41 protein-coding genes, 1 tRNA gene and 1 pseudogene are annotated in these 50,453 nt (G+C 59.0%); 20 read left to right on the top strand and 23 right to left on the bottom strand.

Translation table 11 applies throughout. The annotated features are described in order from the left end of the window. Positions 1–202: 202 nt before the first annotated feature. The 7 genes from QKE19_RS09905 to QKE19_RS09875 form a co-directional block, all read right to left on the bottom strand. Positions 203–1,885, bottom strand: a complete 1,683-nt coding sequence (locus QKE19_RS09905) for an ABC transporter ATP-binding protein (protein WP_347890901.1) — start codon at positions 1,883–1,885, stop codon at positions 203–205. After that, positions 1,882–2,880: an ABC transporter permease gene (locus QKE19_RS09900; protein ID WP_049171781.1), complete on the bottom strand. Its 999-nt coding sequence runs from the start codon at positions 2,878–2,880 to the stop codon at positions 1,882–1,884. The genes QKE19_RS09905 and QKE19_RS09900 overlap by 4 nt, the downstream gene beginning before the upstream one ends. Continuing rightward, entirely contained in the window at positions 2,873–3,799 is a 927-nt protein-coding gene (locus QKE19_RS09895; RefSeq protein ID WP_016421610.1) for an ABC transporter permease, read from the bottom strand. Before QKE19_RS09895 ends, QKE19_RS09900 begins: the two co-directional genes overlap by 8 nt. A 4-nt stretch (positions 3,800–3,803) precedes the next feature. Beyond that, positions 3,804–5,549 carry an ABC transporter substrate-binding protein gene (locus QKE19_RS09890; protein ID WP_347890900.1) on the bottom strand — a complete coding sequence of 582 codons (1,746 nt, stop codon included), beginning with the start codon at positions 5,547–5,549 and terminating at the stop codon, positions 3,804–3,806. Positions 5,550–6,028: 479 nt separating this feature from the next. Next, positions 6,029–7,657: a protein adenylyltransferase SelO family protein gene (locus QKE19_RS09885; protein WP_347890899.1), complete on the bottom strand. Its 1,629-nt coding sequence runs from the start codon at positions 7,655–7,657 to the stop codon at positions 6,029–6,031. 141 nt (positions 7,658–7,798) lie between these two features. Then, positions 7,799–10,030 carry a 3-hydroxyacyl-CoA dehydrogenase NAD-binding domain-containing protein gene (locus tag QKE19_RS09880; protein WP_347890898.1) on the bottom strand — a complete coding sequence of 744 codons (2,232 nt, stop codon included), beginning with the start codon at positions 10,028–10,030 and terminating at the stop codon, positions 7,799–7,801. A 74-nt stretch (positions 10,031–10,104) separates the two neighbouring features. Further along, positions 10,105–11,340, bottom strand: a complete 1,236-nt coding sequence (locus QKE19_RS09875) for an acetyl-CoA C-acetyltransferase (protein WP_048760224.1) — start codon at positions 11,338–11,340, stop codon at positions 10,105–10,107. A gap of 205 nt (positions 11,341–11,545) precedes the next feature. Here QKE19_RS09875 and QKE19_RS09870 point away from each other — a divergent pair, with 205 nt between their 5' ends. After that, positions 11,546–11,899, top strand: coding sequence for a VOC family protein (locus tag QKE19_RS09870; RefSeq protein ID WP_070595687.1), 354 nt, complete (start codon positions 11,546–11,548; stop codon positions 11,897–11,899). Positions 11,900–11,941: 42 nt separating this feature from the next. Here the strand turns inward: QKE19_RS09870 and QKE19_RS09865 are convergent, their stop codons facing one another. The 6 genes and pseudogenes from QKE19_RS09865 to QKE19_RS09840 all read right to left on the bottom strand — a co-directional run bounded on the left by QKE19_RS09865 (position 11,942) and on the right by QKE19_RS09840 (position 18,015). After that, the gene (locus QKE19_RS09865; RefSeq protein ID WP_347890896.1) at positions 11,942–12,940 is read right to left on the bottom strand and encodes a siderophore-interacting protein; all 999 of its coding nucleotides are present in this window, start codon (positions 12,938–12,940) and stop codon (positions 11,942–11,944) included. Positions 12,941–12,980: 40 nt separating this feature from the next. Beyond that, entirely contained in the window at positions 12,981–13,787 is an 807-nt protein-coding gene (locus tag QKE19_RS09860) for an ABC transporter ATP-binding protein (RefSeq protein ID WP_147766164.1), read from the bottom strand. Positions 13,788–13,823: 36 nt separating this feature from the next. Further along, positions 13,824–14,879, bottom strand: a complete 1,056-nt coding sequence (locus QKE19_RS09855) for an iron chelate uptake ABC transporter family permease subunit (protein WP_049171768.1) — start codon at positions 14,877–14,879, stop codon at positions 13,824–13,826. Continuing rightward, positions 14,876–15,796, bottom strand: a complete 921-nt coding sequence (locus QKE19_RS09850) for an iron ABC transporter permease (protein ID WP_070437322.1) — start codon at positions 15,794–15,796, stop codon at positions 14,876–14,878. Before QKE19_RS09850 ends, QKE19_RS09855 begins: the two co-directional genes overlap by 4 nt. A gap of 122 nt (positions 15,797–15,918) precedes the next feature. Beyond that, positions 15,919–16,988 (bottom strand): annotated as a pseudogene (locus tag QKE19_RS09845) (iron-siderophore ABC transporter substrate-binding protein). Positions 16,989–17,160: 172 nt separating this feature from the next. Further along, positions 17,161–18,015 carry a class I SAM-dependent methyltransferase gene (locus QKE19_RS09840; RefSeq protein ID WP_141739555.1) on the bottom strand — a complete coding sequence of 285 codons (855 nt, stop codon included), beginning with the start codon at positions 18,013–18,015 and terminating at the stop codon, positions 17,161–17,163. Between the two features lie 93 nt (positions 18,016–18,108). Between QKE19_RS09840 and QKE19_RS09835 the strand changes: the two genes are divergently transcribed. Beyond that, the gene (locus tag QKE19_RS09835; protein WP_069358925.1) at positions 18,109–19,287 is read left to right on the top strand and encodes a glycosyltransferase family 4 protein; all 1,179 of its coding nucleotides are present in this window, start codon (positions 18,109–18,111) and stop codon (positions 19,285–19,287) included. Here QKE19_RS09835 and QKE19_RS09830 read toward each other — a convergent pair. Both QKE19_RS09830 and QKE19_RS09825 read right to left on the bottom strand, forming a co-directional pair. Further along, positions 19,267–21,099 carry a hypothetical protein gene (locus QKE19_RS09830; RefSeq protein ID WP_070549972.1) on the bottom strand — a complete coding sequence of 611 codons (1,833 nt, stop codon included), beginning with the start codon at positions 21,097–21,099 and terminating at the stop codon, positions 19,267–19,269. The genes QKE19_RS09835 and QKE19_RS09830 overlap by 21 nt on opposite strands. An 81-nt stretch (positions 21,100–21,180) precedes the next feature. Continuing rightward, entirely contained in the window at positions 21,181–22,341 is a 1,161-nt protein-coding gene (locus QKE19_RS09825; protein WP_048734381.1) for a DUF3068 domain-containing protein, read from the bottom strand. 256 nt (positions 22,342–22,597) lie between these two features. Between QKE19_RS09825 and QKE19_RS09820 the strand changes: the two genes are divergently transcribed. Further along, on the top strand, positions 22,598–23,794 hold the full coding sequence (locus QKE19_RS09820; RefSeq protein WP_347890893.1) for an acyltransferase: 1,197 nt from the start codon (positions 22,598–22,600) through the stop codon (positions 23,792–23,794). Positions 23,795–23,800: 6 nt separating this feature from the next. Here QKE19_RS09820 and QKE19_RS09815 read toward each other — a convergent pair whose 3' ends face one another. The 3 genes from QKE19_RS09815 to QKE19_RS09805 form a co-directional block, all read right to left on the bottom strand. Further along, positions 23,801–27,412 carry an alpha-(1->3)-arabinofuranosyltransferase family protein gene (locus tag QKE19_RS09815; RefSeq protein WP_347890892.1) on the bottom strand — a complete coding sequence of 1,204 codons (3,612 nt, stop codon included), beginning with the start codon at positions 27,410–27,412 and terminating at the stop codon, positions 23,801–23,803. A 29-nt stretch (positions 27,413–27,441) separates the two neighbouring features. Next, positions 27,442–27,636: a DUF2613 domain-containing protein gene (locus QKE19_RS09810; protein WP_005510537.1), complete on the bottom strand. Its 195-nt coding sequence runs from the start codon at positions 27,634–27,636 to the stop codon at positions 27,442–27,444. Positions 27,637–27,832: 196 nt separating this feature from the next. Beyond that, on the bottom strand, positions 27,833–28,312 hold the full coding sequence (locus QKE19_RS09805) for a universal stress protein (RefSeq protein WP_005510532.1): 480 nt from the start codon (positions 28,310–28,312) through the stop codon (positions 27,833–27,835). A gap of 184 nt (positions 28,313–28,496) precedes the next feature. Here QKE19_RS09805 and QKE19_RS09800 point away from each other — a divergent pair, with 184 nt between their 5' ends. From QKE19_RS09800 to QKE19_RS09755, 10 genes are all read left to right on the top strand, one after another. Beyond that, a complete protein-coding gene (locus tag QKE19_RS09800) occupies positions 28,497–29,828 on the top strand; it encodes an MFS transporter (protein ID WP_347890890.1) in 1,332 nt (443 codons plus the stop codon). A gap of 56 nt (positions 29,829–29,884) precedes the next feature. Continuing rightward, positions 29,885–31,054 (top strand): histidine kinase, encoded by a 1,170-nt coding sequence (locus tag QKE19_RS09795; protein WP_347890889.1) that lies wholly within the window; start codon positions 29,885–29,887, stop codon positions 31,052–31,054. Further along, positions 31,051–31,698: a response regulator transcription factor gene (locus QKE19_RS09790; RefSeq protein WP_347890888.1), complete on the top strand. Its 648-nt coding sequence runs from the start codon at positions 31,051–31,053 to the stop codon at positions 31,696–31,698. Before QKE19_RS09795 ends, QKE19_RS09790 begins: the two co-directional genes overlap by 4 nt. A gap of 71 nt (positions 31,699–31,769) precedes the next feature. Continuing rightward, positions 31,770–32,159, top strand: coding sequence for a recombinase family protein (locus QKE19_RS09785; RefSeq protein WP_070429408.1), 390 nt, complete (start codon positions 31,770–31,772; stop codon positions 32,157–32,159). A 15-nt stretch (positions 32,160–32,174) separates the two neighbouring features. Next, the gene (locus tag QKE19_RS09780) at positions 32,175–32,642 is read left to right on the top strand and encodes a recombinase zinc beta ribbon domain-containing protein (protein WP_224433374.1); all 468 of its coding nucleotides are present in this window, start codon (positions 32,175–32,177) and stop codon (positions 32,640–32,642) included. A gap of 85 nt (positions 32,643–32,727) precedes the next feature. Further along, positions 32,728–34,515 (top strand): ABC transporter ATP-binding protein, encoded by a 1,788-nt coding sequence (locus QKE19_RS09775; protein WP_149420783.1) that lies wholly within the window; start codon positions 32,728–32,730, stop codon positions 34,513–34,515. Further along, a complete protein-coding gene (locus tag QKE19_RS09770; protein ID WP_070851435.1) occupies positions 34,512–36,260 on the top strand; it encodes an ABC transporter ATP-binding protein in 1,749 nt (582 codons plus the stop codon). Before QKE19_RS09775 ends, QKE19_RS09770 begins: the two co-directional genes overlap by 4 nt. A gap of 34 nt (positions 36,261–36,294) precedes the next feature. Next, positions 36,295–36,891 carry an MptD family putative ECF transporter S component gene (locus tag QKE19_RS09765; RefSeq protein WP_016421585.1) on the top strand — a complete coding sequence of 199 codons (597 nt, stop codon included), beginning with the start codon at positions 36,295–36,297 and terminating at the stop codon, positions 36,889–36,891. After that, the gene (locus tag QKE19_RS09760) at positions 36,884–37,570 is read left to right on the top strand and encodes an energy-coupling factor transporter transmembrane component T (RefSeq protein ID WP_347890886.1); all 687 of its coding nucleotides are present in this window, start codon (positions 36,884–36,886) and stop codon (positions 37,568–37,570) included. The genes QKE19_RS09765 and QKE19_RS09760 overlap by 8 nt, the downstream gene beginning before the upstream one ends. Then, a complete protein-coding gene (locus tag QKE19_RS09755; RefSeq protein WP_347890885.1) occupies positions 37,567–38,958 on the top strand; it encodes an ABC transporter ATP-binding protein in 1,392 nt (463 codons plus the stop codon). The genes QKE19_RS09760 and QKE19_RS09755 overlap by 4 nt, the downstream gene beginning before the upstream one ends. 34 nt (positions 38,959–38,992) lie before the next feature. On the opposite strand, the gene QKE19_RS09750 is transcribed toward QKE19_RS09755, so the two are convergent. Next, a tRNA-Gly gene (locus QKE19_RS09750) sits at positions 38,993–39,066 on the bottom strand. Between the two features lie 207 nt (positions 39,067–39,273). On the opposite strand from QKE19_RS09750, the gene dcd reads away from it, so the two are divergent. Together dcd and QKE19_RS09740 are read left to right on the top strand one after the other, a co-directional pair. Continuing rightward, entirely contained in the window at positions 39,274–39,855 is a 582-nt protein-coding gene (dcd, locus tag QKE19_RS09745; RefSeq protein ID WP_038626826.1) for a dCTP deaminase, read from the top strand. A gap of 201 nt (positions 39,856–40,056) precedes the next feature. Further along, positions 40,057–41,439, top strand: a complete 1,383-nt coding sequence (locus tag QKE19_RS09740) for a UDP-glucose/GDP-mannose dehydrogenase family protein (protein ID WP_347890884.1) — start codon at positions 40,057–40,059, stop codon at positions 41,437–41,439. Here the strand turns inward: QKE19_RS09740 and QKE19_RS09735 are convergent. From QKE19_RS09735 to QKE19_RS09725, 3 genes are all read right to left on the bottom strand, one after another. Continuing rightward, entirely contained in the window at positions 41,436–42,869 is a 1,434-nt protein-coding gene (locus QKE19_RS09735; protein WP_187404903.1) for a YibE/F family protein, read from the bottom strand. The genes QKE19_RS09740 and QKE19_RS09735 overlap by 4 nt on opposite strands. Positions 42,870–43,413: 544 nt before the next feature. Then, on the bottom strand, positions 43,414–44,796 hold the full coding sequence (locus QKE19_RS09730) for a pyridoxal phosphate-dependent aminotransferase (RefSeq protein WP_306295413.1): 1,383 nt from the start codon (positions 44,794–44,796) through the stop codon (positions 43,414–43,416). 136 nt (positions 44,797–44,932) lie between these two features. Further along, positions 44,933–45,469 carry a YceI family protein gene (locus tag QKE19_RS09725; protein ID WP_016421578.1) on the bottom strand — a complete coding sequence of 179 codons (537 nt, stop codon included), beginning with the start codon at positions 45,467–45,469 and terminating at the stop codon, positions 44,933–44,935. Positions 45,470–45,772: 303 nt separating this feature from the next. On the opposite strand from QKE19_RS09725, the gene QKE19_RS09720 reads away from it, so the two are divergent. Beyond that, positions 45,773–46,894, top strand: a complete 1,122-nt coding sequence (locus QKE19_RS09720; protein WP_049171747.1) for a CE1758 family FMN-dependent luciferase-like monooxygenase — start codon at positions 45,773–45,775, stop codon at positions 46,892–46,894. Then, the gene (locus tag QKE19_RS09715; RefSeq protein WP_347890883.1) at positions 46,894–47,661 is read left to right on the top strand and encodes an FMN reductase; all 768 of its coding nucleotides are present in this window, start codon (positions 46,894–46,896) and stop codon (positions 47,659–47,661) included. Before QKE19_RS09720 ends, QKE19_RS09715 begins: the two co-directional genes overlap by 1 nt. A 50-nt stretch (positions 47,662–47,711) precedes the next feature. Here the strand turns inward: QKE19_RS09715 and QKE19_RS09710 are convergent, their stop codons facing one another. Next, on the bottom strand, positions 47,712–47,903 hold the full coding sequence (locus QKE19_RS09710; RefSeq protein ID WP_049191052.1) for a hypothetical protein: 192 nt from the start codon (positions 47,901–47,903) through the stop codon (positions 47,712–47,714). Between the two features lie 518 nt (positions 47,904–48,421). Here QKE19_RS09710 and QKE19_RS09705 point away from each other — a divergent pair. The 3 genes from QKE19_RS09705 to QKE19_RS09695 are packed head-to-tail and all read left to right on the top strand — an operon-like array spanning position 48,422 to position 50,348. Then, the gene (locus QKE19_RS09705; RefSeq protein WP_048734421.1) at positions 48,422–49,018 is read left to right on the top strand and encodes a hypothetical protein; all 597 of its coding nucleotides are present in this window, start codon (positions 48,422–48,424) and stop codon (positions 49,016–49,018) included. 47 nt (positions 49,019–49,065) lie between these two features. Beyond that, complete coding sequence (locus QKE19_RS09700) at positions 49,066–49,740, top strand: hypothetical protein (protein WP_005511744.1); 675 nt, start codon at positions 49,066–49,068, stop codon at positions 49,738–49,740. 8 nt (positions 49,741–49,748) lie between these two features. Further along, positions 49,749–50,348 carry a hypothetical protein gene (locus tag QKE19_RS09695; RefSeq protein ID WP_016421572.1) on the top strand — a complete coding sequence of 200 codons (600 nt, stop codon included), beginning with the start codon at positions 49,749–49,751 and terminating at the stop codon, positions 50,346–50,348. Positions 50,349–50,453: the final 105 nt, after the last annotated feature.

The raw sequence follows: 50,453 nt of genomic DNA, 5'->3' as shown, positions 1-50,453 counted from the left end.
AGGCTGTCTGGACGGTCTTTCCGGATAGCTTTCTCTCTTCTCTCGCTCAATCCGCTCCGACGCAAAATCGCCCAGCCACTTCACGACACCTATGTCACCTCATGCCACCTCCACAGCTGGTACGAGGTGACGCCTGTGTCGTGAAGTGGCCCAGAAGGGGGGGGCGGAGCGAAGTGCCCTGGGGAAACAGGCCACCGCCCAGCTACAGATCCAAATCCAGCGAAGCGCCCGGAATAGCGTCCAGCAGCCGCTGGGTGTACTCCTCCTCCGGGTGGTCGAAGAGATCGTCGGTAGGACGGTGCTCAACCATCTTGCCGTGCTCCATCACGATGACCTCATCAGCCACCTGCCGCACCACAGCGAGGTCATGGGTGATGAACAGGTAGGCCAGATCCAGCTCTTCCTGTAGCTCGGCAAGCAATTCGAGCACCTGAGCCTGCACCACCACGTCGAGTGCTGACACCGCCTCGTCACAGACCACAACCTCAGGGTTCAGGGCCAGTGCACGCGCAATCGCCACACGCTGACGCTGACCACCCGACAGCTCACCGGGGAAGCGGCGCCCCATTTCCGCGGGAAGAGCGACGCGGTCGAGAAGCTCGAATACGCGCTGCTCACGCTCCTTCTTGGTGCCAATCTTGTGAATCCGCAGCGGCTCCTCGATGGAGGAATGCACCGTGCGCATCGGGTCCAGCGTCGCATACGGGTTCTGGAAAATCGGCTGAATGCGACGCCGCAGCTCCAGCTCCTCTTTACGACTCCGGCCCTGGACGCGTTTGCCGTCGAAAAGCACTTCGCCTTCGGTCGGATCGAGCAGCCCCAGCGCCATGTTGGCGACAGTGGACTTGCCCGAACCGGATTCGCCCACGATTCCGATGGTGCGACCGCGACGCAGCGTAAAGCTGATGTCATCGACGGCGCGGAAGGAATCCTTGCGCCACGGACGGTCGCCGCGGATGGCAAAGTCGCGCACCAAGTTCTTCGCGACCAGAATCTCCTTCTGGTCCGCATCCGATGTCGTCGGCGCCGCCACCACGCGATCACCGCGCCGGGCAGCCAGCGATGGAGCCGCCGCGATTAGCTGCTTGGTGTATGGATGCTGCGGGCGGGTGAGAACTTGCAGGGCAGGGCCGGTCTCCACGACACGTCCTGCTTGCATAACGACGAGTCGGTCAGCGCGCTCGGCAGCCAAACCGAGATCATGAGTAATAAGCACCACGGACGTGCCGAGTTCGCTAGTGAGCTTGTCGAGGTGGTCGAGGATTTTCTTCGCCACGGTCACGTCGAGAGCGGACGTGGGCTCATCGGCAATCAGCAGCTTTGGGTGCGCGGCCAAGCCCATCGCGATAAGTGCGCGCTGGCGCATACCACCGGAGAACTCGTGCGGGTACTGGTCGATACGCTTTTTAGCGTTCGGCAGGCCAGCCTGTTCCAGCAGCTCAATCGCCTTTTTGTGGGCCTCGGAGCCAGTGGTGATGTTGTTGGCGCGCAGCGCCTCCTTAATCTGGGAACCGACGGTCCACACTGGATTGAGATTGGTCATCGGATCCTGGGGGACCAGGCCGATGCCGTTGCCGCGGATGCTAACAAACTCGCGGTCGGTCAGGTGTGTGATGTCACGGCCATCGAAGGTGATGGTGCCACCGGTGACTTCACCATCACCGGGCAACAGCCCCAGCGCGGCGTGGACAGTGGTGGACTTACCCGAGCCGGACTCGCCGACAATGGCGACCGTCTCACCGGGGAAAACCTCAAGGTCGACGTCATGCACGACATCGGTCAACGATTTACTGCGGCGGCCGGACGCTGTGGTCGTCGGAAAGCCAATGCAGACATCCTTCAAGGTGAGAATGGGCGCTGCGGAAGTATTGGTGTCGGTGCTCATCGACGACGCTCCTTCGGGTCGAGAGAATCCTTCAAAGCGTCACCCATGAGGATGAAGCCGAGAACGGTAATCGCCAGGGCGAGTGCTGGCCAGAACAGGTTGGACGGGGCCTGGCGGAGCACCTGCTGTGCGACAGAGATGTCGTTGCCCCAGGAAACGGTGGTCGTCGGCAAGCCAATGCCCAAGTAGGACAGCGTGGCCTCGGCGACGATGTAAATACCCAGCGAGGTCGTGGCCATGACGATGACAGGGGCGAGGCAGTTCGGCAGCACATGGCGGAAGAGAATGCCAGTGCTGGACAGACCGAGCGCCTTGGAGGCGGTGACGTATTCCTCGTTTTTCACTGAGATCACCGAGGAGCGCACCACGCGCGCCATCTGCGGCCAGCCGAAAGCAGCGAGCACGAAGACCACGGACCAAATGGTGCGTTCGGTAAACAGCTGCATCAGCACGATGCCGGCGAGAATCAGGGGGATGGCAAAGAACATGTCCGTGATGCGGGAGAGCACCGCGTCGACCCAACCGCCAAGATAGCCAGCGATGGCACCGAGGATGATGCCCACCACGGTCACGGCCAGGGTGACGCCGATGCCGACGATGACCGAGGCGCGGGCACCGTAGATGACACGGGCGTAGACGTCGTAGCCCTGCTGAGTGAAGCCCATCGGGTGGCCGTCGCGGGCTGGGGCCAGCGAGTCACGCAGGTTTGCCGCCGTCGGGTCCACAGAGGTGAACAGCGACGGGAATGCGGCCACTGCGATGGAGAGCAAAATAATGAATGCGGAAACCCAGAACAGTGGGCGGTAACGCAGGTTCTGCCAGGCCGAACCCCAGAGCCCCAGTGGTGGGGTATCCGGCAACTGCTTGTGGTCGGGGTTCGTCGCCTGTGCGGCGGGGGCCTGCGCGGTGTTGGCCTGCGCGGTGCCGGTATGCACGGCGTTGGCCTGCTTTTCTGGCTGAGTCGAATCTAACTGCGTCGAATCTGGCTTAGGCATAACGAATCCTCGGATCCAGGACTGCGTAGAGCAAGTCGATGAGCAAGTTGGCGAACATGTAAATAACCACCAGGATGGTCACGATGCTGACCACGGTGGGAGCTTCACCAATCTGGACGGCGTGGAAGATCAGGCCACCGATACCTGGCACGTTGAAGATGCCCTCGGTGACAATTGCGCCGCCCATCAGAGCCGCGAGATCAGCGCCGATGAAGGTCACAACGGGAATTAGCGAGTTGCGCAAGATGTGGCGACGGGTGACTTCAGAGGTTGGCAAGCCCTTGGCGCGGGCAGTGCGTACGAAGTCAGCATGGCGTGCCGACGAGACCTCGGAGCGCGTCAGTCGCAGAACATAAGCAACCGAGACGAGACCCAGCACGAATGCCGGCAGCAGCAGGGAGGTAAAGGAGGCATCGCTACCAACGGTGGGGGAGACAATCTCCCAGCGCACACCGAAGAGGTAGCGGGCCACGAAGCCGAGCACGAAGGTCGGAGTTGCGATAACCAGCAGGGACATCACCAGAACGGTGGAGTCGAAGAAGCCGCCCTTGCGCATACCGGCAATAACGCCGAGGCCGATACCGAAAATGGCCTCAATGGCAACGGCCATCAGAGCCAGGCGAATTGTAATAGGGAAGGCCAGCGCGATTTCCTCGCCGACCGAGCGACCGGAGAAGGTCTCGCCCATATCCAGGGTGAACAGGCCCTTGAGGTACTCCCAGTACTGGACGAGGAAAGGCTCATCCAGGTGGTAGTGGGCGCGCAGTGCTGCGACCTGCTCCGGTGGCAGCTGCTTATCGCCAGCCAGTGCAGCGATGGGGTCGCCTGGCATGGCGAAGACCATTGCATAAATCAGCAGTGTGGCACCGAAGAATACCGGCACCATCTGCAGGAGTCTCTTTCCGATATACCAACCCATGGTGCTAGTCCTTCTCAATCATCGGGTAGTCCAAGATGCCGTCCCACATCACTACGGCATTGCGCAGCTTCGGGTTCCACGCCACCGAAGCATTGGGGTACCACAGCGGAATCGCTGGCAGGTCCTCCATCAGCACAGACTGAGCCTTGACATAAATTGGCTTGGCATCGTCTGCGCTCTTTGCCGAGGCCGCCTCCTGAATCAGCTTGTCGAACTCCGGATTGGAGTAGTGGTTGTCATTCGAGGAACCACCGGTGACGAACTGCGGGATCATGTAGTTGGCCACAGATGGGTAGTCAGCTGCCCAGCCAGTGCGGTAGCCGCTGGTGATGGTCTCGTTGGAGATTTCATCGCGCAGCTGCTTGAAGGTCGGGTAGGCCTTGCCGTGGGAATCGATGCCGAGGGTCTCGCCAATCATGTTGGTCACCGCTTCGACCCACTGCTGGTGTCCGCCGTCGGCGTTGTAGGCGATGTCGAACGAGCCGGTAAACGGCGCAATTTTGTTGGCTTCGGCCCACAGTTGGCGGGCCTTCTTCGGGTTGTATTCCAGCACCTCTTGGCCAGGTACGTTCGGGTCAAGGTCGCCGAGCGTCAACGAGCTGAACTCGCGCGCCGGGGTGCGGGTGTCGAAGAAAATCTTCTCAGTGATTAGTTTCCGGTCAATCGCCATGGAAATCGCTTGACGACGAAGCTTGCCCTCTTCACCCGAAAAACCTGGCAGATTTCGCGGAATTGCGAAGTACTGCGAAGAGGAGGTCGGGACGTTTGCGCTGGAGTCGGGGAAGTCGGTTTGGAAGCTGGCGAGAGCCGTTGGTGGAATTGTGCGTGGCAGCGTGTCCAGGCGGCCGGCCTGGAGGTCTGCATATGCGGTGTCCACGTCCGAGTAGAAGCGGTATACCAGGCCGTTGTTACGGGCCTTGTGCTCACCGGCGAAGTCATCATTGCGAACCACAGTTAGCTGGTTGTTGTGCAGCCAAGCGCGGCCTTCGGCCATCTTGTACGGTCCATTGCCGATTGGGTGTTCACCGAAAGCCTTCTTGTCTTCGAACGCGGCCTTCGGCAGCGGCATAAACGCGACATAGCCGAGGCTGAGCGGGAAGGAGGAATCTGGGTTGGTCAGATCCACGGTGAACCTCAGGGCATCGACCTTTTTCAGGCCGGAGAGGGTTTTCTCCGTGGCCTTTTCTCCCGAGACTGCATCAAAACCCTGCACGTTGGCGAAGAAGGACTGCTGCTTCTGCAGGTTCGGTCCGTAGGCAGCGTAATTCCAGGCATCGATGTAGCTCTGCGCGGTGACTGGTTCGCCGTTGTGGAAGGTCCAGCCCGGTTTCAGCGTGATGTCGAAATGAGTCGAGTCCTCGTTGGGCTTAATTTCTGCCGCATGGTCCAGGATCATCGAGCCGTCGGTGTCGTAGCGCACCAGACCTGAGTAGAGCATGCGGAGGATATCGCCACCACCGGTTTCATTGGTGTCAGTGGTGTACAGCGGCGACTGTGGTTCGGAGTTCTGGACCACAATGAACCCCGCGCCGACCTGTTGCTGGTCAGTGCTGCAGGCAGCGAGCGCGCTTCCTGGCAAGGCGATTACCAGCAAAGCCGCCAGGATCTGGCGGACATGCAGCGTGAACTTTCCTTTTCCGCTGAGCGTTGTTGCGTGCAGTTTTGTGGCACGGGACTTCTCTCGCTGTCGGAGCTTCCGCCGGAGTTTCTGCCGGGTGTGGAAGGGGCCGGAGGCAACGGGTCTATGCATCGCGAGCCTTTCTAGATTCTGCCAGATAGGCGATATGAATTTGGTGATCGGCTCACTCCAAATGACTTAGATACCCACCTCCCACCTGCATAGGCAATGGTGGTGGTGACAACTTGGGTGTGGTGGGCTCTAAGGTTTGGATACGACCGTTCAATACAGTCTCTAACCATACAAGTCCAAAAAACATATGAGTATTAATCAGGCGAACCATCCCTTATTTGACGGTGTCTTTTACCCTCGATTGGGGAGTTAATCCTGTGCAGTGGTGCAACGTTGTAACATCCTGGCACCCCCGCAGGGGTTGGGGCTGCTGAATTTCTGGCTGTCCCACCGCCGGGCTCCTGTCCGGCCCCATCCGCGACTTCACGACACAGGTGTCACCTCATGCCACCTCCACAGTTGGCACGAGGTGACACCCGTGTCGTGAAGTGGGTTTTGGAAGAGGAAGTGGACTTTGAAGGAGGCGGAGAGACAGCGCATTAAGTCCCGCAGTACGAGTGGAAAGCACCCAACTCCCGCGGTGCCGGCTCCGTGAACCCCGCAGGGACGTCTTGCGACTCAAAGGGGTTGGTTACCGCCTCCAGCAGGTGCCGGTAGTCGGTCAGATCCCCCGCCCCTGCCGCCGCTAACGCTTCCGTGACCAGGTAGTTTCGCGGAATATACAGCGGATTCGTTTCCTCCATAAGTGCCAGGGCCGTCGTCTGGTCGATTCCCAGCTCCTCCCGCGTCCGCTGCCACAACTGCCTCCACTCAGTCGCGGCAGCGGGGAACGCAGGATCATCAGACAGCCTGGTCAGCGCAGCCAACGCAGCAACTGTATCCCCATCACCATCGGCCAGAACCTCAATCAGCGCCCGATGAGCATTCGTATGGTCGAGCCCAAACTTCGCCAGCAACGCCTGCCACTGCTGCACCAGGGGGATGGCCAGCGGGTCGTCGTAAAGCGAGGGGAGAATCCCCAACTTGGGCAGCCACCTGCGGCTGAGCGCATCGGTGAATTCGTCGGCGAATTCGCCCAGGATGTCGCGGGCGCGTGCGAGGGCATCCTCCGGGGTGCCTGCGAAATGCGGTAGCAATGTCTCCGCGAGCTTCGACATGTTCCACCCCGCGATTGTTGGCTGCGCGCCGTACGCGTACCGACCGCCGTGATCAATGCTGCTAAACACCGCCCGCGAATCGTGCGCATCCAGAAACGCACACGGCCCAAAGTCGATGGTCTCGCCCGCGATGCTGGCATTGTCGGTGTTCATCACGCCGTGGACAAAACCGCAGGCCAGCCACGCCGCAACGAGATTGGCTTGCCGCTTGACGACGTCCCGGAGAACCGACTCCGCCGAACCCTCGTAGCCATGCCGCTGCGCGGCGAACTCGATGAGCCGATCCATGATTCCGGTGTCCGTTCCGGAGCGAGCGACCAGCTCGAACGTGCCAACTCGCAGGTGGCTGGATGCTACGCGCACGACGATGCCACCCGGTTGAAGTTCGGTGGTGGGGTCGGTGTTGTCGAATGGGGTTTGCGAGCCGCGGTAAATCTCTTCGCCGGTTTTGATGACCGCCAGCGCGCGGGTGGTGGGGATGCCGAGCGCATACATGGCTTCGCTGATGAGGTACTCCCGCAGCGCGGAGGTCAGCGTGGCTTTGCCGTCACCGCCACGGGAAAAGGGCGTGGGGCCGGTGCCTTTCGCTTGGATCTCGTAGGCCTGGGTGCTGTCGCTGTGGGTTGTCTCTTTGGGGCAGTCGGGCTGGTTAGGCGGACAGTGCAGCCCAGTCAGCCCCGGTTCAGCCTCAACTGTGGCAAGCAAGAGCGCGCGACCATCACCGAGTAGGCCTGCGAAGTTACCGAACTGGTGGCCGGCGTAGGCCGTGGCCATCGGGGTTGTGTATGCGCCGGGTGGGGTGCCGGCGCCGCTGTCGACTCCGTGATCGGCGCCGCGGCCAGTGAGGAACTTCAGGCCAGCGTCTGACCGGAGCCACTGTGGGGAGAGGCCGAGTTGGGTCGCGAGCTCGTCGTTAAGCATGACCAGCTGCGGTGATGGGGCGGCGAATCCCTCCTGGGAGATAGCGAGTTCAGGCAGTGCGGTGGGAAGATCAGCGACGTTTCTAGCCATGTGCGCAGTTTAACGGGTAGGCCGAATTGGGGTTGGCGCGCTGGTGCGTTCAGCGGTGCTACGTACGTTGACGTGGCCTCGAAGGCGGAAAACCCCGGTTGCTGGAACAATTCCAGCAACCGGGGTGCGCTCGGGGTAGCCCTACTTCTTCAGGGACTCCGGAGCGTTGAAGCGCTCGCCGTGCTTAGCGGCCAGCTCTTCGGCGCGCTCGACGAAGCCTGCGACACCGCGGCGCTCCGGGTGAGCTGCGGCCGGGTCGATAACAGTGGCGCCGTCGTAGTTCTTAATGAACTGGCGAGTACCACCGGTCCAGGCCGGGTAGCCGATACCGAAGATGGAGCCGATGTTGCCGTCGGCGTCGTGAAGCAGAACGCCCTCGTCGACGCACTTCTGAGTCTCGATGGCCTCGATGAAGAGCATGCGGTCAACCAGCTCCTGCAGGTCGGTGTCCTCCGGAGCAATCGGGGTGATGTTCAGCTCCTCGCGGAGCTCGTTGAACAGGCCCGGCCAGAGACCGGAGCGCTTGCCGTCGACGTACTCGTAGAAGCCCTTGCCCTCGAGCTTGCCCGGGCGCTCGAACTTGTGCAGCATGGCCTCGACCAGGGCCGGCACGCCGCCCTCGTCCAGGGTCTGACCTGCAGCTTCGGCGGCTGCGCGGGTCTCGCCAGCGATCTTCTCCATGAGCTTGAGGTTCAGCTCGTCGGCAAGCTGGAGCTGCGGTGCCGGGTAACCGGCCTGGCGACCAGCGGCCTCGATGATGGCCGGGTCGTAGCCCTCGGCAACCATGCGCAGGGCCTCGTTGATAACGGTGCCGATGACGCGGGAGGTGTAGAAACCGCGGGAGTCGGTAACGACAATCGGAATCTTGCGGATTGCGACAGCGAAGTCCAGCGAAGCGGCGAGGATTGCCGGGTCGGTGTTGTCACCGGAGATGATCTCAATCAGCTGCATCTTGTCCACCGGGGAGAAGAAGTGCAGGCCGATGAAGTCCTTCTCACGCTTGACGTGGGAAGCCAGCTCGGTGATCGGAAGGGTGGAGGTGTTGGAGCCCAGGATGCAGGTCTCCGGAACTGCGGCCTCGATCTCGGCGTGAACCTTGTGCTTGAGGTCGGTGTTCTCGAAGACTGCCTCGATGACTAGATCGACGTCGGACAGGTCGTCGTAGGACTCGGTCGGCTTGATGCGGTTCAGCAGCGCTGCGGACTTCTCCTCAGTGGTGCGACCGCGTTTGAGAGCCTTGGCCTCCAGACCCTCGGAGTAGGCCTTGCCGCGCTCGGCGTTCTCCAGGGAAATGTCCTTCAGGACAACTTCCATGCCTGCCTTTGCACACACGTATGCAATACCTGCGCCCATCATGCCGGCACCAACGACGGCAACCTTCTTGAACTCGCGCTTCGGGTACGGGGTGCCGTCAGCCTGCAGCGGACGGGAGCCGCCGCCCTGAGCGTGGTTGAGGTCGAAGAAGAACGCCTGCATCATGTTCTTCGACTGAGTGCCGGTGACCAGCTCGGTGAAGTAGCGGGACTCGATACGCAGTGCAGTGTCGATGTCGACCTGAGAGCCCTCGATGGCAGCCTGCATCGCAAGGCGCGGAGCCTTCATCGGGGAGCCCTTGAGCTGCTTGGTCAGGTTTGCCGGGAAGGACGGCAGGTTCATTGCGAACTTAGGAGTCTTCGGGTCACCGCCTGGGATCTTGAAGCCCTTCTCATCCCACGGCTGTGCGGCCTTGGCGTCTTCGCTGGTCAGCCATGCGCGGGCGGTGTCGATGAGCTGCTCCGGAGCAACAACCTCGTCAACGAGGCCAGCTGCGAGGGCCTTGCCCGGGTTCATCTGAGCGCCGGTCAGAATGACCTTCATCAGCGCGTCCTGAATGCCCAGCATGCGCACGACGCGGGAAACGCCGCCGCCGCCCGGCAGCAGGCCGAGGGTGACCTCTGGCAGGCCAATCTTGGAACCGCGGGCATCGGCAGCAACGCGGTGGTTAGCACCCAGCGCGACCTCGAGGCCGCCGCCCAGTGCTGCGCCGTTGATGGCAGCAACAATTGGCACCGGGAGCTTCTCCAGGCGACGCAGGGAGGCCTTCATGTCCTCGACCATGCCGAACATGTCAGCTGCATCGTCCTCGGTGGCCTTGGACATCTGCTTGATGTCACCACCTGCGAAGAAGGTCTTCTTCGCGGAGGTGATGATGATGCCCTTGATGGAGGTCTCAGAGCCGTCGCCAATTTCGTTTTCCAGGCGCTCCACGGTGGCGCGGATGTCGTCCTGGAAGGTCTTGTTCATGGTGTTGACCGGCGCATTCGGGTCATCCATGGTGAGGGTGACGATTCCGGCGTCGTCCTGATCCCACCGGAACATGTTATCTGTGCTCATAAATCAGTCAGTCCTTTGTGGTTATCGCGGTGTGACCGCGGTAATTGTCGCTGTGAGTTTCGTTCCGGTTTGCTTTAGACGCGCTCGATGATGGTTGCAACACCCATGCCGCCAGCCACGCAGAGCGAGATGAGGGCGTAGCGGCCACCGGTGCGGTGCAGCTCATCGATTGCGGCGCCGGTGATCATGGCACCGGTTGCACCCAGCGGGTGACCCATGGCCATTGCGCCACCGTTGATGTTGAGCTTGTCGTAGTCGATGCCCAGGTTCTGCTGAGCGTGCTTGACGACGGCGGCAAACGCCTCGTTGATTTCCCAGACGTCGATATCGTCGACGGTCAGGTTGGCCTTGGCCAGTGCCTCGCGGACAGCCGGCTCGATACCGGTCAGCATGATGGTCGGCTCGACACCATTGACGGCGGTGGCGACAACGCGTGCGCGTGGGGTCAGACCCATGTCTGCGCCGGCCTTCTCAGAGCCAACCAGAGTCAGTGCAGCGCCATCGACGATGCCGGAGGAGTTACCTGCATGGTGGACGTGGTTAATGCGCTCAAGCTGCGGGTACTTCTTCAGTGCAACTGCGTCGAAGCCGCCCTGCTCACCCATCATGGTGAAGGCTGCGCGCAGACCGGAGAGGGACTCTGCGGAGACGCCTTCGCGGATGGTCTCATCACGATCGAGGATGGTCAGGCCGTTAGCGTCCTTGACTGGGACGACGGAGCGGTCAAAGCGGCCCTCAGACCAAGCCTTTGCGGCACGAGCGTGGGAGAGTGCTGCCATCTCGTCGAGGGACTCACGGTCAAAGCCGTCGAGCGATGCAATCAGGTCAGCGGAAATACCCTGCGGGACGAAGTCGGTCGCAAACGAGACCTGTGCGTCCATCGCCATTGCACCGCCGTCGGACATCATTGGCACGCGGGACATGGACTCGACGCCACCGGCGAGGACGAGCTCGTCCATGCCGGAGCGGACTTTCTGAGCAGCCAAGTTGATGGCGGAGAGGCCGGAAGCGCAGAAGCGGTTGATCTGGACACCGCCGGTGCGGTACGGCAGACCTGCGGTGAGTGCTGCGGTCCGGGCAATGTCCGCACCCTGGTCGCCGACCGGGCTGACGCAGCCAACGATGAGGTCGCTGATGCGTTCTTCATCCAGGTCCGGGAAGCGGTTGCGAATTTCGTCGATGAGGCCGACGAGAAGTGATACCGGGCGTACCTCGTGGAGGGAGCCGTCCTTCTTGCCCTTGCCGCGCGGGGTGCGAATTGCCTCGTAGATGAAGGCTTCGCCGCCCGGCTGAATGGTGGCGGAAGTCATGTGTTTTTACCTCACAGATTCGTCGTAAAGTGTCGTGCGTCACTCTATAACGAATGGCGGATTGCCGGGGGTGATTTGAGGGGTGCTGGGGAGAAAGTTGACTCCCTGTAGTCTCCCACCTGCGGTTATGTGAGAAACCGGGGGTAATTACATAAGTATTTTTAGGTGGCGATTGTGGCTCCTCCAATTCTCCTAGACTTGGCTCATGAGCGACTCCCGCATCGACTACATCGAGTTCCCCGCCTCTTCCGTTGAAGAACTGAACACAGTCCGCGACTTCTTCTCATCCGTTTTCGGCTGGACCTACGCCATGTACGGCGACGACTACGCCGACACTGGAGATTCCGGCACCGCCAGTGGCGTTAACGCCGAGGATCCAACGCGCGCAATCATGCCACTCATCCGGGTGTCGGATCTGGATGCCACATACGAGCAGGTCAAGGCGTCGGGTGGCACAATTACGAAGGAACCGTACGACTTCCCAGGCGGTCGTCGCTTCTACTTCACGACGCCCGCAGGTCACGAGCTCGGCGCGTGGACTCCAGTCGAGCCTGCGTAGTGACGATCCGGCCTGCAGCGATTGCTAGCACTGCATTTCTTGCTATCCCTTCGCTGCCTGACCCCGCTTCCAATATCCCATGAACGACACCTGCTTCCTCGGAACGTGGCATTCCTTCACCAGCAGCCTCCGCATCCGAATCACCGCTGAAGACTCACCTGCAATCCAAAAGTAAGTCCCGGTTAGTGTCGGATTCGGAGATCCGGCGTTGGCCGTGTCTTCGCCGCTGGAATTGGAAATATCTTCACCTGACTGGGAATAGCTTGGAGTCTCCCACATCAGAAAGTTGGGGTCATCCTCGCCTGTCGACGCAGTGGTTGCCGCATTCCCCTCGAGAACGTTTGACAGTGATTCTCGCGCGACCGGGCTTAGCGCATTGCTGACAAGCTTCACCAGATTGGAGTACAGCAGCTCGCCCGAAGTGTCGTGCTCATCTTCCGCTCGAGCCAGCCACTTCACCGAAACTCCAGATGGCACCTCTAGCTTCTGGACATCGCTGGTAGATGGAATCTCAATAAACACCTCTCCCTGCACTCCCGCTGGCCATTCCTCCAGGGTTTTCGCAATTGCAGGTAAGGCAGTTTCATCTCCAAGCATCACGATGCGACTACTAGCTCCAGGGGCGAATTCGATGCCGCTGCCGGATTCATCATCTCGTGCCGGTGCGATGATGAGCAGCTCATCGCCGACCTGTGCCTTTGCAGCCCACGCAGAGGCTGGTCCAGTGGCATCGGGGTGTAGCACGAAATCGATGTCGAGTTCATCGGGAGCGTCGTCTGGCAAGTTGCGTCGAAAAGCGCGGATGGAATACGTGCGGACATAGCCGCGAGTCTCGGGGTCAAGGGTTTGCCAGGTAGCGAACCAATTCTCCTCCGGCAGCTCTGGAAGCTGACCAGCTGCTGGGATAATGACTTTGATACGGACGTCCCGAATCGTGTCCTTCGGACCGACATTCTCCACGCCGTGAAGTGTTATGCGCTGAAAGTGCGGGGAAATCTGTCGCGTGTGGGCAACGCGGACGCGGTGTGGCTGGTATCCCATAGGAATCCTTAATTCTGATGAGTTGCTTACATCTACTGAGCTAGTGCTGGGCTAGTTTTGAGTGGTGGCGGCCCACAGGCATAACAGTGGGTAGCCCTGAGACCGGATCGGTAATAATCAGCGATTCGAGGTCGAACGCCTCCCGGGTCAGCTCTTGTGTGAGCACGTCGACAGGCGCTCCTGCGGAATGCAGTCGTCCGTCGCGCATGGCGACGAGAACATCCGAATACCGAGCAGCCAGGTTGAGGTCGTGCAGCACCATGATGATGGTGGTGCCTCGGCGTTGATTGAGATCAGTTAGTAGATCCAGGACTTCTAGTTGATGTTTTAGATCTAGGTAGGTTGTAGGTTCGTCGAGAAGCAGCACATCGGTTTGTTGTGCGAGTGCCATTGCAATCCACACACGTTGACGCTGGCCGCCGGAGAGCTCTTCGACGCACCGCCCTGCGAGGTCTGCGACTCGGGTAGCTTCCATAGCTTCGGTGACGATGTCGTAGTCGGCTGAACTCCAGCGACCCAGAATTCCCTGGTAGGGGGTTCGACCACGGCCGACTAAGTCTGCGACAGTGATGCCGTCAGGAGCGATAGGGGTCTGCGGAAGCAGTCCGAGCCGCTTTGCCAATTCGCGGGAAGAATAGGAACCTAGCTCCTTGCCGTCCAGCTCGACGGATCCAGCTGATGGCCGAATCAAACGAGCTAGCGTACGTAGAAACGTTGATTTGCCACAACCATTTGGTCCGACAATCGAAGTAATCTTGCCTGCTTCGAATGACAAAGTCAGGTCTTTCACAATGGGTTTTTCCCCATATCCAGAAGTAAGGGACTGAGCATTCAGTTGTGCGGACACGGTGAGTGACTCCTTGGTTTGATGAACAAAGCGCAGCTATCGAGATGTTCTGACGAGCAGATAGATCAAAAAGGGTGCTCCGAGCGCGCCGGTAATAACTCCGACGGGATAACGCGTGCCGAAGAGGTATTGGCCGGCTAAATCTGCGACAAGCACCAAGAATGCTCCAACCAATCCAGATGGCACTATGAGGTTCGCGCCGGGCCTAAAGATTCGCATCGCGATCGGGCCTGCCATGAATGCGACAAATGAGATTGGTCCGGTTGCGGATGTCGCCACTGCGATGAGCATGACGGCGCCGACAATAAGAGCTCCGCGAAGCAGGTTCACGCGCAGTCCGAGTGAGGTGGCGATGTCGTCGCCAAGCTCCAAGATTGATAGCCTGTGCGCACCAATCAAGAGCAGCGGTGTTACGACAAGAACGGTAATAACCAGCGGTAATCCGCGCTCCCACGAGATGTTATTCAGCGATCCAGTCAACCAACGTGTGGCCGTCGGCAGATCCCACGCGGAAGCCTTCGACAGCACGTAGGTGGTCCATGCCTGCAGCATCGCCGCAATGCCGATTCCCGTCAGGATCAGGCGAGTGCCGGCAAATCCCGATTTCAACGCCAGCAGGTAGGTCAGAGCGGCCACGCTTAACGACGCCATCAGCGCCACCGTTGACACGGCAGTCTGAGAGGCCTGAAACAGCACAATCATGGTCGAACCAGCAGCGGCCGCACCAGCGGAAATACCGATAATGTCCGGTGAGGCTAACTGGTTTCGCAGCATCGTTTGGAAGATTGTTCCTGATACGCCAAACGCGAAGCCGGCGACAATTGCAATCGTGGCGCGTGGTAGGCGTAGCTCTCCCACTGTGAAAGATGCCCCGGGGACGGTGTCACCGCGAATGACGCCGATGACATCGGCAAGGGAATAGAAGGAATCTCCAAGCATGAGACTCAGCAGCCACAGTACGGCCGTAATCGCTGCTAGAACCAATAATGTGAGCGTAAAACGAATTCGGGCGTGACCGCGTTGTTCTTGGATAGCGGTCGCTAATTCGCTGGCCCTATTCTGCGGGCGCGTTTCGGGGGCGAGGTTTGTCATAGTTCCCGCATCCTTGTCTGTCGCACGATCCAAATAAACAGTGGAGCTCCGAGGAAGGGCATGATGATGCCGACAGCAATCTCGGATTGGTCACCGACGAGGCGCCCGACGGTGTCAGCAAGCGTGAGCAATACTGCTCCTGCCAGAGCGCTTGCTGGGATGAGAACGCGGTGGTCGGTTCCAAGGATCATCCGGAGTACGTGGGGGACGATGAGACCGACGAAGGCAATCGGACCGGTGACGGCAGTGGTGGTCCCGCAGAGCAGCACCGCGCCGAGTGTTGCCAGGACTCGCGTGCGGGTTAAGTTGATGCCGAGGCTGGTGGCGACATCATCGCCAAGGGAGAGTGCGTTGAGGCCGCTGCTGGTTAAAAAGACGATGACGAACCCGAGCCCAAGTAACGGGAAAGCGACCGTCAGTGATTCCCACTGCGCACCGCTGACGGAGCCGATTTGCCAGTTGCGGAATTCGTCCATGACATCGGCGCGCGGCAACAAGATGGCGCTGGTCAAGCTAGATAGGGCGGCGGCCGTGGCAGCTCCAGCAAGAGCTAGCTTGAGTGGAGTGGCTCCGCCGTGGCCGATTGATCCCACGCAGTAGACAAACACTGCAGCTGCGAAGGCGCCCATTGACGCAACTAGCATTGTCGGCAGTGTGCGACTGATGTTGAAAAAGGTGATACCGATAACAACTGTTAGAGAAGCGCCAGCAAGAACGCCGAATATTCCGGGGTCCGCAAGCGGGTTTCGAGTAACAGCTTGAAAGGCTACGCCCGAGGTGGCGAGCGCTGCACCCGCGCACAGTGCCAGCACGGTACGCGGAATGCGTGTCCACGCTGCAGCTTCTCCCGCGGTGTCGGTAGCTCCACCTAAGGCGGAAAGCGCCTCGGTGAACGTAATACTGCGTATGCCGAACATAACCGACAGGACCACCGATACCAGTCCAAGTATCAGCAAGAGAACAAATACAGCTGACTTGGTGGTCGTCGAAGGAGGGGGAGTGGACTTTGTTGAAGCAGCATGGACTGAGGTTGGCACTATTACTTCTTCAATCCTTCGTTAAGCGCTGCGAAGTAACGGTCGATGCCCCAAGGGATGGAGAGCGGTGAGGGGTTCGAGGCGGCTCCTAGCGGGCCATCTTCAAGGAAGGCAATGTTGCCGTTCTTCACCGCCGGAATCTTGGAAAGCAGTGGATCCGCCTGCATATCCTTGACGTTTTTTCATCCTCGGCTTTATCGCCCGAGGAGTAGGAGATGATGACATCGACGTCATCGAATTGCTCCGGGTTCTCAGTGGAGACTTCAACCCAGAACTTGTCAGCAGTCTTGGACTGTTCCTCGACGATCTTCGGTGCTGCAAGACCGTGGTTTACAAGGAATCCCATGCGTGGATCTTCGGTGGAGTAGAAACCAAGCTTTGATGGGTCGGAGCTGCCACCGAAGGAGGTAAAGAGTGCTTTCTTGCCCTTGAGGTTCGGGTACTTCTCAAGAGCGTCGGCAATAGTGGTGTCCAAGTTCTCGGACAGCTTCTTGCCCTCATCGGCCTTGCCGATCGCCTTGGAGCTAATCAGAATCATGTCTTCCAATGATGTGCCCCATGCCATGTCGGGGTAGGCAATGACAGGCGCAATCTTGGAGAGCGTGTCGTAGTCCTCCTGAGAAATTCCGGAGTAAGTAGCAAGAATAATGTCAGGCTTTGTGTCTGCGACCTTTTCAAACGGGATGCCGTCGGTTTCATCGAAGAGCACCGGCTTCTTGTCGCCGGAATCTGCGCCGAGTTCCTTCAGCTTGTCTTCAACCCACGGGAGGATGCCATCGCCGTCATCGTCACCGTAGGTGGCCTTGCTCATGCCAACGGGCACTTGTCCCAGAGCAAGCGGTACTTCATGGTTCGCTCAGCCGACAGTCGCGATTCGCTGCGGTGCCTCTTTGATAGTGGTCTCGCCGAACGCGTGCTTGATGGTCACAGGGAGCTGTGTGTTGGCGTCCGAGGCGCTGACACTACTGGCGTTGTTTTCACTGCTCGTGTCGCTGCTTCCGCAGGCTGCCATGGTGAATGCGATGGCTCCGCTGGCCACCGCGATTGTCAGGGTCCTGAAGGTTTTGTTCATGTAGGTCCTTTGTTTGTGCGAAGAGTCTCGTTGAGTACTCCCGAGCCCAGCATTCTACCGAATGTCGGAAACAGTAACAAAGGGCAGGCTATCCTAAAAGCAGGGGTGGTATTGGGGGGGCTAGGGTGACGGTTTGCGTTCAGGGGCTCTAAAGGCTTCCTCTATGAACCCCCTACCGCTTCCGCAGCACCAACACCAGGTTCGACACCGCGAACTCGCGCAGCACCGGCACGTGCACCATCCACCAGGCCCACCACGGGTGGTAGCGCGGGAAAGCGGCCAGCAGCTCGCAGTCGCCGGCCTCCGCGGCAGCGCGCGCCCACTTCAATCCTTCACCGCAACCGACCTTGAACAGGGACTCGCCAAAATAGTTCTTCGGTCGCTTGCCGTGCTTCTTCTCATACATGCGCCGCGCGCGGTCGCCACCCAGGTAATGCGTCATCCCCATCTCGTGGCCGCCGAACGGGCCGTACCAAATGGTGTACGAGTAAACGACCAGTCCGCCCGGCTTGGTTACACGCAGCATTTCCTCGCCCATCGTCCATGGCTCGGGCACGTGCTCGGCGACATTCGACGAGTACGTCAGGTCAAACGCGTCATCGCGAAACGGCAGTTCCAGCCCCGATCCGCGTACCGACGACTCCAGCTTGATACCCGCCGCCGCCATCTCGCCCACATCGGGTTCGCAGGTGTAATATTCCACGCCACGCTGGGCAAATGCTCGGCCAAAGTACCCAGGGCCGCCGCCGACATCAAGGATGCGCTTGCCACGCAGTGCGGTATTCGTCGTAACGCTTGACGACGTGCCCCCTGTGTCCGTCGACCCCGCCGCACCATCCGCCCCAGCTGCGATGCCTTCCAACAGGCCGATGGTGTCCTCAGCCAGGTGCCCGTAGAAGATATCGGGATCGGTTTGCTCGTATTTGAAGTCGTTGAGCAGCCCGAATGAGCGCGACAGCGTAGCAAAGCTGCGCAGCTCTTTCAGAGCGGGCGGGACGATAAAAGCGGGAAAGCGAAAGCTGGTCACGTCAAACAATCTAATGGACTGGTTGGGTTTGGGAGTATGGATTTGAGCTAAAGCGGCAACGAAAGCCGCGCCGAGCGTTAGGCTCATATTGTTATGAAAATCTTACTGTTGTGTTGGCGCGACACTGGTCACCCCGAAGGTGGAGGTAGTGAGCGCTATTTGGAGCGCGTCGCAGGTTACCTTGCCGACCAAGGTCACACCGTGGTGTTCCGCACGGCCAGTTACCCAGACGCACCAGCCCTTTCGCGTCGTGATGGCGTGACGTTCTCCCGCGCTGGTGGAAACTTCTCCGTCTATGTGCGCTCCTGGACCGCGATGCTGGGTGCGCGATTTGGCGTGGGCCCAATTGCCAAGGTGCTCGGCGGCAAGCCGGATGTCGTGGTCGACACCCAAAACGGTGTCCCCTTTTTCGCGCGGATTTTCTCCGGCGCACCGACGGTGCTGCTAACACATCACTGCCACCGCGAACAGTGGCCAGTGGCAGGGCCGATTATTAGCAAGCTTGGGTGGTTCATCGAGTCGCGTCTGTCGCCGATGATTCACCGCCGCTGCCGCTACATCACAGTTTCCGAGCCAAGTGCCGCTGAACTGGTAGAACTTGGAGTGTCGCCGGGGCGCATCGCGGTAATCCGCAATGGTGTGGACCCGATTCCGGAGGAGTTGCAGTCGACCGAAATCATGGCGGACCTATCCGAGTGCGACGGTCCAGCACCGCATTTGGTGACGCTGTCGCGATTGGTTCCGCATAAGCAGATTGAGCACGCCATCGATGTGCTTGCAGATCTTGTACAAGATCGTCCAGGTGCGATTCTCGATGTTATTGGCTCGGGGTGGTGGCACGACAACCTCGTGGAATATGCCCGTGACAAGGGCGTTTCGGACCACGTCGTCTTCCACGGGCAGGTCACCGAGGCGGACAAACACCGCATCCTCTCCAAGGCGTGTCTGCACCTGATGCCTTCTCGCAAGGAGGGTTGGGGGCTCGCCGTCATCGAATCAGCGCAGCACGGCGTGCCGACGGTCGGTTATCGCTCCTCGGCGGGCTTGCGCGATTCGGTCAACGACGGCGAAACTGGCCTGCTGGCCAGCGATGAAGCTGACCTGATTGCCAAGACACGACAGATTCTCGATAACGGCGAACTGCATCGCGCAATGTCCAAGGCCTGCGTCGCCCGTGCCGCGGAATTTGGCTGGGACAAGACCGGTGAGGCAGTTCTGAATGTCTTGGAAAACCCAACACTGGATAAGTTGCTACCTGCGGCGGGGCAGTAGCGCTTCCATTACTCCAGTCAGTAGCCCCGCCAGCAGCCCAGCGAGTAGGCAAAGAGTCCAGATTCCAAAGGCTGTCCACGCAGCTGCATAGGCCCCCTGGCTTGGTTGTGTGGCCGGCTCGATAACGCCGGGGACATGGTATAGCTGCAGGTCAGGTGTTTCATAGACGGGGTCTAACGCTGCCACAATGTCAGCGGAGTCGCCGAAGTTGCCGGGCGAATTCTCCACTAGGACCCAGCCAACGCCTTGGTCTCGAAGACTCTGGAGCGCAGACTCAAGCTCCTCGTGTCTCTTCGCACCACCGAGCAGCGTGCGCTCAACGGTTGTGGCTCCCTCGCCAGACACCGACTGCCCAGAGACAATCAGTTCGCCAGAGCTCACCACCGGAGCGGGCAAAATCTTCGTAGCCGGGTCGAGGACAGGACGCCCATTAATAATGCGGTAAGAACCGGCAGGTAGAACCGCAACGCGATCGTCGTCAAGCGCGACCACACCGGAAACCGCCGACCAGCCTTCCCATGACGGAATGGGGCGGAGTGGAGCGACATCGGCGGGCAGCGTGGGGACAGCGGCGATGATGATGAGCGCGCTGACGCCAGTAGCCAACCACTGGCCGATGTTGGCGGTGGTCCCGCGAGCGCGGCGTGCCAGGTATTCCGCACCGCTTGCGGCGAGGATGACATAGGCGGGGACGGCGAGCGCGATCCACTTTTGCGTATCACGAAGCAGGCCCGCGCCCGGGATGTGCTCCAGCGCCCAACCCATCATCAAAATGCCCGGCGTTGTTGCGGCGAGAGCGACGAGCATGATGGCCGTGGCGCCAGTGATAATCAGCCCCCGCCAGCGCTCTTGCGAATGCCAGGCACGACGGAATCCCAGGCCCATAAGCACCAGGAGTGCCAGCACCATAATCGCCGAAAAACCAACCTCGCGCGTCAGTGGCACAGCCTGCTTATTCCAGATGCCACCCAATCCCAACAGGCTGCCGAGCGTGCCGACGTGTGCCTCTGCTCTGGCCGCAAATGCGGCAGCGCCAGCCGCATCGGAGGACCCAGCTGCACTCGGGTTCAGCAAAGATGCCACTAGCCACGGTGAACTGACCGCTACTGTTGTGGCCACAATCCAAGCGCGGTCGCGGTTATTGCGAGCGGTAACAATGCCGGTGATACCAGCCAAAAGGGCACCGGTCGGCGTGAGACCCGCAGCGGCAATTGCGCTGGTGCGCCACAAGGCACTACCCATCTGCGTTGCCAGAACAACTGCCGGAAGCAGCAATACGGCGATGACCAGTGACCACTGTCCCTGGAGCAAACGCTCGACCACAAACGGGTTCCAGAGCAGCATCGTCGGTGCAATCAGCTGGCTGGCCAAGCTCGGAGTCATGGGTACAAGGCCCGCACCGGATGCGCTACTGGTGCCCGAGCCGTGGCGAGTGAACCTGCGGGCGAGCTCAGCAGCTGCAAGACCACCAATCAAACAGGCGCCCACCATGCCGAAGCGCACCCAATGGCTGGCATCCACAAAGTAGCCCAGTGCCCACAGTGCGGTGTCCTGCGGAACAGCTCGTGCCGCAGCGGGGCCGAGTCCCAGGGCCGCGTCGGTAAGCGGTGGGTGATTGGGGATGACCATGTCGCGCAGCAGAAACATCGGTGCCCCAAAGCGACCATCGGCCGGGGCCTTGTGGGGCACAAAGAGCGGCCAGCACACGGCAGCGGTCAGCAGGAGAATCCACGACAACACAAAAACCCAGGCGACTCGCTCCGAATGAGAGCGAGCCGACTGGGTCAGAGTAGTGCGGAAACGTTGTGTCACGTGCCCTATATTAAATTATTTTTCGCTTTCCTCAGTGAAACTTAGGGTAAGCGAGAGCCTGTGGCACCGTAGTTTGGCGTCTTAGGCGGACTTGCTGCGAACACGGAAGCCAATCACGATGAGAACCAGGCCGAGGATACCGAGGATCCACGGTGCGACAGTGCCGCCGATAGTCAGCGACTTACGTGCTTCCTTAGCGCGGTCCATCTGGCGGCCCTTGGAGCCTTCGTCCCACTGAGCGGTGTACTTCATCGCGGTACGGTTCTGCTCCTTGGCTTCCTTTTCACGGCCAGCCTTGGAAGCAATTTCTTCAGCTTCCTTGTCGTCCTTGGCGTAGAACATGAACATCTCTTCAGTACCGTTGACGATCACGCCAGAAGTCGGCTCGACGCGGACAGTACGGACGTTGGTGTAGTAACGATCCAGCTCGACGTCGTCGTCACCCTCCAGGCCCCACTTGTGAGCCGGGAAGCTCAGGCGCATGGAAGCCAGCGAGGACTTGTCAGCCTCGGTGAGCTTGCGGCCGTCGCGAGTGAAGTGCTCGGTCAGGGACTCGTAGAGGTTCTGCGGCGGAATGGTCATGGAGTACTTGTAGACCTTGACGCCATCCTGAGTTTCCTCACCGACAAAGTCAATCTCGAAGTTACGCATCGCCTGGACGTCGTAGTACGGGTAGGACTTCTTCTCAGCACCAAACGGGAACTGGTACTGGATGCCCGGACGGGTGAACGTCGGCGGCTTGGTGTCCGAACCACCCTGCGGTGCGTTAATAGCAACGCTGGAGATCGGGTCATCTACCGGGTACGCAGTGCTGCGGTCAACAGTGATGCGGTCGAGGGTCGCATTGATGAGGTTCTTCGGCTCTTCGCGGTCATCGCGCAGCAGAGTGGTACCGACCTGGAGAGTTGCAATCTTGTCGTCAGCCGGCTCCTCAATCTCAACGTGGCGCTTCGACTGCATCGGAGTCTTGTCGTTGATGAAGCAGTGGACCGGGAGATCGCGCTTCTCTTCGTCCGTCTCTGCCTTGCAGCGCGGGTCATTCTTGCGGTTTGGCGTTGGCTCATTCTTGCCCAGCTGGCTGGAGTCCAACAGGGTGCCGTCGCGCACCTCCGTGATGGTGTCGCTCACAGTGTCAAGTGGGATGACCCGGAGGCGAGGCACCAGGAAGGTTGGCAGAAGGACGGCAATGACAATCAATGCAGCACCGATGATAATCAGTGCATGTCCGAGAGTTCTCTTCATCAGCGGATAGTCCTTTAACTGTACGTAACTTTCTGCTGCAAAACCTAGCAGGAAGTTAGGAGTTATGTGGTGTGTTTTTAAAAAATAACTTGTCGGGAAAACAAAAGAGTTTTGGAAAAACCGGCCTGAACAGGACTTATTTCATAATAGAATACAAGTGATTTTACTCATTCCGGTATCCGTGTAAGAAAGTACTATGACGTCCAAGGCATTTGCGGCAGCTCCAAGCGCTAGGCAAGACACAGCGTCGAGCGCTATGCCGAACCCTACGCCGAGCGCTGTGCCGAACTCTGCCACCACCTTCCGCCCAGGCTTCCTGCCCTCGCTGGAGGGGCTGCGCGCTGTGGCTTCGATGGGCATCATCGGTACTCACGTCGCATTCCAGACCGGGCATGATGTGGGAGCCCTGTGGGAACGCGTCCTCGGCCGCTTCGACTTCTTCGTGGCTGTTTTCTTCGTGCTGTCCGGATTCCTGTTGTGGCGTTCTCACCGCTCGGGTTATGGCGGAATCCCCCGTCGTAAAGCATTGGCCGATGCCGACGGCGGACGGAAGAAGAGCTGGGCGAAGTACTACAAGAAGCGCGTCGCGCGCATTATGCCTGCGTATTGGGTGCTGGTGCTTATTGTGCTCATCGCACTGCCGGTGGGGCGTGGCGCGGATCTCAAGATTTGGCTGACAAACCTGACGCTGACACAGGTGTATTTCTCCGGCTCTCTGCACGGTGGGTTGACGCACCTGTGGTCATTGTCGGTGGAGGTCGCGTTCTACATCGCGCTGCCGCTGTTTGCCATCGGGCTTAGCCGGTTGGACCCGCATTGCCAGCAGGGGCGCCGCATAGTGGCAATTTCCCTGCTCGCAATCTTGAGCTTTGGCTGGCCCTACCTGCCACTGCCGTACCCAGAAGGCGTTAACCCGCATATTCAGCCGATTGCATACTTTTCCTGGTTCGCAGCTGGCATGATTCTCGCCGAGCTGGAATCGCTCCAGGGCGTCGATACCGATGCTGCCCGCGCGAGGGTGGAAACCATGCAGCGCTGGGCTCGCCGCCGCCCACTGTGGCTGGCGATCGCCGTTGGTGCGCTGGTCCTGGCTTCCTACCTGGGGCCCGAAGGGCTAGTCGAGCTCACCAACTGGGAATTCACCCGCCGTCTGCTGTGTGGGCTGGTCTTCGGTGCCGCCATCATCGGCCCCTGGACGATGGCGCCGGAGTCGCGCTTCCTCGAACACCCCATCATACAGGCGCTGGGGCGCTGGTCGTACGGCATCTTCCTCTGGCACGTGGCGATGCTCTCCATCGCATTCCCGCTGCTTGGTGTGAAGCTATTTACCGGCCATCTGCTCAGTGTCACCATTGTTACGGTCGCACTGTCGATTCCAGTGGCCGCCGCCTCCTACGCGCTCGTCGAGGAACCTGCCCGCCGCTTCTTCGCACGCGTCTGGGTCAACCGCTAACAGCTCTTAATCAGCGGTGTTGTCGGTGTCGTCGACGTCGCTGTCGGTGTCGTTATCAGCACCGCCACCGGAAAGCATCGAGCAGCACGCCACAATCGTCAGCGCCGCCGTCACCAGTAACTGAAGCGGCCAGTCGGCACCGGCGTAGTCATCCTTCGGCCACGGGTTCGCCGCCAGCACCAAGCCCGCAATCGACATCGTCGCAGCAAGTGTCACATTTAGGGCGTTTCGCACGTTCAGCCATGGCTTGACGACGTCCCCACGCTTCCGTGCCCAGAAAACCGCACCAAGGGTAGCGGCAACCACCACGAGGGCAACGACCACGCCAGGCCAGCTGGATACCAGTGTCACTGTCGCGGCAGCCGCAATGCCAATAGCCGTCCGCGGCAAGTCATTGCTCAGCGAAGATGCGGGAATCGGGGAGGTGAGAGCGAAGCGTCGCCAAGCGAAAGCCAGCCCCACAGTGACCAGTGCGTACACGGTTGCGAGTGCGCCGCCTGCCAAGATGCCAGTACGCCAGGTCTGCTGCGGTGGGTAGGTCAGCTCGACCGCACCACCAATACCGGCCGGAATCGTCCAACCCTGCTGCCAACCAGAGACCGTTACCGGCTTCATGGCGGCGCCTCCGACACGGAGCTCATGGCCAGCATTGACAGAGATTGGCAACCACGCGATGCGATCGTGGTCGGCAGCGTCAATGGGATTGTTCAGATCGATTGGCGTCACTTTCTGCTGCTCAGCTGACGGCGCGAAGTAGTCAGTCGAGGTGAGCGACACCCAATCGGACTTGGCATCGATGCGCCATGGCCCCGGTGAGAGCTCAATCTCTTCATCGCAGGTCAGCTCGCGGTGATCAGAGCCGTCACCGCGCTGGAGGCTGGCCCACGGGGCTCCGATGCTGCTGCGGCAGGTATCAGCATCGACCTTTACCTTTACCGGCTTTGGAACGGTGAACAGGCGCACCAGCGTGCCCTCGTGAATCTCCTGGCCGAAGACCCAACGCTGAGCCAGCGACGAGGAATTCGGCACCACCGGGACACGAACCGGCGTGAGGTCCTCCGCTATATCCTCGGTGGAAAACTCTGTATCTTCATCGGAATCGGGGCTGCTGGATTCGAATGCGTCGAAGCCAGTGTCCCGCTGTGGAATCACCAGGCCTAGCTCGGAGATAGCAAAGCCTACAGGAGCAATCTTCGCTGTGATGAGCACAGATGTGGTCTTGCCTCCGGGCAGTGGAATACGAGTCGTCTCACCCGGGACCAACTGTACGGAGCTCGAAGCCGTATCAGTCTGGATGCGCAGTTGCACTGGAACGCGAGCACCGGTCAGGCTGAGCACTGCGTTATCGGTCGGTTCCTTCCACGACAGTTTGACCCATTCAGCCTGGCTCTTGCCCGCCAAGGGTTCCCACCAGGTGGAGGTGTCGCCGTCGAGCATTGCGTTGACCGAGTGGTCAGCCGATGCACCACCGACGTTGTATGGCTCAGAGGCCGACGACGAAACCTCAATTGTGGCGCGACCCGTTGCTGTCTGCGTCAGTGGCAGTCCCACGACGGGGTAGTCCGGAACGAGGTTGCGGACATATGAGTCCTCGTCTTCGGCCAGGATTGCTGACTCCGCACCGACGACTTCACCATAGTTGCGGCCGCGGCGGGCGGGTGTGTCGGTGACAGTGCCGGCATCCTTGCCAGACAGGATGCGCACCGGAGCATCGGAATCGACTTCGTCAAGCCGCGGGAGCACTTCGGGGCCGCCGGCGACCAGCGGCACCTGGGTAGTGTCCACCAACCGCGGTGAAAGTGCGTGATTGCGCAGCTCCTTCGGGCCCGCACCCCAAATCTGGATAGCGGTATGGCCGTCCTCGTCCGCGAACTCCGCCACCTTTTCCATGGTCGGGGAGTCCTGCAGCGTGGAAGTGATGGCGCGCAGCGAATCGCCCCTCGAGGTAACTCTCAAGTCATGGCGGACCAGCACGTAGCCGATACCGTTGTTGCGCAGGGTGGCATCCAGTGCCGGTACCTCACGGCCCCGAGTCAGTGAATTGCGCAGACCATCGAGGCCGCGAATCGCCTCTGGGGGCACTAGCGGCACCGTATCGCGGACGGCCCAGGGCACGTCGGCAAGCGGCTGGAGCGGTTCGTCGCGAGTATTGCCCCATGTCTGATCAGCAAACGGCGATGACGGCACCACCAGCGTGCGGGTGTCCTCGCCCTGCTTATTCAGCCAGTCGGCCGCTTCGTGCCAGTAGCCCGGAACCTCGGAAAAACCGCCTGCCGGAGCGAGACGGGCGCTCCACGCAGGTGCGGTGGCACTGGCGATAACCACCAGAACCAGCATCGATGCGATAGCGCGCGGGTGCTTCTCAGGGTGCAGCCACTGCTGCCAGCCAGTGGCTGCTGAATCGCTCGCCGTCTCGTTCTTGTGCTCGTTCGCCGGCTCTCGCCACGGCCATGGCAGCTGGGCTGTCGCATGAGCGAAGCCGATAACAAGCGGCAGGCGCACAATAGTGTCGAATTTGTGCAGATTGCGTACTGCTGCGAGCGTGGAATCCAGCACCTCTCGAGCCGATTCCCACACCAGCCCGAATGGCTCCGTCCAGGCCGCCACGATGACAAGCCCGATGAGCAGCATCATCAGCCACATTCGACGCAGCGGCAGTGAGCGCATGACCAAGCCAAGCAGGCCAATCGCCGCCACAGCCAGAGTGGCGTAAATGAGAATGGGCTCCGCGACCAGCGCATTTCCGCCCACTCGCTCGAAAGAGACAAACGGGGTCCACGAAGTGGAGCCGCGGAGCGTCTCGCCGAGACTCAACCAACGAGTGGTCACGCCGGAGGACTCGATGTAGTCCGTAAACGGTGGTGAGTACTTGCCCAGCAGCAGTAGTGGCACAATCCACCACATGCTGACCGCTGCACACGCAGCCAGCCAACCGCCGAGCATCGCCCACGCACGCCCGCGGCGAGGCCCCGTAAAAGCGAAGAAGAGCAGCATCAGACCTGCGGGGATGCAAGCCGCAGCTGTACTGACCGCATTGACCGCGCCAGTGCACAGTACCGCTAGACCGGACAGCAATACGGCACGGGCAGTCGCACGCCAGGGCAGTTCCTCGCGCCGGGCCGCGACCCGCAGGAGCGGAAGCAGAATCCACGGTGCCAGCGCTACGGGCCAGGTCTCGGACGAAATCGCGCCCAACGTCGTAATCACTCGCGGCGACAACGCGTACAACAACGCTGCCAGTACGCGAGAGGTATGCGTGCCGACGCCTATAGCTTCGGCCACGCGATATGCGCCGGTAAAAGCCAAGCAGAGAGTAAGACTCCACCACAGCGCCTGGATTAGCCAGCCGGGCGCTAGAACATCGGGCAGCAAACTAAACAGTGCGAAGAATGCACCTTGTGGAAAGAGATAGCCATATGCCTGGTTTTGAAGCTGTCCCAGAGGCATGGTGTCTGACCACATGTTGAGCGAGGCGGACAAAAACCCGATGGGGTCTTCCGTCAGGTCGTGCTTTGTGTCAGCGACAGTCTTGCCGGGGGACTGGATGAATGCCAGCAGGCACAGCAAAACCCACCAAGGTACAAGCACGCGCTTACGCGCTCGAACAAAGGTGGGCATAGCTTTAAAGGAGGGTTAGCGTTAAAGACTTAACGCTGACCGTACTCGACACCGCCAAGCAGAGCGTCATCGGTGGAAACAGCCTGTGCTTCCGGAATTCGGTCTTCGGTCAGAGCCTGGCCGATGCCGAAGATAGCGGCACCACCGAGAAGGGCGCCAATGAGCGCCGAGGCCAGGGCAGGGCCAACGCTACGACGCTGCTCGGAATCAGTTTCGTATGCCATGTTGAGGACTCCTCGTGTGCATTAAGTCAATACTGTTTATAAAACTACACTCTGTGACATCTGTAAACCAGTGAAACAGCTGGGAATCTCTCCCTGCCTTGAACTTTGGGTGGTTTCAGCGGTCATTGAGTTTTCTTAGTTGAGAGATTAACCCATTTTCTATCGGCTAAGTAAGTTTTTAAAAATTTTCTAGAAATTATTCCTTTTCCCCCGGAACGACGAGGACCGGGCGGCCAGCATTCTTCAGCAACGCGTCAGAGGTCGAGGCGGTAAACAGACCACGCAATCCAGTCACACCGCGAGTGCCGGAGATAATCACGCCCGCATCGAGGTCGTGAGCTGCATCGACGATGGCCGACCAGATAGTAGTTTCGGTCTCTACCAAGTAAGGCTCGGCGACGAAGCCGGCCTCAGCGGCAATCTGCACACCCTCACGGCAAATACGAACAGCCTCGTCGTGTGCCGGATCGCCGTCTTCAGTAGTGGCATCCCAGTCGGGCTGCATCATGCCGGAGGCGCCAGCAGTGCGAGCAGCAGCACGCTGTAGAGGCTCCCAGGCAGTCAGAATGTAGGCCTTCTTAACGCGCAGCAGTTTTCCGGCGTAGGCCAGCGCCCGCTTGGCTTCGTCGGAGCCGTCATAGGCAATGAGCATGGAATCAGAAATCGGTTCAACCATTTTCAGTTCAATCCTTACGTCAGAGATAGCCGAAAGACTGTCAATAGATACAGAAAAAGAGATGTCGCTGTAGTCCAGGATAGGACAACAGCGACATTCAGCACGCTAGTTTTTAAGCTTCCCCGAACCAGCCGGCTTGGGTCGGCTAGAGAGTCCTTAGCAGGAAGCGGTAACGTCCATTGTTATGGCAATAGAAGAAAAACCAGGGCAACCACAGCCAAAGGCCGCTGGGTCCTCGAAGAATGCCATCGCGCTCAGCGTTCCCGTTCTTGTTATCGCCGTAATCGTCGCGGCGCTGAATTTGCGCCCGAGTATTGCGTCAATCGGTCCGGTGCTCGATCAGCTCCTATCCGACCTTGGCGCTTCCTCCGCCTTTGGTGGTTTGATTACAGCGATTCCGGGGCTCGCATTTTTCGCGATTGGGTTGTCCGCGGTTTCCGTCGGCAAGCGAATGGGCTTAAGCGGTGCACTCACACTGTCTGCGACGTTGCTATTCGTCGGCCTTGCGGTGCGCCCGTGGGTGAGCAGCATCTGGCTATTCCTTCTGTTTACGGCGTTGTCGGTTGCGGGTATTGCGCTGGGAAATGTGCTGCTACCTGCGTGGATTAAGGTGCACGGCGGCCGTCATACGGTCGTGCTGATGATGCTGTATTCCAGCATGCTCGCCCTCGGTGGCGGCCTGGGGCCGGCGACGGCGTTTTTGATTAGCGATTCACCCGAAGCGTCCGCAGGCAGTATCGACATGTGGCGCTGGGCGATTGCCGTATGGGCGATCACCGCCTTTGTTCAGCTCGTTGTGTGGTTGCCGCTGCGTGCGCGCATTGGATTCGACTACCCGAAGGCGCCGGTCAGCTCTTCGGCAAATACACCAATCTGGAAGTCGCCGACAGCCATTGCACTGGCGGTCTTCTTCGGCGTGCAGTCTATGAACGCCTACGTTCTCATGGGCTGGATGCCGAAAATGCTTATCGACGCTGGCATCAGCGTCAGCGTAGCCACCGCAGCATCCATGCTCGTCCAAGGGTTGGGCATCATCGGTGGTCTGCTGATGCCGCCGCTGATTGCACGGCTTCGTACCATGTCCTACGTCGCTTTTAGTCTCGGCTGTCTTTTCTTCCTCGGCTATCTGTTGATGATTCTTATCGACCAGCGAGGAGCGGCGGAAACTGGTGCGGGATACGCTATCGGCGCTGCGTTCCTGCTGGGTGTGGGTGGTTTTTGTTTCCCCATGGCTATCGCGCTGATTCCGGGCCGCACGCGCAGCCATGAGCTGACCGCGCGGTTGTCCGGCTTCGTGCAGCCAATCGGCTACATTTTCTCCGCAGTCGGGCCATTCCTGGTGGGCGTGGCCGCCGGAACGACGGAAACGTGGACACCTATTCTGGTCGTACTGCTTGGTACTACGGTCGTGCTTGCAGTGCTTGGGCTGGCTGTCGGTCGGCCAACGTACATTGATGACGAACTGGCCGACCGAGGTATCGGTGAAAAGAAGCCGGGGCGTATTCAGCTCGACTGAATTTAGGGGAGTCAGCTCCACTGTTTTTGGGCGCGGGCCAATTTAGCTTTGAAACTATGACAAAGAAAAAGAATTTAATCGCGCTGGCCTGGAGTTTTATTCTCGGACTGCTGTTCATTCCGGGTTTGATTGCCTCTGTTGTGCTTCTGCCGTGGATTCCGCTCATCGGCCGAGGTGCCGATTGGCTCTCTCGCTGGGCAGCATCGTGGTCCGGCACCCCGATTGCCAACCGCGTGATCAATCGTTGGTTCGACATCCGTAACTTCGTCAACCTACTCGTCCAATTGGTCATTGGGTTCGTCACCTTTACAGCGTGGGTCGGCGGTGGTTTTACTGTCGGAGTGCTCTTCGCTGCACCTTTCCTGGTTGACGAACTGGAGTTTTTCAGCTGGACTCTGACGGATCCAACACAGAAGATTACTGTTGCCTGGGTTTTCGCAATCCTCTTTTTGGTGCTGACCATCGCCATCAACCTCGGTGCCGGCCTGCTGTCCATTTGGCTCTCTCGCGTCATCCTCGCACCATCCAGCGAAGAAGTTACCCAATCCCGCGACGTGCTCATTGACTCCTTCTCAGGCGAGCGCCGTCGCATTGAGCGCGAGCTTCACGACGGTCCACAGCAACACCTGACCGCCTTGAAACTCAACATTGCCGCTGCTCGCATGGGTAAGACTGAAGAAGATGTAGCCGAGGCACTCTCCGCCGCCGACCGCAATGCAACGCAGGCTCTTGCACAGCTGCGCTCCGTGGTGCTTGGCATTGCCCCGCCGGTACTGTTTGAAAACGGACTGGTCGCTGCCGTGAGGGAGCTGGCAGCGCACTCCGGAATGCAGGTGTCCGTCCGTGAAAATGGTGTTTCCGACTTCGGGCCAATTGATGAAACCACAGCTCTGCTCGCCTACCACTGCGCAGCGGAGGGGCTGACCAACGCCACCAAGAATGGCCATGCCGATCGAGCTGATATCACTCTCGCGGTTCAGACTCCGAAGAGGGCGCTCGTGTCTCATCCGGGTACGCTTACGGTCACTGTGCGCGACAACGGTGAAGGTCTGATGGAACCATCGGGGGCGGACGCTGTAGACGTCGTAAAGCATGGCACGGGAACCGGCATTGCGGGCCTGCGCGAACGGGCGGCAGCGCTCGGTGGCACCGTGTCGCTCACCAACGCCGACGGTGGTGCCGAATTGCGGTTGGAACTGCCAGTTCGCCAAGGAAGGACACGATGAAAATACTGCTGGCAGAGGACTCCGTACTCCTGCGCGAGGGGCTGACCGGCCTGCTGCGGGCGCTGGGGCACGAGGTCGTCGCCGTCGGCGATGCGGATCAGCTGCTCGCCACCGCCGAAGAGCAAGCGTTCGATGTCATCGTCACCGATGTCCGGATGCCGCCGAGCATGCGTGACGACGGCCTGGTCGCGGTATCCACATTGCGTCAGAGCAACCCCAACCAGCCAGTTGTCGTGCTCAGCCAATACGTGGCGGCCAGTTACCTGGATCGCCTGCTGCAGCATGGTGGCTTTGGGTACTTGCTGAAAGAACGTGTCTCGGATGTCGAGCACTTTGTCTCAGCACTGGAAGAGGTGCGTGGCGGAGGTACCGTGGTTGACCCTGAAGTGGTCGCGACGCTGCTTACTGCAAAGCAGTACGGTATCGCCACGCTGACTCCGCGTGAGCGCGAAGTGCTCAATCTGATGGCGCAGGGGCTCAGTAATAAGGAAATGGAAAAACGCCTGGTGCTAACCGCTGGTGCAGTGAGTAAGCATGTGGCGAATGTGTTTTTAAAGCTCGGCTTCCAGCCGGAGGATAGCAACCGTCGTGTTAAAGCAGTGTTGCGGTGGCTGAGATACACTGCGCCGTCGCCGTCGTCGTAAACCGCGACCACGTAAAAGCCCCACGCCAACTCCTCCGAAACGGGAGTCGGCGTGGGGATTATGGGTAATTGGTGCTACTCGGATATAAGAAAGGCGAGGGTGGAAGCCTCGTCATCGACGAGACGCAGGCTCCGACCGTGCGGTTGATCTACCAGCTGTTCCTTGATGGGATAGCGATCAGTGAGATTAAAACCGAGCTCGCTGCCCGCAAGATTCTCACCCCGCGCGGGAAAGAAGTGTGGTCAACCTCGACAGTGTGCTCCATCCTGTCCAACGAAAAATACAAGGACGACGCCCTGCTGCAAAAGACGTTCACCACCGATTTCCTTACTAAGAAGATGAAGGTCAACGAAGGCGAAGTACCCCAATACTATGTATCAGGTAATCATGAGCCGATTACCGAACCGCGTATCTGGGATCAGATGCAATACGAACTCGCCACCAGGCATGGCAACATATAGTCAGCGAAAGTCGGGTTGTTCTCCACCCGGCTGGAATGTGCTCGGTGTGGGGCGTGGTATGGGCGTAAAACGTGGGCGTCGAACACGAAATGCAAAGACGCAGTTTGGCAATGCAACCATAAATACACAGACGAACATCCCTGCAGCAGCGCGACGGTGAAAGACGAGCAGATCGAAGCGCTGATTGCGGAAAACCAGCGGTGTGCGCTCGACCAGGACGCCTGCCAATCCGCGTACGCCGAACTCGATACTACCTACCGTAAGACGCTCGCACGTAGAACAAGCCTGGAAAAAGATATCGCAGCGAACACCGCCAAGCACGCCGCCATCACCACAACCCTGAATGATCTGACAGGGGAACCTGTGAGCGAGTTTCACCCCGCACAATGGAGCGCACTTATCGACCACGCCATTGTCACCGAGGACGCGATCCGGTTCGTGTTCCGCACCGGTGAACAGGTGAGGATTGCCCTGAAAGGGTGATGTTCGTATCAGTTGACGTGCACGGTTAGGTACACCTCCCAGAAATAAAGTAAGGTTACCCTTATCTAATAAGGATGGTGTTTGCGTGAACGATAGTGTAATGGATCAGGTTGTTGAAGGCGAGTATGAGTCGGCGAAGGAAAAATCTGTCGCTGGCCAGAACGCGATCCGTCAGCTATCGCAGCCGGTGAAAGGCAAACTGTTTATCGCGCAGGTTTTAGCTTTTCTCTCTGGTGTGTTGGCTATCGCACCCTATGTGGCTTTGGTGGAGCTGGGAGCTGCGCTGATGCAAGACCGGGTGGACCCGGCGCGGGTGAACTGGATCGTGATGCTCCTCGTCAGCGCATACATGGCCCGGTTGACCTTATATTTTGTTGCGTTGGGCGTGACGCATTTTATTGACCTGTCGTTGCGTAATCAAATGCGCCGCCAGATTGCCGCCCGCATGTCGACTGCTCCGCTGTCGTGGTTTACCCGCGAGGGTGAGGGGAAGATCCGCAAGACCATTCAGGATGATACGGCCACGGTGCACACAGTGATCGCGCACGGGCCGATTGAGAAACTGAACGCGATCGTATCCCCGCTCGCCTTGTTGGCCTATGCGTTCGTGGTGGATTGGCGGCTCGCTCTGCTGTCGATCGCGACGATTCCGGTTTATGTGGGCATGTATGGCATGTCGATGCGTGGGATGAATGAGAAGACCGCGGAAATGGACACCAAGCTCGCTCAGGTTTCGGCAACGATGGCCGAGTTCGTTGCCGGTATCTCAGTGGTGAAAGCGTTCGGCAAGGTCGGCCAAGCACATAAAGCCTATTTAGATGCAGCTAACGAGTTTTCTAAGTTCTACCGGGCATGGTGCATGCCGCTGGTGTCGATGTCGGTCGCCTCATTTTCGTGGGTGTCGATCCCGGTGTTGTTGATCGTGAACCTTGGCGGTGGCGCGTTGATGATGAACGCCGGTTGGGTGAGCATCTACGAGGTGATAACGACCACGTTGATCGCCTTGGTGTTGCCGGGAGCGTTGATGGCAGTCGCAACCATCGCCTGGTCGTACCAGCTCGCAGGGTCTGCGGCAGTACGGCTGGTGAACGTCATGGAGCTACCGGCATTGCCTCAGCCAGATATGCCGCAGACGCCAAAGGGTCATGATATCGAGATTCGGGGTGTGTCGTATGCCTATGACGAGACCCAAGCGTTAGACGAAGTGAGCCTGAGCATTCCGGCAGGCACGGTGACCGCGCTGGTTGGCCCGTCGGGCGCGGGAAAGTCGACGTTGGCGAGTTTGATTGCCCGCTTCGATGATCCAGATGCTGGCACGATCACTATTGGCGGGGTTGATCTAAAGAGCATTTCCCAGGATGTGTTGTATTCGACGGTCGCATTTGTCCTGCAAGATGCACAGCTTATTCGCGACACCATTCGAAACAACATCGCTCTTGGCGCGCCAGACGCAACCTTGGATCAGGTGCGGCAGGCGGCGCGGGCGGCGCAGATCGATGAGTTCATCATGAGCCTGCCAGATGGTTACGACACTGTGTTGGGTGAGGATACCCACGTTTCGGGCGGGCAGGCAGCCCGTATCGCGATCGCCCGGGCGCTCATGGTTGATGCCCCAGTGTTGGTGTTGGACGAGGCGACGGCGATGGCGGACCCGGAATCGGAATCGAAAATCCAACAAGCTCTCTCGACTCTTGCCAAAGGCAGAACCGTGATTGTGATCGCCCACCGACTGGCCTCGATCAGAGGGGCAGACCAAATCGTCGTCATGGAACGCGGGCGCATTGCTGTGGTCGGTAAACACGACGAGCTGTTGGGTAATGCGCACTATCAGGCACTTCTTGCCCAAGGTGCATGCGAGGAGATGACACGATGAATCAACTATTGCTGCCACGCTTTAAGCGTTTGATGGAACCCGCCTCGTGGCGAGACCTCTCGGTCGGTCAAGCGTGGGGTGCGGTCTCAGGACTGTGTCACGGCTTTGCCCTGCTGACTTTGCTTCCCGCAGCAAGTGCCCTAGCGACCGGAATGCCGGTGTGGGGGCTGTCGTTTTGGGGCTGGCTCATCGCCTTGGCGGTAATCGCGATGCTGGGCGTGGGCACGGAGTTTTATGGCATGCGCACCGGCTATATCGGCGCGCTCGGGTTCATTCACGACGTACACCAAGCGGTCGGCAACAAGGTAGCCCGCCTACCGTTGGGAGTGTTTGATTCGGGTAGTTCTGGACGGCTGTCGCGCATGGTCACCCAGGAAATGATGAACTTGGGCGAGTCGGCGGCACATTTCATTTTCTCCCTCGTCCAAAAACTCTCAGCCGTGCTGGTGATCACTGTGGGCACGTGGTTCTGGGATTGGCGACTGGGACTGACCTTGACGATCGCCTTCCCGATCATGCTCGCCTTCCTTCATATCTCCCGTGTGCTTCTCGATAAGGGCAAACAGGTTTCCGAACCAGCAGAATCGGAGCTGGCGGCTCGCATGGTCGAATTCTCCACCTGCCAAGGCGCGCTGCGCTCCTGCCATGTCGCCGACGACTACCCGGCCCTTGATCGGGCATTCAAACAGGCTGACCGCAAAAGCCGCAAAGCATTGTGGATCGAAACATTAGCGAACCTGATAAACGGAATGTTCGTCCAAGCCCTTGTCGTGGTAATGATTTGGCTGACCGCCCAACTCGCCCTCGGCGGGCAGATGAATGCGTTGAACGCTGTGGTCACCATCGGCATGTGCCTGCGGTTCACCACCATGCTCCAAGACATCGGTGGCTGCATGACCGGGCTGGAAGAACGCCGCCAGCAGATGAACCACGTCGACAAGGTCATGGACGCTCCCGAACTGTCCGAACCTGTCACCTCCACACCGGTGAGCGCTCCTGGTGATGTTCGCTTCGATGATGTGACCTTCGGCTACGATCCGGACACCCCGGTTCTCCGTGATTTTTCCTTCCATGTCCCGCAAGGCGGCATGTGTGCCCTGGTTGGTCCATCTGGGTGCGGGAAGACGACGATCGCCCGGTTGGTTGCACGTTTCTGGGATGTGCAGTCCGGCAGCGTGCGCGTTGGCGGGGTTGATGTGCGTGAGCAGACCACCGAAGATTTGATGCGCCAGATATCCCTGGTCTTCCAAGACGTCTACTTATTCAATGACACGCTTGAGGCCAACATTCGCCTTGGCAACCCAGAAGCTACCGATGAAGAAATCAGGTGGGCCGCTGACCTGTCGGGCGTGACGGAAATCGTCAACCGCCTCCCAGATGGCTGGAATTCATTGGCGGGCGCTGGCGGGCGTGCACTGTCAGGTGGGGAACGCCAACGAGTGTCCATCGCTCGCGCCTTGGTGAAGAAGGCCCCGATCGTGCTGTTCGATGAGGCCACCAGCGCGTTGGATGCGGAAAATGAAGCCAACATTGTTGCGGCGATGAACGAGCTACGCAAGCACTCCACACTGATCGTGATCGCCCACAAACTTGAAACCATTCGCCAAGCTGACCAAATCATTGTGCTCTCCCACGGTGGGCGTATCGCCCAGCGCGGGCCTCACGACGAGCTGGTCAACCAGCCGGGTCAATACCGCGATTTCTGGCAAGAGCGCATCAACGCAGGCGGATGGCAACTCGTCTAAACACAGCGCATATCAGCACATAAAAGGAAAAACTATGTCCACACGCACATCCTCGCGCCTCAACACGCGCGACTTCATCAACATCGGCGTCTTCACTGCCTTGATGTTCGTCATCGTGTTTGCATTCGGAATGCTCGGGTTCATCCCCGTCGCCATGTATGCCGGCTTCTTGCTTTCTATCCTCGTTAACGGCATCGTCTTTGCGCTGTTCACAGCACGCACTCCGAAGATGGGGGCATTGACCATCATGCTGATCCTCATCGAAATCCTCTTCTTCGTGACCGGCCACTGGGTGGGCGGCATCGCGATCGCCGCTGTATTCGGCCTGCTCGCCGACCTAGTCATCACCAAGGGGCCGAAGAGCGTGAAGGTTCGCGTTCCGCTGGCATACGCACTGTTTATTCTGCCGATCTACGTGTCACCGTGGATGCCGCTATTTATGAACCAAGAGGCATATATGTCGCAGATCGCCGAACAAATGGGCGCCGAGTATGCCGCGAAGATGGCCCAGGTTGTCACTATCCCGATTCTGTTGGGCTTCTTCGTCGTGATGCTCATCGTTGGCTGGCTTGCTGGTCTGTTGGGAACCAGGGTCGCGCGCAAACACTTTGAACGGGCCGGTCTTGTCTAAACTTCCCGACCCGCGCACGATTATCGTAGCGCTCGTCATCGTCTCCACCACGATCTACAGTTCCTACTCGCCGTGGTTCGTGTGTGCTCTGGGCGGATTCGCTGCCGTGATGCTGGCGAGCGCCTCGATCAACCCCAACACGCTCGTGCGCCCGAGCTGGGTGGCCGTCTACCTGGCCACGTTTGCGGTCCTCGGTGGGCTCGTTTATGTGATACCCCTGGTCTGGAAATCAACAGCCAGCGCATTCCTCGTGCTGTTTCTGCAGTGGATGTGGCGATTCAGCGTCAGCGCAGGCATGGGCGCATACGCGATCGGTGTAATCCGACCTGCCACCTTGCAAAAAGCACTAGCCAGCTCACGAATCCCGACTTGTTTGACGATCCCTATCTCAGTCGCGTTACGGGTGCTGCCCGTGATCGGCCACGAGGTTAAAGCGATCTCAGATGCGATGAAGCTTCGCGGGATGTCCGCGCTTTCCCTGCGCGCGGCCCAGTACTTCACGATCCCGCTGCTATCGACCGTGGTGCGAAGCGGGGACGAACTGGCATCTGCTGCCCTTGTACGCGGACTGGGCGGAACCGCAAAGCCTACCTCAGTCACGGTCGTGAAATTCCGGGTGGGCGACGCGGTCATTCTGCTCATCGTTATCGGCTTCGCGATATGGAGAATCACCCTATGACAACAGCCCAAGCCACCGGCGTCACCTTCACCTATCGGGGAGCAGACCACCCCTCAATCACAGACGCAACCATCACCATCACACCTGGAACCGTCACCTTGCTGTGCGGCGCGTCTGGGTCAGGGAAAACTACCGCGCTACGGCTGTTTAACGGGCTGATCCCGCACTTCCACGACGGCGACCTTACCGGAAGCGTCACAGTCGACGACATTGACGTGGCACGAGTAGATCTATCAGAGCTTGCCCACCACTGTTCGACAGTGTTTCAAAACCCGCGCACCCAGTTCTACACCACTCACGTGCGCCAAGAACTCGCCTTCGGCCCAGAAAATCTCGGCCGCGACCCGCAGGAGATTAGTGCCCGCATTGACGAGGTTGCCGCCGAGTTAGGTATCGCCGACCAGTTGGAATCCCGCGTCACACAACTGTCGGGTGGGCAGATGCAACGCGTGGCCTGCGCCGTCGCCATGTGCAACAACACGTCGCTGATCGTCTTTGACGAGCCGACCGCGAACTTGTCCGCTGACGTTATCGACCAACTCGCCACGCTCATCGCCCGGCTCAAAAAAGACGGGCACACCATCATCATCGCTGAACACCGGCTGAGTTTCCTCGCCGGGATTGTCGACCGCGTCTACTGCTTCGACAAAGGCAATATCGCCCTCACCGCAACCGGCGAAGAGTTCTACGCTACCTCGGATGAGGAGCGCAAACAGCTTGGACTGCGATCCCTTGTGCCCGTGCCCATGCCGCAGCTACCGCAACCGGCAGGAGATGGGCTCACGATCGACAACCTCACCTTCGCCTACCGCCACGGAAACACAGTCCTCAACATCGACCATGTGCTCTTCCCGGAAGGGAAAATCACTGCACTGTTGGGCCCGTGCGGGTCGGGCAAATCAACACTGGCACGGATCGTCTGCGGACTTGAAAAGGCCAAGCATACATCCATCACACTCAATGGACAGAAATCCACCAGCCGTGACTCCTACCTTGTGATGCAAGACCCTACCCGACAGTTGTTCTCGGACACAGTCATTGACGAAGTCACGCTCGGCACGACCAAAGCCGAAAAGCAACGCATCGATGCCCACGCGATCCTTGAAGAACTCGACCTTGCCGACCACGAGGCTGATCATCCCCAAGCACTCTCTGGCGGGCAACGCCAACGCCTGGTTATTGCTACAGCGCTTGCTGCGAACAAGAAAGTTTACATCTTCGACGAGCCCACGTCCGGTGTTGGCTACAAGCACCTTGTCGCGATTTCCCGGGTAATGCGTAAACTCGCTGACACTGGTGCCGTCGTCATTGTCATCACCCACGACGCTGAACTCGTTACCGAGGTCGCCGACCATAGCGTCCGCCTCGACCAAATCAACGCCTGCTAACGCAAACGCCTACTTATCATTTTCGACGTCATAGTGGAGCCGATGACGGGAATCGAACCCGCGCCGCCTGCTTGGGAAGCAGGAGTTCTACCATTGAACTACATCGGCACACAGTAGGCGGAATGATTAAAAGCACGCCACGGGATTGGCACAGTAGGTGTGGCATGCAGGAAATCAGTCGCCCTCTGTAACTTCAATGTAGCACTCTCGATTCGCGTCGAAAAAATTGGTTGGCAGCAGCTCCGCTGAATTTATCGCGGGCATATCCTGCAACCCGCGCACGCTGTGCATTACAGAGCGGTTAAGCTGGTCTATGTGTTGCTCTCAGATCGTGATATTCGTGCCGCTATCGATGCCGAAGGCTCCGGCCATCTCGGCATTGATCCTTTTGACCCGAAGATGATTCAGCCTTCGTCCATCGACGTGCGTCTGGACAAGTTCTTCCGAGTTTTTAACAACTCGCAGTACACGCACATCGATCCGAAGTTGCCGCAGGAAGAACTGACGTCCCCGCACGAGGTTCCAGAAGGGCAGCCCTTCATTCTTCACCCGGGCGAGTTCGTCCTGGCATCGACCCTGGAGTACTTCACTATTCCTCCGAACTTGGCAGGCCGCCTGGAAGGTAAGTCTTCGCTGGGGCGTCTGGGCCTGGCAACGCACTCGACCGCCGGCTTTATTGATCCAGGGTTTTCAGGTCACATCACGCTGGAGCTATCCAATGTGGCGAACTTGCCTATCGCACTGTGGCCAAATATGAAGGTCGGCCAGCTGGCACTGTTCAAGATGTCCTCGCCGGCAGAAGTGCCTTACGGTTCCGGCAAGCTCGGTTCGAAGTATCAGGGGCAGCGCGGCCCGACGCCGTCGCGTGCGTACCTGAACTTCCGTGATGAGGAATAAGGCACCTGAAACTCGGGATATGAACTCGGAATATAAATGAATTGTGAATAGCCCCGAGTGAATTCTCGGTGAAGAAATGGAAACAATTGTTCAATAAAGAGTTTCCGCAGGTGAAAAGCCTAAATATGGGCCTTTAGTTCACACCATTTAAGGGTTAAATCGGCTTGAGGGCCTTTTATCTTTCGATAAATAATAGCCCTTATGCGTATTACGGTTATTGGTACGGGTTACCTTGGCGCCACTCATGCCGCGGCGATGGCGGAGTTAGGCCACGAGGTTCTCGGCGTAGATGTTGATCCCGCCAAGATTGAGGCATTGTCCGCAGGCCAAGTTCCTTTCTTTGAACCCGGCTTGCCCGAACTGCTAAAGAAGCACGTTGAGTCGGGGCGACTACGTTTCACCACTAACTACGACGAGGCTGTTGAATCTGCGAACGTCCACTTCGTAGGTGTCGGAACTCCGCAGGTCAAGGGCTCGTACGCAGCCGATGTTCGCTATGTGGACGCAGCTATTACCGAATTGGCCAAGCGCGTCGTCGGCAAGCATTTAGTGTTTGGTAAGTCCACTGTGCCCGTCGGTACCGCACCGCGCTTGCAGGAGCTGGCTGCGGAGATGCTCAGTGAGCGCGCCGCATCCGGCGACGATGAGTTGAAGAACACCAGTCTCGAGATTGCCTGGAACCCGGAGTTCCTGCGCGAGGGCTTCGCGGTGAAGGACACTCTCGAGCCGGACCGTGTGGTGCTGGGCACCCAGAAGCCGGGCATGATCCTCAATGGTGCAGGTCAGGAAGTCGAATCGATCGCTGAGGAAAGTCTGCGCGAGTGCTTCGGCCCTATCTTTGAGCGTGAGACGCCGTTTATCGTCGCGGACACCGCCACCGCAGAGCTGGTGAAGGTGTCGGCGAACGCATTCCTCGCCACCAAGATTTCCTTCATCAACGCGGTCTCTGAAATCTGTGAGGTCACAGGTGCGGATATCACCACGCTTGCCGACGCCATCGGTATGGACGCTCGAATTGGCCGCCGCTTCCTCAATGCGGGGCTGGGCTTCGGCGGCGGTTGCCTGCCGAAGGATATCCGCGCATTTATGGCCCGCGCTGGTGAGCTGGGCGTTGACCAGGCGCTGACTTTCCTGCGCGAGGTCGATGCAATCAACATGCGTCGCCGTGAAAAGACCGTTGACCTGGTACGCGGCAGCTTTGGTGGCTCGTTGCTCGGTCACACCGTGACTGTGCTGGGTGCGGCTTTCAAGCCGAACTCTGACGATGTGCGTGACTCCCCGGCGCTGTCGATTGCCGGTTCGCTGTCGTTGGCAGGCGCTTCGGTGAGCGTTTACGACCCACAGGCCATGGAGAACGCCAAGAAGAATTTCCCGACCTTGGAGTACGCACCGAGCATCGAAGCAGCTCTGGAAGGCTCGGAGATGGTTGTCGTCGCCACCGAGTGGCAGCAGTTCCGCGATATCGACCCGGTGGTTGCGAAGAAACTGGTCAAGCGCGCAGCGGTGCTTGACGGCCGCAACTGCCTGCCAACCGATCAGTGGCGTGCCGCAGGCTGGGATGTCACCTGCCTCGGCCGCGGCTAAATGCTAGCTGCTCGCGAGCGCTTCGGAAACTTCATACCCTCCGGAGCCACGGTATAGGCGGCGATAAGGGTGGTAATCGGCACCGCGAGTACCAAAGCAACCGCACCGATGGTGGAACGCAGTAGTTCTGTGGCCACTACATCGGAGGTCAACGACTGCATCAGCGGCCGGTCGGAGACGCTTAACAAAATCGATAGCGGCAGTGCGGTGCCGAGGTACGCCAGTACCAGTGTGTAGACCATCGACGCGATGTGGTCGCGACCGACGCGCATTGCCGAGCGGAAGACCTCCATAGGCCGCGACCGCGGAGCTGCTTCGTAGAGCTCCTGGACGGTAGAGGCCTGGGCGATGGTGACGTCGTTAAGCACACCCAACGCGCCGATGATGAATCCCGCCAGAAGCAGACCTGTGACGGAGACGTCAGGCAGGTAAAGCTGAATAAGCAGGTTGTCCTCGTTGCCGAGACCACGTAGCTGCGACGTGGAGATTGCGAGGTTGGCCAGGCCCGCCGCCAGCACCATCGTGGTGAGTGTTCCCGCCAGTGCGGAAGCTGACTTCCAGTTGATGCCATGAACGAGGAAGAGCACAGGGAAGAGAATCGCCGCGCCCGCCGTGATGGCTAAGGCCACAGGATCGCCGCCGCGTAGCAGTGCCGGAACCAGAAATCCCATCACTGCGGCCAACGTGATGCCAAGACCAATGAGGCTCAAGACTCCGCGAGTCATGCCGACGAGGATGATGAGAAGTACTGCCGCGCCGAGCCACAACCAGATCGTCGTGGTGCGATCCATGTCCAGGAAGGTGTAGGTGTTGCCGATGCTAGCGGTGTCGACAACCTGATGAGGTGCGAGGTCGACGACATTAGTGTCGGCCTCGGGAGCAGCGGGGGCAGCGGGGGCAGCGGGGGCTTCTGCGCCGGATTCAGGTGCTGGTTCCTGCTCCGGGGCTGGAGCTGGGGCCGGAGCCTCTGCATCAGGAGCAGGCTCACCCTCTGCGCCCTCAGGGGCAGGCGCGGGCACAACTCCGGGAGCCGGTGTCATCAACCCCGAATCCGGCACGGCACCATTGTCGACAGCTCCGGTACCGGCCGCGTTTGGACGGTGAATTGCCAGGACGACCTTGTCTCCCTCCTCCAGCTCAATCTCGCCGGGAAGGCCGGATGCCTCCAGCAGAGTCTTCTTGCCCTCGTCTGGACCCGAGGTCAGCTCAATGACCGAGAGCTGGCACTTCGGCGCCGCGGGGTCGTTGAGCGAAGCCGTCAGCCCTGGCCGCGGCTGGTCGTCGAAGACGCGTCCGTTGTCAGGCGAATTGCACGCGCCGACGCTGTGCTTTACGACGGTTCCCTTGACCGTCTCTGCAGCTGACGTCTGTGACTGCAGGAATCCCGGCCCTGGGCTCGGAGCTTCACCCGATGGCCAGAGCCCAATCACTGCGAGGAAAGTGGCAATACCAGCAACTGTGAGAACTGTGGCCAGTAAGCGACGTGCTCTTGTGGGGTTGTGCCGCGGTTTCGTTGGTTTTGGTTTGGCTTGTGCAGGTTCGTTTTGCCGTGCCGGTGCTGGTTTTGAATGTGCGGCAGGCTCTGCAAGTCGTGCTGGGGCAGCCGAGGTTGCAGAGTTGGGTTGATTCGCGGTATTGACAGCCCGGAACCGGCCGGTAGGGGAGCCGCTGTTCGAGTTCTTCAGTACGTCGAGATGCGCACCTATGTCGGAACCCGGAGCAACGTGAAAAGGTTGCTGGTTGTCAGAGTTCATTGAATCTTTTGAATGCCTGCCCACCCTTAATAACCTAATCGCTGCACCAGCACCGGAAGGCGTACCGCCATTCCGGCGCGCCGAGCCGTAGTCATCAGCGCTATGGCTCACCTATCGATGCAATACTCACTCATCGATGCGCTCCAGTGTGTCCATAAGTGAATAGCGCATCGATATGTGAGAAGGGCAGAACCAATAGCGTGCGCAACCCTAAGTACTGCTATTGCTTGTAGCTGACCAGGAAGTTGCCCAGGCGCTCGATAGCTTCCTTCAGGTCGCGTGCCCATGGCAGGGTGACAATTCGGAAGTGATCCGGCGTCGGGTAGTTGAAGCCAGAGCCGCCGACCATCAGGATCTTCTCTTCACGCAGGATATCGAGCATCAGCTTCTCGTCATCGTGAATTTCGTAGACGTTCGGATCCAGCTTCGGGAATGCGTACATGGCGCCCATCGGCTTTACGCAGCTCACGCCCGGAATTGAAGTCAGTCCCTCGTAGGCGACATTGCGCTGCTCCAGCAGGCGACCGCCTGGCAAGATCAGGTCCTCGATGGACTGGTAACCGCCAAGTGCCACCTGAATGCCGTGTTGAGCAGGGACATTCGGGCACAGACGGGTGCTGGCCAGCAGGTTGATTCCCTCGATAAAGCCCTCTGCGTGGCGCTTCGGGCCAGTCAGTACCATCCAGCCCGCGCGGTAGCCGGCCACGCGGTAGGTTTTGGACAGGCCGTTGAAGGTGATACAGAGCAAATCCGGGGCCAAGGAAGCAGTGGAAATGTGCTCTGCATCGTCGTAGAGGATGCGGTCGTAGATTTCGTCGGAAAGCAGCAGGAGTGAGTGCTCACGAGCGATATCGACGATGGCTTCGAGTGTCTGGCGTGTGTAGACCGCGCCGGTCGGATTGTTCGGGTTGATGATGACAATCGCCTTCGTGCGATCCGTCACCTTCGAGCGAATGTCTTCGACATCCGGAGCCCAGTTATTCTCCTCATCACACGTGTAGTGGACGGCCTTACCGCCGGCGAGGGTGGTTGCTGCCGTCCAGAGCGGGTAATCCGGAGCTGGAATGAGGACCTCATCGCCCTCGTTGAGCAGCGCCTGCGTGGTGATGGAAATCAGCTCGGAGACGCCGTTGCCCAGCCAGACGTCGTTGACGTCGAAACGGGGGAAGTCCGGGTCCATCTCATAGCGCGTGACGACGGCACGGCGTGCGGAGTAAATACCCTTGGACTCGGAGTAGCCCTGTGCGTGGGGGAGGGCGCGGACCATGTCCTGCACGATGGTGTCAGGTGCATCAAAGCCGAACTTTGCCGGATTGCCGGTGTTGAGCATCATGATGCGGTGGCCGTCGGCCTCCATCTGTTCGGCGAGAGTAGTCACCGGACCGCGAATGTCGTAGAGGACGTTCTGCAGCTTGGAGGATTGGTCCAGTGTCTTCAGTGGAGTGCGGCGAGGTGCCCTGATGTTTCCACGACGGGCGGCAACACGGGCAGCACGGGACTGCTCGGCCTGAGCGGCCTGCGCAGTCTGAGCGTCCTGCGTTGTCTCGTTGGTGGTTTCGGTGCCCTGGGAAGTGTCTTTACTGGAACTCACCTGTCTAAGCATGCCACTTTTTTGCTCCCGCACCATGCTTTTCTCACAGCGGGGGCAGATTAATTGCACATTGATTGCGCAAAAGCGCCCTGCATGAGGATGCAGGACGCTTTACTGGGTTGCGGGCAGCTGGGGTTCTGGCTGCTAGTTACTGCTTAACTGCGGAGCCGTCGATCTGCAGGGAAATCTCGTTGCCAAGGAGCAGGCCGCCAGTCTTAATAGGAGCATTGTAATCGATGCCGAAATCGGTGCGGTCAATCTTGGTGGCTGCTTCGAAGCCAACGCGAGTCTGACCCCATGGGTCTTCAGCGGAGCCGAAAATGTCGACATCCAGGGTGACCGGCTTGGTGATGCCGTTGATGGTCAGGTCGCCGGTAACGGTGGCCTTTTCTTCGCTCTGGAGCTCGATAGCGGTGGAAACGAATTCGAAGGTTGGGTTTTCGTCGGTGCCGAAGAAGTCCTTCGAGCGCAGGTGGTTGTCGCGCTCCTCGTTGTTGGTGTTGATGGAGTTCGCCTGAATGGTCGCCTTTGCCGTGGAATTCTCCGGCTTGTCGGCATCAAAATTAATAACGGACTCAAACTCAGTGAACTGACCGTGGACCTTAGTGATCATTGCGTGACGAACGGTGAATCCAACGGTGGAGTGCTGTGCATCAAGAACGTAGTTGCCAGACTGAAGAGCCATAGTGAATCTCCTAAAAGTTAAAAGTATCTCGAATGTTTCGAAGTATTTTTGTCCGCCGGAACCAACTTTCAGTGTTGACGTGTCAACGATAACTCTAGATGTGATGATGTGTCAACAAAGGTCAAAGAAAATGCCGAATATTTTTTAGAAGCGCACATCCGGTCGGGCGATCGGTTCGGGGTTTTGTCATGGCTGGGCGAGGCTCCTTTGGTTGGAGGCGGTTCATGTGGAGTCGTTTTAAGTGCTTATGCCCAGCATAACAGGCGTTGACATGTCAACAACTGCTATTTAGGATTGAGAATTATGCAATTCGGAATTTTTACAATTGGCGACGTCACAAAAGATCCCACGACTGGACAAATCCCTACTGAACATGAGCGAATTAAGGCAACTGTCGCCCTAGCGAAGAAGGCCGAAGAGGTCGGCCTCGATGTATTTGCTACTGGCCAGCACCACAATCCACCGTTTGTGGCACCGGCGAACCCGCCGATTTTATTAGCCAACCTCGCAGCACAGACCGAAAATCTGATTCTGTCGACCTCGACAACGCTGATTACCACCACCGACCCCGTGCGCATCGCCGAGGATTACGCCTACCTCCAGCACCTTTCCGAAGGTCGCATTGATCTGATGATGGGCCGCGGCAACACCGGGCCGGTTTATCCGTGGTTTGGCAAGGATATTCGCAAGGGAATTCCGCTGGCCATCGAGAACTATCACCTGCTGCGCACCCTTTGGCGTGAGGAGAATGTGGATTGGCAAGGTCAATTCCGCACTCCGCTGCAGTCATTTACGTCCACACCGCGCCCGCTCGACGGTGTAGCACCTTTCGTGTGGCACGGCTCAATCCGCTCCACTGAGATTGCTGAGCAGGCCGCCTTCTATGGGGACGGCTTCTTCCATAATCACATTTTCTGGAATATCGAGCACACCACAGCCATGGTCAATCTCTACCGCCAGCGCTATGAGCACTACGGTCATGGTGCTGCTGATCAGGCAATCGTCGGGCTTGGCGGTCAGGTCTTCGCCGCTGAGACGGAGAAGAAGGCCAAGGAGATTTTCCGCCCATACTTCGACAATGCCCCGGTCTATGGACATGGGCCATCTCTGGAAGAATTCGAGAACATCACTCCACTGACCGTCGGCACGCCTGAGCAAATCATCGAACGTTACCTGGGCTATGCAGACGCCGTTGGCGACTACCAGCGTCAGCTCTTCCTTATCGATCACGCCGGCCTGCCGCTGGAAATGGCGTTGGAGCAGGTTGAAATCCTGGGAACCGAAATCGTTCCGGTCCTGCGTGAAGAGTTCGAGCGCCGCCGTCCGGCGCACGTGCCTTCCGACCCGCCGACGCATGCCTCGCTGGTTGCCGAGGGCGCAGATTCCCCGCACCTTCTCGTCCGCCCGGCTGAAAGGAATCAGTAGTGAAAAAGCTCGTCGTCGTAAGTGCCGGTGTTTCCGATCCATCAACCACGCGCATCCTTGCCGACCGCATCGCGGAGGCCGTCGAGGCGCAGGTCTCCAAGCGTGGCGAGGGGCTCCAAATTGAGTACGTCGAGCTGCGCGAACTCGCTGTCAGCCTCGGCACTGTGATGTCCACAGGGCTTTACGACGAAAAATTGCGCGCCGCCCTCGAGACTGTCAGCGGTGCTGATGGATTGATTGCCGCGACCCCGGTGTTCGCAGCGTCTTACTCGGGGTTGTTCAAGATGTTTTTCGACGCCCTGGATAAGGATGCGCTGACTTCCATGCCGGTCATTATTGCTGCGACGGCTGGCACAGCACGACATTCGTTGGTGCTGGAGTATGCGATGCGTCCGCTGTTTAGCTACCTGCGCGGCACGGTTATGCCGACTGCTGTATTTGCAGCCACTGAGGACTTTGGTGCTGGCGATGGTGCCGGAAATGGCGCCGGCGGAGTGTCCGGCGCGGAGATGAACAATCGCGTCGTGCGTGCAGCTCGTGAGCTTGCCGAGTACCTTGTCGGTGTTCGCTCGGCCGTAGTCGGTTTTGGTCCAGATTTTGGGAACGAAGCTGAAGAAAAGGGCGCGGAGCATTCAGCGGGCGGGGCCAGCGAGGGGAATCGGGGTGTTGGCGAGCCGAACCAGCGACGCAGTACAAACACGCGGGTGGATACTAACGTCACGGATTTTGTCACACTGCTAGAGGGGCTCGACGGCACCGCGAAGTAGCCGCGCTCACGTGAAGGGGCGGCAGAGGAGGGGTAGGGGGTCAGCGCTCTTTAGCGGCACCACGGGAGGTTGTAGTAGTCGCAAGAGAAGGTATCGGAAAGAGCGTATTCCTTAACTTGCAGGTCGTCGCTGCTGGTTGTAGCTGTCGGTGCTGCGGTAGCGGCCGGGGCGCCGGTCAGCGCGCTCAGGGAAAGTGCTGCGGATGCAATGGTGGTAGCAAGAACAGAAGTGCGTCGAAACATTAGGTAGTACTCCGAAAGATATCTGCCTCGGCAAAGTGTCAGGGCTTTGTGGACTGCCGGACTTCGCCAGTGATTAATAAAGAAATCATAACTATTTAATCAAGAGTGTGAAGTGTGGAGGTCTCTCTACCTGCCCGCGCCTGGGGGTGGCCATTCGGCTACTCTCTGGTGTCTTTATGTAGGTGGACTAGTGGCCGAAATGTTGATTGTCTAGTACCAAGTGGCCGACCGAGGCATTTTTGAATTGGTTCAAAAGGCGTAGTTCTGATGCGATTGAATTGATCGCCGAAATCTTATTGTGGCGCCCATAATCGCTGGTCAAGGTCAATTAGATGTCGTATTTTCGCGTGGCAGAAATCGGTGAGATTCCATTTTTACTATGTGGATAATTGCTGCGGCCGTCGTAAAGCCAGTCGAAAGGTTTCCATTACAAAACGCTGAATTTCGACTTACCTTTGCAGGTGTCAGTTCAAGTATTTCCTTACGAGTTGCTCGTCACATCCTGAAAGGATTTCGCCGTGAAGAAGACCCTGCTCTCCGGCTCCATTGCAGCCCTGGTTACCATGTCCTCGCTGGCTGTCGCCCCGATGGCGGAAGCTGCCCCAGCCCCTACCCCGGGCACCGTCGGTGGCACCTGCTCCGTTGAAGGCCAGTCCGGCCAGTCCCTGAAGATCACCGGCTCGAAGTTCGAGGTCGAAGGTACTGCGACTGTCGCTAACTACGGCGACACCGACCTGCCGCTGACCCAGACCCTGAAGGAGGGCAAGACCAAGTCCTGGAACGTCGGCGGTTCGGTCGACTTCGACCTGCTCAAGCTCTTCCATGTCACCTTTAGCGCCGGCTACCAGTCCACTCAGACCTGGGAAGTTGGCCAGACCCTCGGCCCGTACCCAGTCAAGCCTGGCTACACCGGTGTTCTGGAGTATGGCTTCCTGAACCAGTCCTTCGAAGGTACTCACCTGACCTGTAAGGGCGGAAAGTGGATCGACGCAGGTCGTCCGTACTGGGGCACCATCCCGAAGGAGCGCCACATTCGCGTTTCCATGCGCGCCAACGAAGCTGATCGCTCCGTCGACGGTGCTGCTCCGGCACAGGTCAAGGAGTACGCCGTCTAAGACGGGCTGAGCCTCTTTAAGACCTCGAAGCAGAAGGAAGTTTCTCCATGTTGAGCCTGAAAAAGAAGGCCCTGGCCTGCGCGGTGATGGGTGCAAGTCTTCTTGCACCAGGCATCGTTGGACAGGCCGCGGCGACCCCGCTGACCCAGACCCCTGACCAGGATGAGCACCACACCGGTTTCACCAATACGGATAAATGTGACCCGGTCAAGGATGCCAAGCGTCACCCCTGGGAACAGTGGATTACCGACGAATGGGACCGCTACAACGGCACTAACTCATTCACCAACCGCACTGACCGCCCTATTCAGTACACCCTCGAGGTGACAGAGGGAGTCAACGAGTCTGTGAAGGCCATGAGCTCCGGAAATATGTGGGACGTGTTCCTCCACGGGGTGAAGAACAAGTACGGCATCGTCGAGGTCAGTCAGTGGTCGGTTGGCGACAAGCTGGGCCCGGTGACCGTCAACCCCGGTGAGACCGTTCGCGCAGACTACGGCGTGCACATGAAGTCCTTCATTGGCCGTGTTCGCACCTGTGACCAGAAGACCGGCCTGTGGCGCGGTGAGCCCTACTTCGGTGAGTACAACGGCAAGGGGCCGTCGACTCGCTTCGTGGTCTGGCACAAGACCACCAAGGAGGGCGAGCACCGTCAGCAGTGGGCGCCTGTCAGCGGTAACTCCGGTGACGGCGGCCCGGCATCCGCCACGATTAACGACTAGGAGCAGTTATGAAAAAGCGTGTTGTCGCCATGTGCTTGACGACGGTCTTTGCGCTCGGACTCGGTGCTCCGACAGCGGTGGCCGCCCCGAATCCAGGAGCCGGTGAACCGTTCGCGCCGGAGGAGTGGGTACCAGTGCCCAAGCCGGCGGCAGTTGACCGCGGTCCGGCACCGGGAACCACTTGTGAAGCTCCGGGTTCGGTGGCTGAGTTCGTGGAAATCACCGGCTCTCGCTACGACGTTGAGGGCGTTGTTTCTACGAAGAATGACATCGGTGATGAGCCGATTCCGCTGACGCAGACCATCAAGGAGTCCAAGACCAAGAAGTGGTGGACCAATATCTCTGTCAGTGTGAAGGTCAGCAAGGAGCTCAACCGCAAGTACTCCTGGGAATACTCCCGAGAGATGGTTTGGAGCCTCGGGCAGAAGATCGGGCCATACGAAGTACGCAAGGGTGAAACTGGTCGTCTGAGCTGGGGATTCCTGGTTGACGAGTTCGCCGGACAGACTGTTCGCTGCAACGCCAACTCGAAGACGTGGGAGCCAATTGGGCGCACCTACTTCGGTGTGGCTCCGCGCGAGCGACATGTCGAGGTGACCATCCAGTAGTTACACAGTTCTCTCTCCACACTCAGCACGGGTAAAAGGGGCATATTCGCGAAAGTGAATATGCCCCTTTTTGCTATCCATCTCGGGCCTGCAAAGGCTCAATTC

Source organism: Corynebacterium sp. c8Ua_99 (genome assembly GCF_039907185.1).
Taxonomy (GTDB): domain Bacteria; phylum Actinomycetota; class Actinomycetes; order Mycobacteriales; family Mycobacteriaceae; genus Corynebacterium; species Corynebacterium jeikeium_D.
Note: the sequence above shows the minus strand (reverse complement) of the source record. Positions and strands in the feature narration are given on the sequence as shown.

Coding starts and splice junctions, on each gene's coding strand:
- QKE19_RS09905 (WP_347890901.1), bottom strand. CDS start 1,885: ATGAGCACCGACACCAATACTTCCGCAGCGCCCATTCTCACCTTGAAG.
- QKE19_RS09900 (WP_049171781.1), bottom strand. CDS start 2,880: ATGCCTAAGCCAGATTCGACGCAGTTAGATTCGACTCAGCCAGAAAAG.
- QKE19_RS09895 (WP_016421610.1), bottom strand. CDS start 3,799: ATGGGTTGGTATATCGGAAAGAGACTCCTGCAGATGGTGCCGGTATTC.
- QKE19_RS09890 (WP_347890900.1), bottom strand. CDS start 5,549: ATGCATAGACCCGTTGCCTCCGGCCCCTTCCACACCCGGCAGAAACTC.
- QKE19_RS09885 (WP_347890899.1), bottom strand. CDS start 7,657: ATGGCTAGAAACGTCGCTGATCTTCCCACCGCACTGCCTGAACTCGCT.
- QKE19_RS09880 (WP_347890898.1), bottom strand. CDS start 10,030: ATGAGCACAGATAACATGTTCCGGTGGGATCAGGACGACGCCGGAATC.
- QKE19_RS09875 (WP_048760224.1), bottom strand. CDS start 11,340: ATGACTTCCGCCACCATTCAGCCGGGCGGCGAAGCCTTCATCTACGAG.
- QKE19_RS09870 (WP_070595687.1), top strand. CDS start 11,546: ATGAGCGACTCCCGCATCGACTACATCGAGTTCCCCGCCTCTTCCGTT.
- QKE19_RS09865 (WP_347890896.1), bottom strand. CDS start 12,940: ATGGGATACCAGCCACACCGCGTCCGCGTTGCCCACACGCGACAGATT.
- QKE19_RS09855 (WP_049171768.1), bottom strand. CDS start 14,879: ATGACAAACCTCGCCCCCGAAACGCGCCCGCAGAATAGGGCCAGCGAA.
- QKE19_RS09850 (WP_070437322.1), bottom strand. CDS start 15,796: ATGTTCGGCATACGCAGTATTACGTTCACCGAGGCGCTTTCCGCCTTA.
- QKE19_RS09835 (WP_069358925.1), top strand. CDS start 18,109: ATGAAAATCTTACTGTTGTGTTGGCGCGACACTGGTCACCCCGAAGGT.
- QKE19_RS09825 (WP_048734381.1), bottom strand. CDS start 22,341: ATGAAGAGAACTCTCGGACATGCACTGATTATCATCGGTGCTGCATTG.
- QKE19_RS09820 (WP_347890893.1), top strand. CDS start 22,598: ATGCCGAACCCTACGCCGAGCGCTGTGCCGAACTCTGCCACCACCTTC.
- QKE19_RS09815 (WP_347890892.1), bottom strand. CDS start 27,412: ATGCCCACCTTTGTTCGAGCGCGTAAGCGCGTGCTTGTACCTTGGTGG.
- QKE19_RS09810 (WP_005510537.1), bottom strand. CDS start 27,636: ATGGCATACGAAACTGATTCCGAGCAGCGTCGTAGCGTTGGCCCTGCC.
- QKE19_RS09805 (WP_005510532.1), bottom strand. CDS start 28,312: ATGGTTGAACCGATTTCTGATTCCATGCTCATTGCCTATGACGGCTCC.
- QKE19_RS09800 (WP_347890890.1), top strand. CDS start 28,497: ATGGCAATAGAAGAAAAACCAGGGCAACCACAGCCAAAGGCCGCTGGG.
- QKE19_RS09795 (WP_347890889.1), top strand. CDS start 29,885: ATGACAAAGAAAAAGAATTTAATCGCGCTGGCCTGGAGTTTTATTCTC.
- QKE19_RS09790 (WP_347890888.1), top strand. CDS start 31,051: ATGAAAATACTGCTGGCAGAGGACTCCGTACTCCTGCGCGAGGGGCTG.
- QKE19_RS09770 (WP_070851435.1), top strand. CDS start 34,512: ATGAATCAACTATTGCTGCCACGCTTTAAGCGTTTGATGGAACCCGCC.
- QKE19_RS09765 (WP_016421585.1), top strand. CDS start 36,295: ATGTCCACACGCACATCCTCGCGCCTCAACACGCGCGACTTCATCAAC.
- QKE19_RS09755 (WP_347890885.1), top strand. CDS start 37,567: ATGACAACAGCCCAAGCCACCGGCGTCACCTTCACCTATCGGGGAGCA.
- QKE19_RS09740 (WP_347890884.1), top strand. CDS start 40,057: ATGCGTATTACGGTTATTGGTACGGGTTACCTTGGCGCCACTCATGCC.
- QKE19_RS09730 (WP_306295413.1), bottom strand. CDS start 44,796: ATGCTTAGACAGGTGAGTTCCAGTAAAGACACTTCCCAGGGCACCGAA.
- QKE19_RS09725 (WP_016421578.1), bottom strand. CDS start 45,469: ATGGCTCTTCAGTCTGGCAACTACGTTCTTGATGCACAGCACTCCACC.
- QKE19_RS09720 (WP_049171747.1), top strand. CDS start 45,773: ATGCAATTCGGAATTTTTACAATTGGCGACGTCACAAAAGATCCCACG.
- QKE19_RS09710 (WP_049191052.1), bottom strand. CDS start 47,903: ATGTTTCGACGCACTTCTGTTCTTGCTACCACCATTGCATCCGCAGCA.
- QKE19_RS09700 (WP_005511744.1), top strand. CDS start 49,066: ATGTTGAGCCTGAAAAAGAAGGCCCTGGCCTGCGCGGTGATGGGTGCA.
- QKE19_RS09695 (WP_016421572.1), top strand. CDS start 49,749: ATGAAAAAGCGTGTTGTCGCCATGTGCTTGACGACGGTCTTTGCGCTC.